We start from the raw sequence: 57,671 nt of genomic DNA, 5'->3' as shown, positions 1-57,671 counted from the left end.
GCCGATCGCGCTGTTTTTTTTGGTGATATTTTTCGCCGGGGTGCAAAAGCCGGTGGACCTGCCGGTTTTCGGCGCGATCATGGACGGCTACCCGGCCGCTTTGGCCGGGCTTGAACCGGGGGACGAGGCCTTGTCGGTAAACGGCGAAAAAATCGCGACTTGGAGCCAGCTTGTGGACGCGGTAAAGACAAAAGGCGGCCAGAGCGTGCGTTTGCTCATCAGGCGCGGCGGCGCCGAGTTTCCCGTAGACATAACGCCGCGCTACGATGAAAAAAGCAAACGCGCCTTGATTGGCGTGAGCGCCCAAACCAAGACTTATCGCCCCGGCCTTTGGGAAGCGCTGGAAACGGCCTTTGTACAAACTTATACCCTGGCGCTTGAAATGCTCAAAGGCTTTTACTCGCTTTTGTCCGGCAGGCAGCAGGCGGACCTCGCCGGGCCGCTGGGAGTCGCGCGCATGGCGGGGGAAGTGGCGCAGTACGGTTTTTTGCCGCTTTTGAATTTTACCGCTTTTCTCAGTATCAACCTCGGCATTATAAACCTTTTCCCGGTTCCGGTATTGGACGGGGGGCATGTCGCGACACTTTTGGCGGAAGCGGCGATGGGAAGGCCGCTGAGCCTGAAAATGGCCAGGCGCGTACAATATGTGGGGCTGGCGCTTTTGTTCTTTTTGCTTATTTTTTCCACTTTACAGGATATAGGCAGGTTAAATCTTTTTTGAGGATGCCTCCATGCAGCGTAGGAAAAGCCGGCAAATAAGGCTGGGCGGGCTTTTGGTGGGCGGCGGCGCCCCGATCTCCGTTCAGTCCATGACCAATACCAAAACGCACGAGACGGCGGCGACCATCGCGCAAATAAACGCGCTGGCGGCGGCCGGCTGCGACATTGTCCGCGTCGCCGTCCCGGATGAGCGGGCGGCCGCCGCCCTGCCCTATATCAAGCAAGCGATCGCCCTGCCCCTGATCGCGGACATCCATTTTGATTACCGGCTGGCGCTTTCAGCCTTGGACGCCGGGGCGGACGGGCTGCGGATCAATCCGGGCAATATCGGCGCAGAAGCTAACGTCCGCCGGGTCGCGGACAAGGCTAAAACGCGCGGGGCGCCGATCAGGATAGGCGTGAACGCCGGTTCTTTGCCGGCGGATATTTTGCGCAAATATGAGCGCCCCTGCCCGGAAGCCTTGCTCGAAGCGGCGCTTAGAAACGCCGCCTTGCTGGAAGGCTGGGGCTTTACGGACATCAAACTTTCCCTAAAAGCGCATGACGCGCCCTTGACCATAAACGCCTATAAACTGGCGGCTGAAGCGACTGACTATCCATTGCACATCGGGATTACGGAAGCGGGTACGCCGAGAAGCGGCCTGATAAAATCGGCGGTGGGCATAGGCGCCCTTTTGTCGATGGGCATAGGCGATACGCTCAGGGTGTCCTTGACGGGCGATCCGGTCGAGGAAGCAAAGGCGGGGCGCGAGATATTGAAGGCGTTGGGGCTGCGCCCGTACGGGCCGACGGTCATCGCCTGCCCGACTTGCGGGCGCACGGAGATCGATTTGGAAAAATTGGCTTTGCGGGTGGAAGATGAACTGGCCGGCGTAAAGGACACCATAACCGTCGCCGTGATGGGCTGCGTGGTGAACGGCCCGGGCGAAGCCCGTGAAGCCGATGTTGGAATCGCGGGCGGCAAAGGCGCCGGGCTGCTGTTCAAAAAGGGGCGCGTTTTGCGCAAAGTGCCGGAGGCCGTTTTGTTTGACGAACTTTTAAAAGAAATAAACGATATTTTGCGTGAAAGGGCGAAAAAACAATGAGATTTTCCCAACTGTACGCGCCGACCATGCGGGAATCCCCTGCGGAGGCGGAAGTGGTCAGCCACCAATTGTTGCTGAAAGCCGGGTTCGTCAGAAAGGCGGCGGGCGGAATTTATACCTATTTGCCCTTGGCCTGGCGCGTCTTGCGGAAAATAGAGCAGATCGTCCGCGAGGAGATGGACGCCAAAGGCGGGCAGGAAATAGCCATGCCCATCGTCCAGCCGGCGGAGGTGTGGCAAGAGAGCGGCCGCTGGTCCGTGTACGGCGACGAGATGTTTCGCCTGCGGGACAGGCACGGCCGGGAATTTTGTCTCGGCCCCACGCATGAGGAAATCGTAACGGACCTTGTCAAGGGCGGCGTCCGTTCCTACCGGCAGCTCCCTTTGCTTTTGTACCAGATACAAAACAAATACCGCGATGAGACCAGGCCGCGTTTCGGGCTTTTGCGCGGGCGCGAGTTCATAATGAAAGACTTGTATTCCTTTGACCGGGACGGGGCGGGGCTTGAATTGTCCTACCGGAAAATGTACGACGCCTACAGCCGGACCTTCACCCGCTGCGGATTGCAGTTCAGGCCGGTGGAAGCGGACTCCGGCGCGATCGGCGGCAGCGGCTCGCATGAATTCATGGTTTTGGCCGGCAGCGGCGAAGCGGAAATAGTATATTGCGAAAGCTGTGATTTCGCCGCCAATACCGAAAAAGCGGAACTTAACCCCATCGCGGCGCCGGAAGAAGCGCCGCTCGCGCGGGAAAAAGTGAGTACGCCCAATGCGGCGACGATCAAAGCGGTTTGCGGGTACCTTGGCATACCGGTGGAAAAAAGCGTGAAAGCGGTAGCCTATAAAAGCGACAAAGGGCTTATATTGGCTTTTGTGCGCGGCGACCATGAAGTAAACGAAGTGAAAGTTTTAAATGCGTCCGGCGCCCTTGCCCTTTCCAAGGCGGGAGAGGACGAGTTGCGGGCGGCCGGCACGGAACCGGGTTATATGGGCCTTTGCCCGGGCAAAAAAAACCTTGCGCTCATAGCCGACCAATCGGTTATGAATATGCGCAATTTTGTTTGCGGCGCGGACGTTTTGGGCTACCATTACATCAACGTGAATCCCGGACGCGATTTTGCGCCGGATTTTGTCGCCGACATAAGAATGATCCAGGAGTCCGATTCCTGCCAGCGCTGCGGCGGGCGCCTGACAAAAGCAAGGGGCATAGAGGTCGGGCAGGTATTCAAATTGCACACCAAATACAGCGAAAAACTGTCCGCCAACTATCTTGATGAAAGCGGCAAAGAGCGCCCGCTGGTCATGGGTTGTTACGGAATAGGCATCAGCCGCGTCATGGCTGCGGTCATCGAACAAAGCCATGACAAAGACGGCATAATCTGGCCGGCGGCGATCGCGCCCTATCAAGTCGCGGTAGTGCCGGTCAACGCCAAAGACGAGGCGCAAATGAAGGCCGCGGAAGAAATATATGAAACGCTGGTCGCGGCCGGCGTGGAAACCGTGCTGGACGACCGCGCGGAACGCGCGGGGGTAAAATTCAACGACGCCGATTTGATTGGCTACCCCTTGCGGATAACGGTCGGCGCCAAAACGGTCGCGGAAAAAGAACTGGAAATAAAAATACGCGCAAGCGGCGAGGTTGTTTTTGTAAAAGGCGGCGGCTGGCCGCAAAAGATAAAAGAACTGTTGGCCGCGCTGTAGCGCGCCGGGCGGCGTTGTTTGTTCGCGGCCTCTAAGCATGTATCTTCGTTTAGCATTGTTTGGGAGCGTGGGGGGTTGCCGTGCGGCTTGTTTTTCTGCCTTTTATAATTGTAGCCGCCGATTATGCCAGCAAACGCTATATAAAAAGCGTTATGACGGAAGGCATGAGCGTGCCTGTCATTGACGGCGTTTTTCACATAACATATGTACTCAATCCTGGCGCGGCTTTTGGCCTTTTGCCCAACCAGCGCGCTTTGTTCGTTGCGGCGGCCGTTGCCTTGCTGGCGCTTTTGCTCGGCCTGCGGAAACACATCAAAAAGCAGCCGCCCTGCATCCTGGCCGGCGCCGGCCTGATTGCGGGCGGCGCCTTGGGCAACCTGATCGACCGGATAAATACGGGCGAAGTAGTGGATTTTTTGGATTTTCGCGTCTGGCCGGTTTTCAATGTCGCCGACGCCGCCATTTGCATAGGGGCCGGTTGTATTTTATGGAACATGATGAAAAACAAAAAATAACGGCGGCCGCCGATGCCCTGGCGGTATCTGCGGGCGCGGATGACCGGGACGCGCGCGCGGATGTATTTTTGGCAAAAAGCCTGGCGCTTTCGCGGGCCAACATACAAAAAATGATAAAGGACGGTTTGGTGCGCGCCGACGGAAAAGCGATCAGGCAAAATTACCGTTTGCGCGGCGGCGAATCGTTTGCCGTTGAGTACCGGCCGCCGCAGCCGATAAAAGTGGAACCGGAAAACATCCCGGTAAACATCCTTTACCAAAACGATGACTTTATCGTGGTCGACAAGGCGCGCGGCATGGTCGTACATCCGGCGGCCGGCAATTACGGCGGCACGCTGGTCAACGCCCTGCTTTACCACTGCGGCGGGCTGTCGGGGATAAACGGCTTTATACGTCCCGGCATTGTGCACCGTTTGGACAAAGACACCTCCGGGGTAATGGTAGTGGCCAAAAACGACGCTGCGCATCTGAGCCTGTCCGCGCAGATACGCGACAAAACCGCCGTGCGCGAATACCTCGCCATAGTGCATGGCGCGGTATCCGTGCGGGAAGGCACGGTCCGGACGCTGCTCGGGCGCGACCCCAAAGACCGGCAGAAAATGGCGGCGGTAGCCAAAGGCGGACGGGAAGCGGTTACGCATTATTGGCTGCTGGAACAGTTCCATAACCACGCGTTGCTGCGCCTGCGGCTCGATACCGGGCGCACCCATCAAATCAGGGCGCACATGGAATACATCGGCCACCCGGTCGTCGGCGATCCCAAATATTCACCAAGGCGGCACGGTTTTGCCATAAAGGGGCAGGCGCTTCATTCCGCAAGTTTGGAAATTTGCGGCCGGCAAGGGGAAAAGATGCTGTTTGCGGCGCCCATGCCTGACGATATGGCCAAAATAATCGAAAAATTGCGTAGGGGCTCATTCGGCGGGCAAAACGGCTCGCGCTGAAGGAAGCCTTGCCCTTTGGCGGCCCGGACGCCCGGCACTTACGTTGGCAATGCAACCGAATCGCCGATTATGCCATAATGCAGTCAACTCCCAAAGACCAGGAGGCGCAATTTATGAAGCGCAAGATCATTGAAATAGACATCGGTAAATGCAATGGGTGCGGATTGTGCGCCGAAGCATGCCATGAAGGGGCAATCGGGATGGTGGGCGGCAAAGCGAAGCTTCTCCGGGACGATTGCTGCGACGGGCTTGGCAATTGCCTGCCGGCCTGCCCGACAGGGGCGGTTGCCTTTGTGGAGCGTGAAGCGGCGGCGTATGACGAAGAGCAGGTCAAAAAGCACATAAAAAACATGCAACATCGGCGCGCGGACGGCTGCCCTGGCTTGAACGCCCGCGCGCTGCCCCGTACGCCTAAGGCGGCCGGGCCTGCGTCGCCCGGCGAAAGCGAGCTGTGCCAATGGCCGGTAAAAATCCGACTCGCGCCTGCGGGCGCATCGTACTTTAACGGGGCAAACCTGCTCATCGCCGCTGATTGCGCCGCTTACGCGCGGGCAAATTTCCACGCCGGGTATATGCGGGGAAAAATCACGCTCATAGGCTGCCCGAAACTTGACGGCGGGGATTGCGGCGAAAAACTGGCCGAAATCATCGCCGAAAACGACATCGAGTCCGTCACGGTTGTCCGCATGGAAGTCCCGTGCTGTGGCGGCATCGAGCGGGCCGCTGCGGCGGCGCTCAAAAAATCGGGCAAATTGTTGCCTTGGCAAGTCGTTACATTGACCACGGACGGAAAGGTCAAAGAAAGCTAAGAGGCAATTAGCAAGCCTTGCGGCTTGCCGGGAACACCTGCTTTTTGGGGAAGCCGCCGAACATCCGCTTTGCGGCCGCCGCCGGAAACCGCCAATCGCGCTCCGTCAGCCTCAGCTGCCGGAACATCCGCGAAGAAAGGGGCGGCGAGTTTGTTTTTGGGGCGCGGCGGCGGCGACATCTCTGCTGCGCGGGTACGCCGGACGGCATGGGGGCTCGTCTGCCGTCCTTGCCGCCGAGAATGCTTTAATAACGGGTTATCTGGTTGAAAAACTGGTTTATCCGTTTATTGCCGGCGATAGTTTCGTTGATGTTGCCAACGGCGATTGTTTCAATTATTTTGCCTTGTTCCATAAACACTACCCTGTCGGCTACGCGTTTGGCAAATTCCATTTCATGCGTTACAATCACGGTAGTCATGCCGCTTTGCGCCAAATCAATAATCACGTCAAGCACTTCAGCCGTCATTTCCGGATCAAGCGCAGAAGTCGGCTCGTCAAAGAGCATAAGGCGCGGATTTATGGCTAAAGCCCTGGCAATGGCCACGCGCTGTTGCTGGCCGCCTGAAAGCTGCATGGGGTAATGGTTCGCATGGTCGGCCAAATGCATTTTTTCCAGCAAGGCCAGCGCCGATTTTTTTACTTCGTCATATTTTCTTTTCTGCGCTTTCAATGGTGCCAGCATTATGTTTTCTATAGCAGTCAAATGCCGGAACAAGTCGAATGACTGAAAGATCATGCCGATTTCGGCGCGGGTTTTAAGATCGAGATTTTCTATATACCCCCCGTCATACCAGATGCACCCCTCATCGACCCTTTCCAGCCCGGCCATGCAACGGAGCAAGGTGGATTTGCCGGAACCGGAAGGGCCGATCATCACTAATCTTTCGCCCTGGTTAATCCTCATGTAAACATCTTTCAGAACAGTATTTCCGTGATACTTTTTCCCGGCGCCGTCAACGCGCAGCAGCAACTTATCCTCGTTCAACAAAATCACCCTCTGTATTTCCTGTTACGCCGCCGCGATGTCTTGGGCGTTCTTTCCCGCTTTTTCCGCCGCATATTTTGCTTTGCGCGAAATATCCATGCTCTTTTCCAAAAATATCTGCACAACAGTAAAAATTGCGGTAAAAACAAGATAATATACGGCCACCGCCACCAGCGTATTAACATAGTCAAAATTCTCGCCCGCCACCTGCTGGGCGACCAGCAGTAAATCTCCGAAGCCAATGACCGACGCCAGTGACGAAAGTTTGAGCATTCCGATAAACTGGTTGGCCGTAGGCGGTATTATTACCCGTAAAGCCTGTGGCATGGTAATATAGCGCATTATTTGAAACTTTGTCAAACCGAGGACGTAACCGGCCCGTTGCTGCTCCGCGCCCACGGAACTAAGCCCGGAACGTATTATTTCCGCCATGTACGCCGCTTCGTTGAACATAAGGGCCACTAAAGCGGACTTAAACTCATCGAGCCTGATGCCGAATTGCGGCAGCGCGTTATATACAAAAATAAGCAGCAACAAGACGGGAATGCCGCGAAACAGCCAGATGTACCCGTCAGCGAAAAACCGCACCGCGCCGCACCTTGAAGTTTTCGCCAAAGCCAACAGAAAACCTATCAATACTCCGGCTATCTGCGCCATTATGCACAACTCGAGCGTATTGACCGCCCCCATCAGAAAATGCGGCGAAAAAACATATTTCACTATATTGTCCAAAGCCAACCCTCCCCGCGCCACAGCGCGCCCGCCCGGACACAAAAGGTCCCTGGCGGCAGGCCGCCGCGGGCCCTTTCGCGCCGCGCCGGTTGCACGCAGACTATAAAGCATGCTTTTTTATTTGAAATAATTAAGTTCCGGCGGCAAATGATATTTTTGCATGAGTTTTTCATAAGTGCCGTCAGCGACCAGTTTTTTGACCGCCGCTTCGAGCGCGGCCCGGGTCTTGTCATTGCCTTTGCGGGTCGCTATGCCTATTTCCGCGTTCGGCGGCATGGTAACGGGCACTTCAAAAACATTGGGTTTTTGTTCGCTCAAATGCGCCGCGCCGGGAGCCGAATGCAAAAACGCATCGGCGCGCCCCTGTTCGGTCGCCAGGACGACATCGTTTTCCGTCGGCAGGAGCAAAATATCAATCAAAGGCTTTTTCAGTTCCGCCAGCCTTTTGTTCTGTTCGCGGCAAAGTATTTCGGTATAGCCGGCTCTGACCACGGCTACTTTTTTGCCGGACAAATCATCCATTGATTTGATGCCTTTGTTATCGCCTTTTCTGGTAACAATGACATTGCTCAGTTTCATATAGCCGATAAAATCGACCATTTCTCTTCTTTCCGGTTTGATGTACATGCCGGAAACGATCATGTCAAAACGTCCGCCCTGCAAAGCGGGAATCAGCCCATCGAAATTCATGACGGTATTTTTTGCTTTCAAGCCCATCTCTTTGGCCAAAGCGTCTACCAAATCCACGTCAAAACCCACCAGTTTGCCGTCTTTCATATACTCAAAAGGCGGAAAGGTTGAGATGGTGCCAAAAGTAAGGTAGCCTTTTTCCGTGAGCGTGTCAGGCGGCCGGATGCCGGTCGCCGGCGCTTGCGGCGCGGCGGGCTTGGCGGCCGGAGACGAGGTATTGCCGCCTCCGCAGCCAGCTGCCATAACAAGCATGCATATTGTCAACAAAGCCAACCATAAACTTTTTTTGAAAACTGTAAACATCTTCACATTCCTCCATTTTTCTTTATAAGTCCGGATAGGCAAACCCGCTGCGCCGCCTATTTTTAACGATATAATCACCCCTTTCGGAAGAAGGACTTAATCTTAAACAAAATCCGCTCCCCAAGTTTCTTCCGCCGCATGTATCGGCCGCACGCGAAAGCCCACGCATTTTTCCGCCGCTCCTTCTTTTATATATGTTTATAACAACGACTATCGGAAAAGAGCGATTATATTCAAGAAAGCCGGACATGCCTTCGCCGAACCAAAATAAGCCTTTGGGATTGGCGCAAGCTGTTGCGGCCGGGGCAAGCGGCAATATGCCGGCACAATGGACGGGGATAGGCTTGGCGATTGGTTCAAGAAGAATCAGATGAATTCCGTGCCGCAAAAATCGGCCGGCGGCCTGGCCAGCCTTCCCCGGGGGAAGAAGCTCAAGGGCCTGGCGAAGAGGCGCTAAATATCTGCAATTTTATCATCGTTACCTTCATGCCGTTTACCGGCACGAAATCCTGTGAACAGGCCGTACAAGCCACAATACAGTTTTTGAGCGCCCGCAGCCGCACATAATCGCCCGGTTTGGAAAGCGGCGGCCGAATTGCATAATCGCCGTTTTCGTCCACATCGTTGTACATAAACCAGTTGATGGGATCGGGCAAGGTTTCCGGCTGGATGCCGAATGCGCGCAGCGCCTTCATAAAGTTATCATAACAGTTGGGATGATTTTCCACGCCGAAATCCACTTTATACCTGTAGCAATCACAAGCCGGAAAGAAAAAGTCATGCCTGCCGACGGTGTCTTCTATCAGCCTCATCATGCCGGAGCGGTAATTGCTGTACAGCAAGTCGTTTATTTTAAGGCGCAGGCTTGAGAGCGACGAGCGCATATGTACGGGCGAAACATGTTCTTTTAGGTCGTCTTTATTGAAACAGATAAAATCGCTTACCTGCTGCCCCTGCAAATCAATTATGCAAAGCTCCTCCCCTTCCAGCACTTCCAGCGCCGCGCCGGAATAGGGCTTTATGGTTATTTCTTTTTTCAATCTCATCTTCATGGCCTCCTTTCGCCGCCGATGACCGCCACTGCCCTGACAGGAGAACCCGTGCCGTTTCTTATTCGCAGCGGAAAGCCTATATACAAAAATTTTTTGCCGACAAGTTTATCAAGATTGCACAGGTTCTCGGTATTAAGCATGCCGTATTCACGGCAAGCTTTATGGGCGGAGTAATTCATGTCGCCGGTTTTGTCCACCGAAGGCGCGTCGACGCCAATCATTTTTATGCCACTTTTCGCAAGATATGCCGCCGCTTCGTAATTTAGGCCCGTGTAGTTTGCAAGCCACTTGTCAGTGCCGTAATTGCGCGCAAAATGCCCTGTGTGCATGAGCAAAATGTCGCCCCCGGTGATTTTGTAGCCTGCTTTTTCCAACGCATGCCGCAAATCTTCCTTGCCAATAAAACTATCTTCGCCGATATGTTTTAAATCAACGCAAAAAGCTTGGCCAAAAAACTTTTCCAAAGGAAGCCTGTCGATTGTCTCGCCTTTCAAGTCATATTCATACGGCGCGTCAGTATGCGTGGGGCCGTGTTCGCTGAGCAACAGGTTGTTGGTGGCAAACATAAAACCCATTTTTTGCAGGCTTTCCTCATGGCTTACGTTAGGGAAAATCATCGTTGGCTGATGCGGGAAAAAAACAGGCATTCCCTGGTAAATTTCCTGTGATATATCTATAATTTCATAGTCCACGGCAATCCCCGCTTTCACGCAAATCACAGGCCGCGCCTATGATTTTAAAATAAACGGCTCGGGCGGAATTTTTTCCGCGCCATGCAAAAACTCATGTTTTACCGTATCTAACATCCCTTTGTCGCTTATTTTCAGCTCCGGACTGGTTACCAGCGTCAGGAAAGACAGGTGCATAAAAGGCGCGGCCAGCTTGCAGCCAAGCTGTTCGGCGGCTATCCGCTCCAAGGAGGCGATCTTTTCGCTAACCTCGCGGCCGGTCAGTTCGTCGGTCATAAGGCCGGCTACCGGCAAAGCCATGTCCCCCAAAACTTTGCTTTCGTTAATGAGCGCGACCCCGCCGCCCATTCTGATTACCCGGTTGGCCGCCAGCGCGACGTCATTCAAATTGACGCCGCAAGCCACTATATTGTGCGCGTCATGCGCAACGCTCAAAGCGATGGCGCCTTTTTCCAGCCCAAACCCTTTGACAAATCCCTTGCCTGTCCGCCCGGCCGCGCCGTGTCTTTCTATAACGAAAATATATATGGCGTCCTGCCCGGGGTCAGCCGCTATAATTCCGTCTTTTACCGGCAGGACGCATTGCTCCCGGCCGGTAAGGTTTTGGTTGGGAATGACTTTTATCACATCGACTTTCTCGTTGCCTTCAGCCGACCGCCAAAAAAGATCTTCATATTTTACGTCCGCCCGGCGCATGGTGTGTTTCAAACGGTCGGGGTATTTGTAGGGCGGTATGGCAAGTAGCAGTTCGCCGTCACGGGCGGCGACCGAGCCATTGAGCAAAACCATTTTTACCGTCATTTTCGCAAGATCGTCAACAATCGCCAGATCGGCTATTTTCCCCGGCGCGACCGTCCCGATGTCGTTTAGAGCAAAATGCCCGGCGGCGTTTATCGTAGCCATTTGAATCGCTTCCACAGGATCGATGCCCTGCTCAATCGTCCTTCGGACAATCTCGTTCATGTGTCCCCAATCAAGCAAATCCTGCGCCAGCATATCGTCCGTCGCCAAAACCAACTTGCGCGAGTCCAGGCCGTCTTCCGTTACCGCTTTTATGCACTCGGCCATATTCTTTTGCGTCGAACCCTCGCGCATAAACACGGTAATATTGTTTCTCAATTTTTCAACACATTCCGCCTTGGATGTAGTTTCATGGCAAGAAGTGTTGCCGCCGCAGGCCAGGATGTGCGCCGCCAGATCCCGGCCGGACAGTCCGGGCGCGTTGCCTTCCACCGTCTTTTTTAGCTCTGAAGCCAAAGAAACGCTCGCCAATAAATCGTCAATAAGCGACGGCGCGTGTTCATAAACCGGCTTTACATTGCTAAAGCCCTGCATTTCGCCTATTCCTTGCACCAAATCGTGTCCCAGGAGCAGCCCTACGTTTTCGGACGTTACGCTGGCCCCGGCTGTTTCCAGCCCGGGAGCGTCCGGAACCATGCAGGGAATAGTAAAAAGAATCCGATTAGGAAGCATGGCCGCTTCGTCAATCATGGCGCGCATGCCTTCTATGCCCGCTACATTGGCTATCTCGTGCGGATCCGCTATCAGAGTGGTCGTGCCGGATAGGATCGACAGTTTACTGAATTCGGAAAGAGTAAGCATGGAACTTTCAAAATGCATGTGCGCGTCAATGAACCCGGGACAGATGAATCCGCCGGATAAATCAATAATGCGGGTGCGCGGGCCGGCAACCCCGGAACAATCGCCTGTCAGCAATATGTATTCATCCTTGATCGCTACATCGGCAGCATATATCTCGCGCGTGATTACATTTACAAGACGCCCGTTGGTCAGCACTATGTCGGCGCACTCATTTTTGTTCGCGCTCAATAGCGTATCAATCATCCGGCGAAAGCGTATCGCCCGTTTGTTTATATTAGCGTTCATTCTTCACACCTTCAAGCTCACAGGTATATTCTCGGCCTTTAAGGGACAGTTTTGTACCTTTAAAATTGCCCGCCGCTTAAATTGGCGCACGCCGTTTCCCGAACGCGCGGCATTTCACAACTCTATTTTGTCAATAATGCCGACTATGACCGCGTCTATAGGCGTATTAAAGTCGCGCAGCGCTTTGGGCGCGACTGAACCGGAGACATAAAGAACATATTCCCCGACTCCCGCGCCCACGGAATCCACCGCGACGACGGTTTCTCCCCGCGGTTTTTTCTCCGGCGTTAACGGTTGCGTTATCAAGAGCTTGCAGCCCACTAACTTTTCATCTTTGCGCGTGGCGATGACCTGACCTATCACAAGACCTATTTTCATGGCACCCTCCGCTTATTCCGGTTACAGGACGGTCATTTTCAGGCTTCGGGCTTGACGGCGGAGTGGAGAATGGCTTTTTCCACTTCATTGTGCGGGCGCGGTATAACATGTACGGACACAACTTCCCCTACCCGCCTGGCCGCGTCCGCGCCGGCGTCGGTAGCGGCTTTCACCGCGCCGACGTCGCCGCGGATCATAATTGTTACAAGGCCGAACCCAATTTTCTCATAGCCCGTAATTTCCACATTCGCCGCCTTGACCATAGCGTCGGCGGCTTCAATCGCCCCGACCAGCCCTTTTGTTTCAATTAACCCCAAAGCTTCTTTCATTTCCTTTTCCTCCCTTTTATTGCTTTTTTTGCGCATCTATGTTTTTGCAATCATTTGAATAAAGCGCGCGCGCCGGCGTCCATATTGGGTATGACATGTGCGCGGGCAAACATGCCGTTTTGCTCCAGCGCCGTTTTTCCCGAAGCTACCGCTGACTGAACGGCCGCCACTTCGCCTTCCAGCCATACGGTCAGACTCAGCAGCTTGTTTGCTCCAATCACCCGTTCCATCTTTACCAGCCTGACGTTCGCGTTCTTCAAAGCGAAATCGGCCGCAACAAGCGCGCCGGCGTAACCGACCGTTTCGATAAAACCCATAGCGTTGCCAGGCAAAATCATGCCCCCCCGGTTACGCTCGCAAGCGCCTTTAAAATTTCTCCTTCGTCCCCCTGGGCAACAAGCGCGCCGGCTGCAAATTTAAAATTTATAAGGCAGCCCCGGTTTTCCGTGTAATATTTATTGAGCTTCGGCCAAATGGACAATTCATCGACCGACTCCCGGGCTGCCAGCGGCAAGCGGGCGCTGACTTTCATATACCTGCTCAAAAAAGCGGACACCTTTTTCTTTACCAGCAGGCCATCTATGTAAAAGCTGAAGTTTTCCTTTTGCGCGAAGCGTGCCACGACATTGCGCACGGTGGCGCTGTCATCCGCGAAATAAAAATGCAAGTTTTGCGTGCGCTCAATATCGCAGCTGAATATGCTGTTCGTAAGCCCGAATGCGCTTATTGCCTCATCGACGGCAAACAACGCGGACAGTCCGGCCGTTTCCGCCTTGATCAATCCGATCGCGTCCGTATTCTTCCATCTCAGTTTCAAATCGCGCGCCAAATATTCGCTTGGCTGCTCGATTATCAGCGCGCGCCAGGGAAGGCTGCCGGCCGCGGCGATTTCCGCCCTAAGGCCCGGCGCGTCCACCGAAGGCGGTATATTGCGCGTCAGAGCCGCACGGCGCAAAAATGCGTAGTTTTCGGCAAATTTATCTCTTTGCCCGGTCGGCTTGTTATTGTTTCCCCATTCCGTCCGCCTCTTGTTTTTGTCGCGCTGGTAATTAGGGCGCGGCGGCATCTCCCCGCCCGTATGCTCGGGCGACAGCAATTCGCTTATTATTCCGGACACAAACTCATTCAATTATTTTCGCCTCCCCAATCAGATATTTTCGCAATGCCGGATGAGGATTGGCGATGACATAAGAACAAAGCAATGTCCCGCCCTCGGCCAACACTTTGCGCGCGCCGGCCTCTACCGCGGCCTCCACCGCCGCCACCTCGCCTTTGACCACTATGGCAACAACGCCGCTGCCCACCCGTTTCATCAAGCATAGCCGTACGCCGGCAGCTTTCAGCATAGCATCGAGCGCCTCTAAAGCATCGGCCAGCCCCCTTGTTTCCAACAATCCCGCCGCCACGGCGCCCATCTCCTTCGTCTGCCGTCATGATATATAATCTTCGATATTCGTATTCTCCTCGCCCGGTATATGAGTGCGGGCGTAACCGCGGCCGCCGATCGGCACTGTGGCGTCTATTCCCATTTTTGCGCTTACGCCCCGCAAAAGATGGGATGGATCCAGCGGCGAACCCATGGCGCCGGAGATTATGAAAACATCCTGATCGGCCTGCACTCTGGTGGCTATGGCCCATTCCACGTCTTCGGGGCTGAAAATGTCTACGTCCATATCCACCGCAACCGCATGTTTCAAATCCTTGTCCGCGCTGAACGCCGACAATAGGGCCTGTTTGCCGTCGGCGCCGGTTTGCTTGTCAAGTTGTATGATCGCGTGAAACCTTCCCGCGCCCGCCATGGTTACGTTCACCTTCTTGACGCACGGCACGGTCTGACTGACCGCAGCCAGCAACGCGACTTCGCGCGCTATCGCCTCCGGCAGCTTTTCTTCGCAGCTTCCGGCCAAGATCGTCTGCGCGATCGGATTGTCTCGAAAAGTAAGCGCGCTAAATTCCACCACCGGCTGCTCGGATACTTCGCCGTAATAACCGCCGAGTTCCCCGAAAGGGCCTTCTTTTTCTCTGCGCCAAGGATAAAGATTTCCCTCAAGGATCATTTCCGCGTCTGCCAGAACCGCCAAATCAACCGTCCGGCATTTTACGGTCCGGCTATTTTCTCCCAAAAGCGCGCCGGTTACCGCGAATTTATCGGCATTATAATAATGCGTGCTTATCTGCGACGCCAAAACCACCGCCGGACTGACGCCAAACATAAACGCTACCGGCATAGGCTCTTTTATTTCCTCATAACGGCTTATTTGTTTTCGCATCTCGTAAGAAGTAACCAAAAGGCAACTGCGGTTTTTGCCGAGATACTGCATCCTTCTGATCGATGTGTAAAATTTCTCGCCGGAAACGGATTTTGCTACCATTACGCCGGAGACTAAAAATCCGGCCGGATCGAGCTGGTTGTACCTTAACACAGGGAAATGCTCGTCAAGGTTAAAAGGCGCTTTTATCACGTGCTCCTGCACAGGCGCGGACACGACCGTTTCCACCGGCAAAGGCGCCGCGATTGCCATAGCCAGAGCTTCCGGCAAAGCGCAGGGAGAAACGCCCACGCTCAGCGCCATCAACTCGCGGGTGCCGCCGATGCCGGCGACCAGCGGACAATTGTAGTCGTCTACCTGTTCAAAACATAGCGGCATCTCGCCTTTGGTGTTCTTTAAAAGCGCGGCTATTTCATATTGAGAGCTGACGCGCCTCTTTACACGGCGCAAAAGGCCGCTGTCTTGCAGTTTGAGCAAGAATCCGCGCAAATCACGGCTCATTGTATTCACCGCCCGTCCACCTTTCGCCTAAAGCATGATCTATGCCGAGATTGTCAATTATCCGCCCTACTATGCCGCCCACAAGCTGCCATATTTCTACGGGCCGCGTGTAAAATCCCGGCGACGCCGGCAGGATAAGCGCCCCGGCTTTTATCAGCGCCGCCATGTTTTCAACAATTATAAGGTTTAGAGGAGTTTCCCGCATCACCACGATAAGATTGCGCCTTTCTTTGAGCGCGACGGAAGCCGCGCGCAAAAGCAAGCTGCCGCCGAGCCCGTTGGCCAGGGCGCTTAAGGTGTTCGCGGAGCAGGGGACTATCACCATGGCGTCAAACTTTGCGGAACCGCTGGCCAATACCGAAAAAAGGTCGCTGTTGTCGTGTACCGCGCCCCATCGGGCTAAATCATCCAGTCCGGCAGAGCACTCATACGAAAGCACGCGCCGTCCCATTTCGCTCACTACAATCTCCAGGTCAATATTCAGGCTGTTGAGAGCGCCAAGCAAGGCGCAGGCATAGACAGCGCCGCTCGCCCCGGTTATGCCGACTACCACGCGCATGGCAAAGCTCCTTTGTCAAAAATAACGCAACATTTTGCCTGTTTTCCCATTGCGGCGTGTTGCCGGGCGTCCGCCAAAAACAAAAAGCCGTTATTAAAACCCGGGATTAACCGGTATTAATAACGACTTTCCCATAACGTAAACGCTATAAAAACAGTCATCATTGCATTTTTTATAAATTATTCCCCAAGACAACTACTGTAACGGCGATTTGCGAGCTGGTTTCATAATCCCTCAAAATAGCTGCTGGATACAACTCCAACTCCGCGTTAAGTTTCTGCCGCAAAAGCAACTTAAATTCTTGGAAAAGCGCATAGTCAACAGATTGCTTGAGAACAATATATCTTTTTTCCAATACTTTCAGGGCTTGCACACGGTTGTGCTTGCCAAAGAACATTATAAAATCGGCAGTTATGTCAATTTTAATTTCAACTACGCCGAAACCGTAAATATCTTTATTTACTTCATTGTAAATACGGAAAAGCTTCTTCTTTAACTGTGCGCCGCCTAAAGCCTCGACATTCATTGCAGGCCTCTCAGAACGAACATCTGTATTATTTATACGTTATTATATTATAAATAAAAAAATATTGTCAAGGGTTTTAAATAAAAAATTTGAAAAAAAGAATTTTTATAATAATATTAATATAGCAAATATAGAAAATAAAAGCCGTAAAAAACAACTTGAAGCAAATTCGTTTTCATCGCCTTGCGCGGAATTATTATTCATGAAGCTCGCAATATCTTTTGCATTAATATTAATAAAGGCCAAAAAGCAGGTGGTTATCACGCGCGACGATTTATGATATAATACTTAAAGCAATCACGCCGCCGTCCGCCGAGGGCGCGCCGTTTTTGCGGCAGCGCGCGCTTTTTGTTTTTTTTGCGGCGGCCGCCGGGCAAATTTAAAGACAAGTTTAGGAGGGCGTATAACCATGAAGGTAAGCGCGCAGGAAGTTCAGTACATAGCCAGATTGGCCAGGCTGGAGATACCGGAGGAAAATTTGGAGCTTTTTGTCCGGCAGTTCAATGACATTCTCGGCTACGCCGGCATGCTCGGCAAACTTGACACGGAAAACGTGGAGCCGACCGCGCAGGTGCTGCCCTACGGCAATGTCATGCGCGAGGACGTCGCGGGGACGCCCCTGACGCAGGAGGAGGCATTGGCCAACGCGCCCGAGCGCTTTCGCGGCGGCTATCTGGTAGCGCGCGTCATGGAAGGGGGCGGCGCCTGAATGTCTCTTTGCAACCTTCCCGCCCATGAACTGGGCAAAAAGTTAAGGGCGAAAGAGGTCAGTTCGGTTGAACTGACCAAGGAATTTTTGAATCGGATAGCTGAGGTGGAACCAAAAATCGGGGCGTTCGTTACTTTGTGCGAACAGGCGGCGCTGGAAACCGCCGCCCTGGTTGACGCGAAAATCGCCCGGGGAGAGACGATAGCCCCCTTGGCGGGCATTCCGGGCGCGATCAAAGATATTTTGTGCATAAAAGGCGTAAAAACCACCTGTTCGTCGCGCATCCTCGACAACTTCATCGCGCCCTACGACGCGACGGTCATCGCAAAACTCAAACAAAACGACGCCGTATTTATCGGCAAGGCAAATATGGACGAATTCGCCATGGGTTCGACCACCGAAACTTCTTATTTTAAAAAGACGAGAAACCCTTGGGCGCCCGACTGCACGCCGGGCGGCTCTTCCGGCGGCTCGGCGGCCGGCGTGGCGGCCGGGGAAGCCGCCTGGTCGCTGGGCAGCGACACCGGCGGCTCCATCCGCCAGCCGGCGGCTTTTACCGGCACAGTCGGCTTGAAACCCACTTACGGGCGCGTTTCGCGTTACGGCTGCGTAGCTTTCGCTTCCTCGCTCGATCAGGTCGGCCCCATTGCCCGCGACGTTACCGACTGCGCGTTGGTGCTCAACGCGATCAGCGGGCATTGCGAACATGATTCCACCAGCTACAATTTGGCGGCGCCGGATTTCACCAAGGCGCTGCATCCTGACATAAAAGGCGTGAAAATCGGCGTGCCCAAAGAGTATTTCGGCGAAGGGCTGGACAAAGCGGTAGAGGAAAAAGTGCGCGGCGCCATCAGGCACTTATCGGAACTGGGCGCGGAAATAGTGGACGTGTCGCTGCCGCACACCGAATACGCGGTGGCGACTTATTATATCATCGCCCCCGCCGAAGCGTCGGCGAACCTGGCGCGCTTTGACGGGGTAAAATACGGCTACCGCGCCCCCGGCTGCCGGAACTTGATCGAAATGACGGTCAAGACCCGCACGCAGGGCTTCGGCAACGAGGTCAAGCGCCGGATCATGCTCGGCACTTATGTCCTAAGCTCAGGTTATTACGACGCTTATTACAATAAGGCGATGAAAGTGCGCACCCTCATCATTGAAGACTTCAAGAAAGTATTCGGCAAGGTGGACGTTTTGGCCTGCCCCACCGCGCCGACCACCGCCTTGCCCCTCGGCGCCATGCTTGATCCGCTTTCCATCTACATGCTGGACGTTTATACCATACCGGTCAATATGGCGGGGCTGCCGGGCATTTCGATCCCCTGCGGGTTTTCCGGCGGCAAGCCGGTGGGTCTGCAGCTCATCGGACGGGCGCTTGATGAAATGAGCGTGCTGCGGGCCGCCTATACTTACGAGCAGAGCGCCGGTTTTCATAAAATGGCCGCGCCGATCGGAGGTGCGTCAGCATGAAATACGAAACAATAATAGGTTTGGAAACGCATGTGGAACTTAAAACCGCCACCAAATGCTTTTGTTCCTGTCCGGCTGAATTCGGCGGCGAACCCAATACCCATACCTGCCCTACCTGTACCGGCATGCCGGGCGCTTTGCCCGTCCTGAACAAAAAGGTGGTGGAGTTTGCCATAAAGACCGGGCTGGCGCTTAATTGCGAAATACAAAGATACAACCGGTTTGACCGCAAAAATTATTTTTATCCTGATCTGCCCAAAGGCTACCAGATTTCCCAGCTTTTTTTGCCGATCTGCCGCGGCGGTTACGTGGACATAGAGGTGGACGGCACAGTAAAGCGCATCGGCATAACCCGCATCCACATCGAGGAAGACGCGGGCAAATTAGTGCACTCCGGCGCGTCCATCAGCGATTCGGATTTTTCGGTGGTCGATTACAACCGCTCCAGCGTACCGCTTATCGAGATAGTATCGGAGCCGGATCTGCGCTCGCCGCAGGAAGCCCGCGTTTTCATGGAAAAACTGCGTTCCATCCTCGAATATATCGGCGTTTCCGACTGCAAAATGCAGGAGGGGAGCCTGCGCTGCGATGCCAATGTATCCATAAGGCCGCCGGAACAAAAAGAATTTGGCGCAAGAAGCGAAATCAAAAACCTCAATTCCTTCCGCTCCGTACAGCGCGGCATAGAATACGAGGAGGCGCGCCAGGCCGCCGTGCTGGACGAAGGCGGCAGGGTAGTCCAGGAGACCCGTACCTGGGACGAGGAAAGAGGCGTTACTCATTCCATGCGCTCTAAAGAAGAAGCGCATGATTACCGATATTTCCCTGACCCGGATTTGGTTCCTTTCGTGGCGGAAGCGGAGTGGGTGGCGAAAATCGCCGAAACCATGCCGGAGCTGCCGGACGCGCGCAAAGAACGCCTGACCGGGCGGCTCGGGCTTTCCGCCTACGACGCTTCCGGCGTCATTGCCCGGCTGGCCACGGCCGATTATTTTGACGAAGCGATGAAACATACCGGCGACGCCAAATCCGTTGCCAACTGGATACTAGGCGACATTTCCGCCTGGCTGAACGGCAACAACCTGGAAATGCGGGATTTTCCCATCCCGGCTGAAAATGTCGCCGCCATGATCAATCTCGTCAACAAAGGCGTGCTTTCAAGCAAACTGGCCAAAACGGTGTTTGAGGAAATGCTCAAAAGCGGCAAGGCGCCCGCGGAAATCGTCCGGGAAAAAGGGCTGGAGCAAATAAGCGATGCCGGAGCTTTGGCCCTGGCGGTGGAAAAAATCATAACGGCCAACCCCAAATCGGCCGAGGACTACAAAGCCGGCAAGGACAAGGCGCTGGGCTTTCTGGTCGGCCAAGTGATGAAAGAGACCAAAGGCCGCGCCAATCCGGAAATGATCAACAAACTGCTCCGGGAAAAATTAAGTTAGCATCCGCCGCCGCGAAAAAACCAAGGCAGTCGCAAAGGATGGATATATGCGCTTGCCCATCGCCATTGATTTCAAGGCCGGCAGCAGCGAGCGTGCCGGCCTTGAAAGATGAATTGCGTTGCCGCGCGGGACGCGGCAAGTTCAGCCTATCGGAGAACCCGCGCCTTAAGCTTGCTTTCCTTGGGGAGCGCGCTGCCGGGCAGGAAGACAAGGCGCGGACAGTTCTTGACAATCTAAGGCTTGCCGTTCGCGGCGGCCATTGGGCCGATAGGCCGTTTCAAGCGCGACAGGGGCGACAGCCGGCGGGCAAGCTTTGATCATAAAATAATTTGACAAAATATTATAAAGAAATTATGCTATGTATAGCGTTTTTTTAATAATTTCAGGGATAGGAGACGCCGCTTTTATGGAATCCGAACGAATAGAGTTTCTTCGCAGGTTCATGACGCAGCCGCGCAAGATTGGCAGCATTACCCCCAGTTCGTCTTTTTTGACGCGCAAAATGATGGGCGGACTGCCGTGGGAGGACATGCGGACGGTAGTGGAATTGGGCGCGGGCACAGGAGTTTTCACCCGTTACATCGCCGAGCGGCGCGTCGCCGAATGTAACGTCGTCGTATTTGAGCAAAGTGCCGAAATGCGAAAGTCCCTGCAAGCGCGTTATCCGTGTTTTTGTTACGCGGCAAAAGCGGAAACTCTTGGCAGCACTTTGCGGAGGTTGGATCTTCCCAAGGCCGACTGCATCATTTCCGGCCTGCCTTTCTCCATATTCGCGGAAAGTCTGCGCAGCCGCATAATGGAGAACGTTTACGACAACTTGGCGGACGGCGGCATATTCGTGGCCTTTCAATACTCGCCGTTTCTATATAAAATGCTCAAACGTTACTTCCCCAGCGTAAAAACTGATTTCGTATTGATGAATTTGCCCCCGGCCTTCGTTTATCTTTGCCGGAAACAGGAGGAATAAAAAAATGAAAAAGTTGTTGTCCGCGCTGACATGCGCCTTGCTGATAAACTGCGCGGCCGCCGAAGCCCGGCCGGACATCGTGCCTAGGGCGCTGAAAAAATCAGGCGAAGTGGAAGCCGTCGTCCCCGTGGTCAAAGACAGGGAACACTCGGAAGCGGCGGCCAAAATAAGTGAAATTTTAGCGAAAGCAGTAGAAAGCAGATTGGCGGAATACGAAGTTTTGGCCGCCGCGGACGCAAAAAACCGCAGCCGGTACTCCTTTCACGCTTCTTACAAAGTAAAATATAACGACAACGCTTTGCTCAGCATCGCCCTGCGCGGATATGAATACACGGGCGGCGCGCACGGCATCAGCTGGCAGGAATCGGTAACCGCTGATTTGGAAACAGGCAAGGTGTTCCAATTGGGCGATCTGTTCCAAAGCGGTTCCGGCTATCAGAAGATAATAGACGAACGCATCGCGCAGGAAATAAACCGGCGCGCCGAATGGCGGGGCAGCGTGCGCTTCCCGGGCGTGAGCGCCGATACGGGCTTTTATCTTACCGAAGAGGCGCTGGTCATATATTATCAGCCTTACGAGATAGCGGCGTATGTGTTCGGCCTGCCAACGTTTGTGCTTGACAGATATGAATTGAACGATCTTTTGGTTGACGAGGTGCGGTCCAAAATATAAGCGGCATGGAGGATTCCTGTGGCAAAACCGCAGCGCGGCGCCCGACAAAACGGCCCGGGTGCCGCAGGAAGCGGCAACCGGGCCGTTGGCGGTTTTTTCAAATTTGCCGCGTTTTTTTGCTTCCGTCAGCTCCAAGCGTAGTTGCCGTGGCATCCTCTACGGCGAAGATTTCAAATATCTTGTCGTCCACGGCATATTTGGCTTTTAACGCCGGCATGACTTCCAGCGCCTTCTGTTTGCTCGCGGCGCTGGTAACGAAAACCGCTTTCCCCGTGACGCGCAGGACGTCCCTGCCGACAGTCGCGCAAATCTCCACTAACGGGCTGTCTTTCATCTGTTTGTACATATCTTTTTGGTTGCTGGTGCAAAAGCAAAGTTTGCCCCCATACTCCATAAAAAATCCCAAGGGACGTACCCTCGGTTGCTTCCCTTCCGCTGTCGCCAAAAAGAAAACCTTGCTTTCAGCCAAAAATTTCAATACTTCCTGCATTTTTGCCACCTCTTTTGTTTTGTTTTGTTTTGCCAAGCCCTTTTATGGTATAATTGTATTATAAAGAAAATATTTTGCAAGTACGCAGTATTTAATGACAAGGTATGCTAAACAATACTTTAGCAAAGATGGCGGCGAGCCAAGCACGCAGCGGGAGGTGGTCGGCCTGGACGGAAATGGCGGGGAGTTCGCGCTTTGCCCTTTGCGCCATGCTTTGAGCATAATCGGCGGCAAATGGAAATTGCCGATAATATGCTTTTTGTCCTCAAGGACGCCTGCCCGCTACAGCGCGATCAAACGGAACATACCGGGCATAACCAATATGATGCTGTCGCAGTCGCTGAAAGAATTGGAAAATTTCGGCATAGTCCTTCGCAAGCAGTACAACCAAATACCGCCCCGGGTGGAGTACGCCCTGACCGCGGACGGCGAGAGTTTGTTGCCGGCTTTGGAGCTTTTGGCCAAATGGGGCTTTGCCCAACTTTATAAAAATACTGCCGGTTCCAATGCTTGCGAAACTTGCCGCAGAGAAAATTAACCGCGCCGCGAAGGCGGCGGGCGCAACTGATTGTTGACTATATTTTCAGGAGGATAAAGCATGAATGGCATTTTGATGATGGCAATTTCAATTGCCGTATTGGGGGCGGCGTATCTTTTTTACGGCCGCTGGCTCGCCAACAAATGGGGGATTGACCCGGCGGCGAAAACGCCGGCCTATGCATATCAAGACGGCGTGGACTACGTACCGGCCGACAGGCATGTGGTATTCGGGCATCAGTTCGCCTCCATCGCCGGCGCCGGCCCCATCAACGGCCCCATACAGGCCGCGGTTTTCGGCTGGCTGCCCGTATTAATCTGGATTTTGCTCGGCGGCGTGTTTTTTGGCGCGGTACAGGATTTTTCCGCTATGTACGCGTCCGTGCGCAACAAAGGCCGTACCATTGGCTATGTTATTGAAGAATATATCGGCCGCCTGGGCAAAAAACTTTTTCTTATCTTCTGCTGGCTTTTCTGCATACTGGTGATCGCCGCGTTCGCGGACGTGGTGGCCGGTACCTTCAACGGCTTTTATGTTTCGCCGAAAGGCGCCAGTACGCAAATTCCCGCCAACGGCGCGGTAGCGACTACCTCCATGTTGTTCATCGTGGAAGCGGTCGTTTTGGGTTTTGTCTTGCGCTTCGGCCGGCTGGGGAAATGGCTGAACACGGCGGCCGCGCTGATATTGTTAGTCGCGGCGATCGCCTTCGGGCTGAATTTCCCGATCTTTGTCTCGCGAGACATTTGGCACATTATTGTGTTCACTTATATTTTTGTCGCATCGGTCGTGCCGATCTGGGCCTTGCTGCAGCCCCGGGACTATCTGAACAGTTATCTCCTGGTGGCCATGATCGCCGCCGCCGTAGTAGGCGTTTTTGTCTCAAACCCTTCCATAAACCTGCCGGCTTTCACCGGGTTTGACATAGACGGGCAATCGCTGTTTCCCATGATGTTCGTTACAATCGCGTGCGGGGCGGTTTCCGGGTTTCACTCTCTGGTATCCTCCGGTACGGCGTCCAAACAAATCAAAAGCGAAAATGACATGCTGCCGATTTCCTTTGGCGCCATGCTGATGGAAAGCCTGCTCGCCGTTATCGCCCTGATCGCCGTAGCTTCCTTCGCTGCCGGCGCCGCCGCCAAGCAAGGTCTTGTAACGCCGCCGCAGGTATTCGCCGGCGGCATCGCCAATTTCCTCACGACGCTGGGGCTTCCGTCCGACATCGTTTTTACGTTGATAAATCTTTCGGTTTCCGCTTTCGCCATGACCTCGCTGGACTCGGTCGCCCGCGTGGGGCGCCTGTCCTTCCAGGAATTTTTTCAGGCGTCGGCGGATGAACAGCCGGGGGCGGCGCATAAATTCTTCATGGACAAGTACGTCGCGACCATTTTGACACTCCTGGTCGCTTATCTATTGTCCAAGGCGGGCTATTCGGCCATCTGGCCGCTGTTTGGCTCTTCCAACCAGCTATTGTCGGCCTTGTCGCTTATCGCCTGCGCCGTGTTTCTCAAAAGGACGAGGCGCGCCCATTTTATGATGGTCATACCCATTTTCTTCATGATCGCGGTTACCTTCTCCGCGCTCTGCATCAAAGTATATCAGTTGTCGTCCGGGTTGGCCGGCGGCCTCAGCAAAAACATGTTCAACGATGGCTTGCAGTTGGTAATGGCCGTGCTGGTGCTTTTGCTGGGCGTGTGCATCGCGGCGCAGGGGGTAAAAGCGTTGTTCGGGCAGCGCGGCGCAAAAGGCGGCGCGCAGTGATAGGATAGACGCCAAGGGGAAATTGCGGCAGCTCTTGCGGCAATGCGCCATCAAATCGCCGGGGCGGGCGCGATATATTTTAAAACCAAATCGACAGGGGGAATTTTTATGGGCAAAAGTTTGGTAGGGACAAAAACTCTGGAAAACCTCATGAAAGCGTTTGCCGGCGAATGTCAGGCCAGCACGCGGTACGCTTACTATTCTTCGGTGGCGCGCAAAGCCGGGTACGTGCAAATCGCCAACATTTTTGAGGAAACGTCCGGCAACGAGAAAGAACATGCCAAGAAATTCATGAAATGGGCGCTGGAGTACACCAAGGGCGAAAACCCGCGCATGGTAGACATAAGCGCCGCTTATCCCTTGGCTTATTCCGCTTTGGACACTTTATCCAACCTGAAAGCGGCGGCCGACGGGGAACACGAGGAATGGACGGAACTTTACGCCGCCTTTGCCAAAACCGCCAAGGAAGAAGGCTTCCCCGACATCGCCGTTACCTTCACGGAAATATCCGAAGTGGAAGAACGCCACGAAAAGCGTTACCGCAAACTTGCCGAAAACATAGAAAAAGCAATTGTATTCAAAAGGGACGAAACAGTGGAATGGAAATGCAACAACTGCGGCTACATCCACCGCGGCAAATCCGCGCCGGAGTCCTGCCCGGCCTGCGCCCACCCGCAGGGCTATTTTGAGCTTTTTGTCGCGACCTATTGAAAACGCCCGCTAAAAACAACGCGGGTACCGCGCAGTCGATGAGTTTTCAACCGATTTGGGAAAGAACTTAACAAATACTCGACAGGCGGAAAAAAGCGCTGCGATATCGCTGCGAATCGAAGCCGCGTACAGAGGGAGGGACTCGCCATTGGACAGGAATCACTCAGCCGTTGCCGGGCTTTGCGCCGACGCGATGCTCATCGCGCTGACTCTCGCGGGGACAATGTTCATAAATATACGTCTGCCTGTTTCCGTTAACGGCGGACTGATTCATATGGGCAATGTACCGCTCGTAATCGCGGCGATAGTGTTCGGCGCTCGCAGCGGGGCGATTGCCGGCGCGGTGGGAATGGGCCTGTTCGACGTACTGGGCGGTTGGGCGGCTTGGGCGCCCGGAACTGTTGTAATTCGCGGACTTATGGGCTTTACAATCGGCAAAATTGCGGCACGGCGCGGCGGCGGGAACTTCGCGCTTAACTTGCTCGCCGTTACGCTGGGCGGCGCGCTGATGGTCGCGGGGTACTACCTCTACGAAGCGTTGCTGTACGGCAATTGGGCGACTCCGGTTACCTCGGTGCCGGGAAACTTGGCGCAGTTGATTCCGGCCTATGCGCTTGGAATCCCGCTGGCTATGTTGCTGAACAGGACGCCGTTGTCCGCGCTCTTTCGCGGATAGGCGCGGCGGCGCGGACCATGCGGCGCCATTTTTCGGAGGGCATTCTTTCGGGAATATTTGGGGGCTGCGCACGCTCGTTGTCATGGGAACCGGTCCTTTCGCCGGGACGTTCATGGGCGCTTGGGTTAAGGTCAACGTCGGGCCTCATGTCCCGGCGTTTTGTTTCGTCTGAGCGCATATATTGACTCGGTGGCCTTTGCTTGACTGCGGCCGCGGAAACTGAGGGCGAGCGGCAACCCGCTGCGGCGGCATCGCCCGGCCAAGGGCAAGGCAGTCGGGGCTTGCCGATGATGGCGTTTGCTTTCTGCCGTTTCGTTGTAACCACAATGTAGCTTCCCTTAAACTGGACAGGCCGCCAAGGTTGTATTGGCATACAACCTTGGCGGCCGCAAATACGACCGGCAATAAACGCTTGACGGATATATCGGCTGCCGATTTGTTGGTATCATAAGAAAATAAGGGATTGTGCCGGATAAAGACATATACCGCCGTTATGCGCGAAGCTTTTGGACGCCGGAAGGCGCGCGGCTTGATATAACGGGGGGCTTTCTAAAAAGAAAAGCGACAAATAGTTAGGGGTGTTGATGATGAGTATGGAGATTGTCAAGGGGCTAAGCGGCTATGTATTCAATATCCAACGTTTTTCCACGCATGACGGGCCCGGGATTCGCACGACGGTCTTTTTGAAGGGATGCCACCTGCGTTGCTTTTGGTGCCAGAACCCCGAGTCCCAGGACATGATGCCTGTCCTTATGGTCAGGAAGCAGCAATGCGTTTTGTGCGGCCGCTGCGTTCAATCCTGCCCGCAAAGGGCCAGCAATATCATCGATGGGAGAATGCTTGTCAACCGTTCGCGCTGCAAGGCCTGCGGGGTTTGCACTTCGGCCTGCCTGTCCGGCCTTCGCAACGTGCAGGGCAAGCTGATGACGGTCGGCGAGGTTATGGAAACGGTCCTTAAAGATTATGCGATTTATTTAAATTCCGGCGGCGGCATGACGATTTCGGGCGGGGCCATCGAACTGCAGGCGGATTTTGCGGCCGCGCTTTTAAAACGCGCGCAGGAGGAAGGCGTGCATACTTGCGTTGAAATGGCGGGGGCTTATCCTTGGCCGACCATTAAGAAGATTGCCGACCATTGCGACTATATTCTCTATGACCTCAAGCACATGGACAGCGAAAAGCACAAAGAAGGCGTTGGCGCGCCCAATGAGCATGTTTTGGAAAACGCCAGGCGCCTGGTCGCGGAGAAGAAAGAAATATTGTTCAGGACGCCGCTTATTCCCGGTTACAACGATAGCTATGAAAGCGTCAGCGCCATTGCCAGTTTCGTGCGAAACGAACTGGGCCTTTGCCCTGCTGATCATATAGAGCTTCTTCCTTATAACAACCTGGGCGAGGAAAAGTATGGGCGCATGGATTTCAAAGGAGAACATCCAGCGTACAAGCGCCAGTCAGATGAATATCTGGCAAAGCTTGAGGAAATTATCAGGGCGAGCTAAGTTGCTCCTATGAGATCGCGCTTTAAATACTATTTTAAGAGAGGGGGAATCAATGATTACAGAAAGTAAAGATGGTCGCCCCGAAGCTTCAAGAGCAAAGAAATAAGGAGATGGTATTAATGGCGAAAGTAAAGTACAACAAGTACGAAGGAAAGAGCAGGGGAAATGTTATCTGGGACCGGCTGAACCCCTTGCGCTACACACAGAATATGTCCATGGCGCGCGCCCAGCTGTTGGTAGACGGCTATAAAGAATTTGACGGCTATTCTTTCTTTCACAAGCGCGGCCTGACCGTACAGAAAATTCTGCGGGAGATCCCGATTTACATCGATGACGACCAGCTTTTGGTCGGCGACTACAGCGCGCGGCCGATGGGCCCTGAGTGGTTCCCGGATCTGGCGGCTTTGTGGATGGAAGAGTACATTCAAAAGTACGGTTGGGAAGGCAACAAAGGCAAATTCTTCGGTTTCGACAACGAGGCGCACGCACAGCAGGCCCTGGATATCTGCGAATATTTCCGCAACACCGGCGGCAAGGAAATGTGGCAGAAGTATCAAGGCCCCGAAGAAGCCGAATACGAACATAAAATCGGCGAGGCCGGCGCTTGGGTCATCAATACCGTTTCGGAAATGTTCGCGGAAAAAGCTTGGAATTGTCCGGACATTGGTTTCACCCTCATGAACAAGGGCGCCCGCGGCCTGATCGCCGAAATCGACGAGCAGCTGGAAAAACTGCAAATTACCTCCCTTGGGGACTTTTATAAGGAGCAGTTCTGGAAAGGCTTGAAATGCATGCTGCAAGGCGGCATAGACTACGCGCACCGTTACGCCGACTTAGCATCTGAAAAGGCCGCTGTTGAGAAAGACCCGACCCGCAAGGCTGAACTTGAAGAAATCGCCCGCGTTTGCCGGCGCGTTCCGGAATATCCGGCGGAAACCTTCCAGGAAGCTCTGCAGTCCTTCCAGTTCGGCGTGCTGATGATATTTTACGATACCCGCACCTATGGCATGGGTTTTGGCCGCGTCGACCAATTCCTGTATCCGACGTTCAAGAAAGACATCGAGAGAGGCTACATTGACCAGGAGTACGCCCTTCAGCTGCTGGAGTGCTTCCGCGTCAAGACCATGGGCAAGCGCCAGTTCTGGCCGGATGTCATGACCCCGAACCTAAGTTCCGAGTCGCACTTTCACAATACGGTGCTCGCAGGGGTAGACCCCAAGACCGGCAGGGACGCCGTAAACGAGCTGTCCTTCCTCTGGCTGGAGGCCGCCGTGCGCGTCAAAACCACGCATCCTACGCTTTCCGTGCGCTGGCATCCCCGCATCAACAAAAAATTCATGGATCGCTGCCTGGAAGTCGTTGCCATGGGCATGGGCTTTCCCGCTTTCTTCAACGACTTGTCGACCACCAATTACTTGCTCGCGCGCGGCTACACCTTGGAAGAAGCGCGCAGCTACGCCTTCGGCGGCTGCACGCTGCACACGGTGCCCGGAAAGACCGGCCCCATTTGGCCTTTGGTCATGAACAAGGCCAAGATGCTGGAAATGGCTCTCTTAAACGGCTGGGATCGCAAATATAACGAGCAACTAGGCCCGGCCACCGGCGAATTCACCAAGATGCAGACTTACGAAGAATTCTTCCAAGCCTATTGCAAACAGCTGGACTATTGGGCGGATGTCGGAACCACCAGCGGCCGCCGCTGCAAGATTCAGCATACCGAGTCCTTCCCGGACATCATGATGTCGGCTTTTGTCCACTCCTGCATCAAGAAGGGCAAGGTAGCCAGCGTAGGCGGCGCGGAACATGAAGACAACAGCATGTACATTGTGCCTGTCGGCGTCCAGGATGTCGCCAATGCCCTGTATGTCCTCAAATACCATATCTTCGTCGACAATCCGATCTGCAGCAAACAAACTCTGCTTGATGCCATGGCGGCGGACTGGGTGGGCTATGAAGAACTGCACGCCAAGATTTTGGCCCTTCCGAAGTTCGGCAATGACATAGAAGAAGTTGATGCGCTGGCGGATGAAGTATACTCGACCTTGAGGGAAATCTGGCATTCCAAGCCCACTACCTACGGCAGCCATTACGAAGTTTCGCCGCACTCCATAGGGTTTCATGGCGGGACCGGGGCCAAGTTGGGCGCCATGCCCTGCGGCCGCAAGGCTTGGGTCTCCATGGCCGACGGCGCCGTTTCCCCGACGCAGGGGACCGACGTCAACGGCCCGACCGCCGTCATCAATTCGGCCAACCGCGTAGACCAAACCGACCTTTACGGCGCGCTGTTCAACATGCGCTTCACGCCGTCCTCCCTTGCCAACAAGAAAGGCCGCGACAACTTGGCGGCTCTGATTCGGACCTACTTTGGGGAAGGCTCGGGCAAGCACATCCAATTCAACGTCATCAGCACCGAGCAATTGCGCGCCGCCAAGAAGGAGCCGGAGAAACATAAGGATCTCATCGTGCGCGTTGCCGGTTACAGCGCTTACTGGACCGATCTTAGCGAAACGATCCAGAACGAGCTGATCGACCGTTCCGAAAACGAATGGGCCATTTAATTTAAAAGTGCGCAAAGTTGGCAGAAGGCTTGAAACATTAGCTGAAACAGCCAATATCTGACAACAAGGAAGGGCTGGGGCTGGCTGGCTATATTTGATGATTGCGCCTGTAGTCTCAGCCCCCTTTCTTTGCCTTTGTTTACAGCAAATTAATTTCAAAACCGGCTGCGCCGGAACAGGCGCGAGCGGCATCCGGGGGCGCCGCGCTGTTTGGCAAAATGGCGGAAGCGGCGCGTTTCCCGTCCGCAAAAAACGCGCTGCCCGCATTTTGCGCATAGCAAAGCGGGGCTATGTTGCCGCCATGTTTTGCCGGCATATTTCAGCAAACACTTAAATTGCGTGCTACTATTTATCGCGGTAAGGAGGGATCTTGCTAATGATTAACAGTGAAGCGCACAAAAAATCAAGTGGCAACATGGTCGTATTTGCCGCTTGGTTGGCAGTGTTCTGCCTGTTCGGATATCGGTCTTCCTTCTCTTTGCTCCTGCGCCCGTTGGCAAGCGGCATGGGCTGGACTGTTGGACAGACTTCCATGGGCTATTCTTTGATGATGGTTATTTACGGCGTTACCGCATACTTCAGCGGAATGATTGTGGACAAATGGGGCACCAGGCAAGCTTTTGCCATTGGTTCCGTTTTTGCCGCGCTCGGATTTTTTCTGTGCAGCTTTGCCGACAGCTACGCTACCTATCTGCTCACCTATTCGTTGTTTGCCGGAATAGGGACAGGCATGCTGTGGGTATCGTCCACCGCTTCCGTGCGCAAATGGTTCATTGGCCGTTACTATGGCAAAAGCTGGGGCATGGCCTTCATGGGCGCGCCCATGGCGCAGCTTCTGCTTAGCCTGGTGCTCAATCAGCTGCTGCTTACCATGGACTGGCGCGAAGCCATGAGAATCTTGGCCGCCATCGTATTTGTATTGTTGGCCATGGCGGCTTTTTTTGCGCGAAAGAACCCCGATCACTACGGCTATGAGCCTTACGGCCTGGTTGCGCCGGTCGCCGGCGCGGCGGCCCCTCCCCCCTGGGACGTTAAGACCGCTTTTAAAACTTGGCCCATCTGGGGCGCCGTCATTGCCTTCCTGGGCAGCATGATGGCTGAATTTTTGATCTGGACGCAATTGGTCAACTATTGGATTACCACGCACGGATTTTCCACCGCGACAGCGGGGACTCTGTACATCGCCATCGGCGTGTGCGGCCTCGTTACAATGCCCGGCACCGGCGTGGTCGCCGATAGCCTGGTCGGAAAGCTCGGTTCCGAAGGCAAAGCAAGGAAACTTATGGTCATTATCGCTCCCATATGCGGCATAATCGGTGTTTTGATCCTGCGCTTGAGCGGCGTGTCAATGGCCTACGGCATTATAGCCTGCGTATTCTTTGCTATCTACTGGGCAATTGAGCCGGGCGGCATCGCCGGATACGTGGGAACTATTTACGGCGGCAAAAATTTCGGCAAAATATGGGGCCTGGGCACATTGGTCGTTATGGGCATCGGCCCGGCGACGGGAAGTTTTTTGGGCGGATATTTCCTCGATGTGACGGGTTCTTATGACGCGTCCTTCTCCTTTGCCCTCTGGTCTTACGTGGCTTCCGCTTTGTTCGCCCTTACGCTGCCTATCAAGCAGGCTTTCCCTGGCGCCAAATGAGAAGGGGCTTGCGCCCGGATAGTCCATGCCATGCGAAAATTCATCTTCAAAGCTTAAATTCAAACGAATTAACGCAGCGGCAAGCGAGCGGCGGGCGCCCGGCAAGGGCGCGGTGAATTTGGGTCCGAGAGGGCCTGGCGGCCATTTCAGCTGTCAGGCCCTTTTTGCTTCTCACGCAAAAGCTTCGTTCAATGCCGCCGGATATGTTATAATAAAAAACAAGAACTTTTTAAGGCAGGGCGCCTATGCGCAACCTTATCGTAAACGCGGACGATTTTGCTTTGTCCATGGCCTGCAGCGCGGGAATAGTCGACGCTTTCAAACGGGGCGCCGTTACCAGCTCAAGCATGCTGGTAACGGGCGGTTTTCCGGCGCAAGCGGCCGCTTTGGCGAAAGAGGCCGAGATTCCGCTGGGGCTGCATCTTTGCCTTACCTACGGGCGCCCGGCGGCGCCGCCGGAAAAAATAAGGTCGCTGCTTGACGGGAAGGGCTTTTTTAAGGGCGCCGACCGGCTGCGGCGGGAGAAGCCGGCCGCAGGGGAAGTCGAAATCGAGTGGCGGGCGCAATTGGGGCGGCTGCTGTCTTTGGGCATCCGGCCCGACCATCTCGACAGCCATCACTTCATTCATGAGCGCTTGGGCGAGGAGATAGAGGACATAGCGATCGCGCTGGCCAGGGAGCTGAATGTGCCATTGAGGCGCACGGTGGCGGCAAGCGAAAACCGTTACAGGCAAATCCGCAGCCCGGACTTTTTTTTCGGCGGCTTCTACGGCGGGCAGGCCACGCTCGAACAGATCCTCGCGCTTTTGGCCGTCCCCTGGGAAGGCACGCTGGAATTGATGTGCCATCCCGGCAGGGCGGACGACGAGCTGGGCGGGATAAGTTCCTACAGCCTCGGCCGGCAAAACGAACTGGAGATCCTGCTCTCGCCGCGAATCCGTGCGGCCGCGCGCGCGCAGGGAATCAACCTTGTTTCCTTCGCCGCTTTATAACACGGGAGGGCATGATGTTCGACACGCATTTGCATACGACTTTTTCCTGCGATTCCCGCATGGATCACCGCCAGGCGCTAAGCGCCGCCCAAAAGCTGGGGATCGGCATAATCATCACGGAACACCTGGACTTGGATTATCCGGAAAACCCGGAAGAATTTGTCTTTGATTTCAATGAATATTTTGCCACGCTGAATCCTTTGCGCAAAGAAAGCGAGCTGCTGCTCGGCTTGGAACTGGGGCTTCGGGCCGAGTGCGCGGAGAAAAACAAGGAAATCATAAAAGGCTGGCCGTTTGACGAGATAATCGGTTCCATCCACGTGGTGGACGGGATCGACATTTACAGCCCCGCCTATACGCTAAACAACGAAAAAAAGGCGGTTTACGGGCGTTATCTCGCGGTCATGGCGGATTGCGTGCGTGATTTCGATGATTTCGACACGCTTGGGCATGTTGACTATATTTGCCGTTACGCGGCCTACAGCGACCGGAATTTATATATAGACGATTTTTACGCTGAGTGGTCGGCGGTCTGCGCCGAACTCCTAAAAAAAGAAAAAGTCCTGGAAATCAATACGCGCCGGTTCGACGACAAAACGGCCGTTGCTTGCCTGTTTGCGCTTTACCGCCGTTACCGCGAGTTGGGGGGCAAATATGTAACGATCGGTTCCGATGCCCATTGCGCCGAAAACGTCGGGCGCGGGATCGCCGCGGCTTGGGAAATGGCCGAAAGCATCGGGCTAAGGCCCGTATATTACAAAAACCGCAAAATGTTTTTTGACCGCAAGGAGCAAGGCGGCGCTTTGCGCCGCACAAAATAAGGGGGGAGACGAACATGGGGGCATTTGTGGAAAAAGCGGCGGCGCTGAGCGGGGAAAAATACAAAAAAGGCATCAATTGCGCCGAGGCGATCGTCGTTACTTTCGATGAGCTATGCAATCTGGGGATAGGGGAAAACGTAAGGCTTGCCAGTTGTTTCGGCGGAGGGATCGGACACGCCGGCGATCTGTGCGGCGCGCTCTCGGGCAGCGTCATGGTGCTGGGCGCCTTGGCCGGCCGCCCCCGCCCGCCGGAAGGGGAGAGGGCATCTATGTATGATTTGAGCAAAGGTTTTTACGAAAAATTTGCCGCCGCCAATAGCGCCGCCAACTGCGACACATTGCGCAAGTTTGATTTCGGCACGCGCGAACAGAATATCAACTGCCTGAAGCTGGTGGTTAAGACGGCGTCCCTTTTGGCGGAATATCTTGCGCAAAAAGGGCTGGCCGCCGAAAACTGATCGGGGCGGGCGTTATTTTGCGGCAAAGGATGTGTGCGTGTCGTGGCTAAATATCTCGTTGTAGGCGGCGTAGCCGCCGGCGCGGCGTTCGCGGCGAAAATGCGGCGGCTGGACGAAAACGCCGAAATTACCGTGTTCGAGCGCGGCCCTTACGTTTCTTACGCCAACTGCGGCCTGCCTTATTATATCGGCGGCTTGATCAAAGACGAGGACGAGCTTGTTTTGCACACGCCCGCCACTTTAAAAGGCCGCTTCAATGTTACGGTTTTGGTAAACACCGAAGTCGTCGCTATCAACCGAAAACAAAAGACCGTTACGGCCAAAAAATTGCCCGGCGGGGAGCTTTTGAATTATCCTTACGACAAACTCCTGCTGGCGCCCGGTTCTTATGCCGTGCGCCCCCCCATCGCCGGGGCGGGGCTTGCGGAGGTATTCATCCTCAAAGACGTTGAAGGCACGGCCGCGCTGAAAACATTCCTCAACACGCGAAAACCGGAGCGGGCGGCGGTAATCGGCGGCGGCTCTATCGGGCTGGAAGCGGCGGAGAACTTTTGCGCCTTGGGATTAAAAACGGCGCTCATAGAAGCGTCCGGCCAAGTCATGCCGGCTTTTGACCCGGAAATGGCGGCCATCCTGCAAAACCATATCAGGCAAAAAAAGGTTGATTTGCGCCTGAAAACGTTTCTTGCCGGAATTGAAAAAAAAGGCGGCGAACTCGTCCTGCGGTTAAGCGGGGAAAGGGGGGGCGAACTCAAAACCGATTTTGTCCTTTTGAGCATGGGAATTCGCCCGGAAACAGCCCTTGCCGAGGCGGCGGGGCTGAAAATAGGCAAGTCCGGCGGCATAAAAACCAACCGGTTCATGCAGACTTCCGACAAGGACATTTACGCGGCCGGCGACGCGGTGGAAAGCACGCACATGGCAACAGGCCGCCCGTTCATAGCCGCCCTGGCCGGAAACGCCGGCAAGCAGGCGCGCGTGGCGGCCGCGCATATCGCCGGGGAGAAAAAGCCCTTCGGCCGGGTATTGGCCTCGGCGGCCGTGAAGGTTTTTGATTTGACCGCCGCCGCCACGGGCGCCAATGAAAAAGATTTAAAGGCGGCCGGGGCAAATTATGACAAAGTATATCTGCATCCGGCCAGCCACGCCGCTTATTATCCCGGCGGGTCGCCGCTTTCGATCAAGCTGCTTTTTGCCGCCGGCAGCGGCAAAATACTGGGGGCGCAGGTCGTCGGCAAAAGCGGGGCGGACAAACGCGCCGATGTTTTCGCCGCCGCGCTCAAAAGCGCTCTGACCGTGCGCGGCCTTGGCGAGCTGGAATTGGCGTACGCCCCGCCTTACGCCTCTGCCCGGGATCCGGTCAATTACGCCGGCGACGTAGCGGCAAAAGTGCTGTCCGGCGAGCTAAGGCAAGCTTTCTGGCAGGACGCGCCGCCGGGCGGAGCGCGCTTTCTGCTTGACGTGCGCACGGCGGATGAGTGCGCCGGCGCCCCGATAAAGGGCGCGCTTAACATTCCCCTGCATGAATTGCGCGAACGGGCAGGCGAATTGCCCAAGGACAGGACCATATATGTTTTCTGCCATTCGGGCCTGCGCAGTTACATCGCCTGCCGCGCTTTGACGCAAAAAGGCTTTGACGCGGTAAACATGAGCGGCGGCTACATGAGTTGGCGCGCAATGGCTTTGGAGCAGGGGCTGATGGCAAAATGACGGAAAAGGACGTAATAGGCGAGTTCTCTTTGACCCGTGAACAGCTTCTTGATGAAGCCGGCCGCGTGGAGGCGGCGCTTTCCGCCGGCCTGCGGGGGGAGCCGTCGCCCTTTCTCTTTCTCCCGTCTTTTCTCGGCTTGCCCGGCGGCCGGGAGGAAGGGGATTTTTTCGCCCTGGATTTTGGCGGCAGCAATTTGCGCCTGGCGCATATAACTTTGCGGCGCGGCTTTATCACGCAAAACGCCGCCCGCAAATGGCCGCTCAAAGAACTGTCCGCCGCGGCCGGGCACGAAGTGGACGCGCTTTTTTTCGATATCGCCCGCAAGATAAGCGACTTTGCTGGGCAACAGGGCGGTTTTTTGGGGCATACTTTTTCCCATTCGACCGTCGTTTTCCCCGGTGCCCATGACGCCCGGGCGCACAATTGGACCAAGGAAATCTCTTTTGCGGGCGCCCAAAACATAAACGTGAACGGCCTGTTGCGCCAAAAGCTGCTTTTTATCGGCCGCGGCGACATTGTCCCCGCCGTCATTTTAAACGATGCGACGGCGGTTTTGCTGGCGTCCGCCTACCAGTCAGGCAAAAAAAACATTGTCGGCAGCGTTTGCGGCACCGGCCACAACAGTTGCTATTACGAACCCGACCGAAAGATGGCCATAAATCTGGAAACAGGCAATTTTTCCCCGGCTTGCCGCAACCGTTTCGACCAAGAGCTTGATCTTTCGAGTTCCCGGCCGGGCGGCCAGCTCATGGAAAAGATGACGGCCGGCGATTATCTGGCCAAACTGGCGTCCCTGGCTGCGCGGGCATTGGGCGTGGGCGTTCGTCTGGAAAGGGCCGTGGAACTGTCGGCAATCCTTGACGGCGCGCCGAACGCTTTGGCCGGCGTTGTCCGCGCTATCGTCAAAAGGGCGGCCGCGCTCACGGCCGCCGAATATTCCGGCATAAGCCTTTATCTTGCCCATAAAGGGGAGGCTTTGGAGGAAATTTTTATCGACGGTGCCATCTATAACGAAATGCCCTTGTTCCGGCAAGAGTTGAACGCCGCGCTCGCCAAGCTCGGCGCCAGACCGCCTGAAACCCTGTCCGGGCGCAACTCGTCGCTATTCGGGGCGGCCGTGGCCTGCGCCCTCGCGTCAGGATCCGATTTGCCCGCGACGAGCGGCGCGGACGAAGGGCCCCGTTTGTAAAATAATTCGGACTGTTTTGTCAAGGACTTTTTTCGGGGCCGGAGAAATTTTTTAGAAATTTCACTTTCTTTCTTGCTTTGTTTGTTCGCAGTATAATAAACTTTAGAATCGGAATGAGCGAGGAGACCAAAATGGATTTTGGCTGGACAACGCCAAAGCAAGCAGCCGAAAGGCGGGGCATAACCGACAGACGTGTGCAAGCTCCGTGCGCAAGCGGTCAAATAGACGGCGCAGCAAGAGGCGGGCGCAACGGGTTCGTTCCCCAAGATACGCCAAAGCCGGCAGACGGCAGACGCAAAAACGGACGGAGGTTGCATGGCTATGGCGGCACAACGGGCTGAACGCAATAGGACGATTACGTTAAGCGACAGCGAGGTCAGTCGATATATGGGGTCATGCTCTTGTACATACGAAGATATGCAGCCCGAAAATATGATTATTCACGGCGATGCTTTCGATATACTCGAAACGCTTCCAAATAGCTTTGTGGATTTACTCATCGTTGATCCGCCATATAATTTGAACAAACTATATGGCAGCCAGGCATTCAAGAAAATGGACGATGCGGAGTATTCGGTGTTTACGCGCCGTTGGCTTGAAACCGTTCGCCATGCCTTGAAAGCCGACGCTACGGTTTACGTTTGCAGCGACTGGCAGACAAGCCTTGTTGTCGGGCGGCTTCTCGGCGAATATTTTACTGTCCAAAATCGTATTACTTGGCAGCGGGAAAAAGGGCGCGGAGCAATGCATAACTGGAAAAATTCAATGGAGGACATTTGGTTCGCAACCGTATCTCCGAAGTCATTTACCTTCAATGTTGACGATGTCAAGATGCGCCGCCGCGTTATTGCGCCATACAAAGCTGACGGCGTACCCAAGGATTGGATTGAAAGCGAAAACGGGAACTTCCGCGACACCTTTCCGTCGAATTTTTGGGACGACATTTCCATTCCATATTGGTCAATGCCGGAAAACACGGACCACCCAACGCAAAAGCCCGAAAAGCTGTTTGCGAAGTTGGTTTTGGCAAGTTCCAATTCGGGCGATATGATTCTCGACCCGTTTGTAGGTTCGGGCACGTCGGCGGTAGTGGCAAAAAAACTCGGCCGTCGGTTTATCGGCATTGAACGAGAGGCGGAGTATTGTGCATACGCGCAAAAACGTCTTGAAATGGCGGACGACGCAACCACCATTCAAGGCTATGCGGACGGCGTGTTTTGGGAACGCAATACGCTTGCGTTGCAGCAAAAGGTTTGCGCCAAATCCAAAACTGAAAGCAACCGGCAGGCCGAATCATTGTTCGGGTAAACGCGGGATAATATGCTCCGCGAACTGCTCGATTTCATTGAATACCGCGATGGGATTTTCGATAAAGCCGCGCTTGCTGAATTGGTTTGCGAACATTTCTGGCATCCTCCGCAGTTGGGGCGGCATCGTTAATGCTCCCGAAAAACTTGACGAGCTTTTTGCTATCCATCAATATGAGGAGTTGAGAGGCAACCCTCTTGTTGCTTTAACCTTTTCGGCTTTTTTTACGATATAAAGATATATATGGGCTGGACTAAACAGATAATTGATGTTAATATGAATGTGTATCAATAAAATGCTTTTCAACATTTAAAGTACGGCATGCCTGTCCTACGCCCGTCCGCTCTTTGCCTCGTATGTTCGGCGGCGCGGCTGCGCCGGCCTTTAGGTTTTGTTTTTCTGTTTTGCCGGGAAAATAATTTTTGCCGAACTGCCTCGAACCGCCCTGAGCCCTACGCTTCTACAGGCCGGAAAGCACTCTTTTTGCCCGTTCGAGTACGGGCGGAAAGCAAAAATCCGGCCAAGGCGGCGGGAACCGGAGGGCGGCTGACCTCAGCGCATACTCGGCCGGCCATCTGCGGCGGGCGCGGCTTGCCCATTTGCGGGCCGGCGCCCGGCGCGAGCCGGACATGCAGCTGCTTGCGGCATTGTTTGGCGAAAAATTCAAATAAAATCCGTTTTTATTTTTCATTGCAGAAAAAGGGGATGATTTTTTGGAACTTTCGACTACATTAGGTGTGCCTATAGCGATAGTAGCCGTGCTTGTCGGCATGGTGCTCAAAGGAGCCAATCCCGTAATGCTGCTCAGCGGGGCCGCGGTCATGATCATACTTGTCGGCACTACCGGCGCCGTTTTGAACGCCATGCCCATGCATATAGCGAAAAAAACGCCGGCCCTGCTGAAGAAAGTCGTGCAGAAGCAGACATTGATCCCGGTGTCCGTGCTTGCCGCGACTTTTGTCGAATTTTCCCAAGTAGCCAGGCGCGAAGGCCTGCTCGCCCTCGAAGGCCGGCTGGGCGAAATCAAGGACCCTTTCATGCGCGGCGGTTTGAGCATGATGATCGACGGCCTTGACGCGGAATTCATAAGGGACGTCATGGAAGCGGAGATCGGCGCCATGGAAGAACGGCATCGCCATTGCGCCACTATTTTCTCGCAGGGCGGCATGTATTCGCCCACGCTCGGCGTTTTGGGCGCGGTTATCGGTTTGGTCGCGGCGCTCGGCAACCTGAACGACATCGACCAGCTCGGCCATTCCATCGCGGCCGCTTTTATCGCGACAATGTACGGCATATTTTTCGGCTATGTCGTTTGCCACCCCATTGCCACCAAGCTGAAAATTTTAAGCGCGGAAGAAGCGAGCATAAAAAGAATAATAGTCGAAGGCATATTGTCGTTGCAGGCCGGCGATTCGCCGATCGCCGTCGAGTCCAAGCTCAACGCTTTCTTGCCGCAATCCGAGCGCAAAACCAGCTCTTCTGCGGGAGAGTAGGCCTATGTCCAAAAAACACCACGGCCCTCCGCACGAAGAACACCCTGACGAAACCTGGCTTGTTCCTTACGCCGATCTTTTGACCTTGCTTTTGGCTCTGTTTATCGTTTTGTTCGCTACGGCAAAAGTTGACCAGGGTAAGTTCGCGGCAGTCGGCCAAGCATTGAACGTTGCCTTGGGCGGCGGACTCGGCGGCGCGCTGGGCGGTTTGGGCATCGGCACTGCTTTGGGCGGCGGCGGCGGCGGGCAGACCATCCTCTCCGGCGGCGCCGGCTTGACGGCCGGCCCCGGCTCCGCCCCTACTTCGGTCATGAGCCCGGCGGAACTGGAAAGTTCGCAATTGGGAAACGCCAAAAGTGAAATAGAGTCTTTTATCCAGCAGCTCCACGGCGGCATTGAAACCGTATTGACCGATCAGGGCCTGGTGATTAGGATACGCGACACCGCGCTGTTCCCCTCGGGCAGCGCGCAGCTCAGCCCTGCGGCGGCCGACTTCGGGCAAAGGGTCGCCGATATTATCGGGCCTATCCCGCAAAACATACTGATCTCCGGCCATACGGACAATGTGCCTATTAATACGGCGCAATTTCCCTCCAATTGGGAATTGAGTTCGGCCAGGGCGATGAGTTTGATGAAATATCTTTTGAGCATCAATCCGGCTTTTAACCCCGCGCGCTTTAGCGCGATCGGCTGCGGCGAATACCGGCCGATCGCCCCGAACGATTCGGAAGCCGGCCGCGCCCGTAACCGCCGGGTGGAAATTCTCATTCAGAGGATGTATATAGATGGCGAACGCGCCATGGACACGCTGATCAACCCGGAAGCTACAACGGCGGCTACCGCGGGCGTTCCCGCGTCCAATCGTTGATAGGCGGCAAGCAGGCGGCAACGCCTGCTTTTTGTATTGCTGCGTAAAGAAGGCGCCTTATGCCAAGAAAAATCGCGTTCTTAATATTGATATTGGCGCATTTGTTTGCCCTGTCCGCTCCGGCCGGCGCCCGCTCGGCGGCCGATGCGGACAGGGCCGGGCAGTTTGAGCGCTACTACGGCCTTTTCCCTGACGCCGCCGCGCAAAAGCGCGTGAGCGGCATAGGAAACAAATTGGTTGCCGCCAACGGCCTGAATACGGACGACTTTACTTTCAAAGTTATAAATTCCGCGGAAATAAATGCCCTCGCCTTGCCCGGCGGCTATATATACCTGTTCAAAGGATTGACGGACTTCATGCCGTCGGACGATGAACTGGCGGCCGTCATCGGCCATGAAATGGGGCATGTTACGGGCAATCATATCGCTCGAAGGGAACGCGAGCAACTTTGGGCCATGATCATCGGGGCGATTTTGGGCGGGCCGGAAGCGGCCATTGCCGCCAACGCGGCGTTGGCCGCTTTGCCGGCCTACAGCCAAAGGGACGAGCGGGAAGCCGACGACAGCGGATTTATGTATGTCCTCGGCGCCAATATGAATCCTTACGCCGTTCTCGTCGTCCTGAACAAACTAAACGATGCCGACGAGCATCCCGACATAAAGGTCAACTTCGCCCAGCACCCGGAACCGTCCGCCAGGGCGGAGCGGATAAAAAAATATTTGCAGCGGCTGCAAATAACGCCGGCCGTTTTTGAAAAAGAGGGGGCGGCCGAAGTACAAGACGGCGAATGGACTATGGAGGTCAGGGTGCCCGACGGCGCCGGCAAGCCGCTTTACCGCGCCTGGATGCTGGCGGGCAGTTTGTACGCGATTGCCCAGGCCGGAGCTGTAGACCCGGATAAATTTATTGTTGACGAGCAAAAAGGACTTGCCGGCATTTATTATGGCGACCGGCTTGTTTATGCCGTGAATTGGCTGGATTTGGCGGCTGGCGGCGAAACTTTGGCGCAAAAGGCCGCCGACTATGTTGAAAAATTGCGCCTCTGGGCGCAGGGCCGCGCAAACGTCCAGCCCGCCGCCGCTATGTCGGGTTGAGCGAGGCTTTGTCCGGTTGATAGAAGGCCCTGAAAAACAAAGGACGATTTATGCGGAAAACATTGCAGTTTGCAGCCTTGGTATGCATCTTTCTTTCGGCCTTCATTTGCGGCGAAATTTCGCCCGCCCGGGCGGGAAAAGGCGACAAGGGCCTGGTTTACGATGGGAAAAACGGCGCCGCCATAATTGAAAATTATTACGGCACAAGCAAAGACGAAGCAATCAACGCCAGGGTAGAGGCTATCGGCCGAAAATTGGCGGAGGCGTCCGAACGCCGCGATTTGTCTTATGTTTTCCGGGTGCTTGACGGCAAAATGGTCAACGCTTTTTCTTGCCCGCTCAATTATATTTTTGTTTTCCGCGGGCTGGCCGATTTTATGCCGGACGACGCCGAACTGGCCGGCGCCCTGGCCCATGAAATTGCCCATTTTGAAAAAGGGCACATATCCTTTCGCTCCGACAAGGCTGTCGCCGGCGGCGAGCGCGGCAAACTCCGGCGGCAAAAAATGCAGGAAAACCACGAACACGAATACCAGGCGGACGCCGGCGGTTTTTATCTGGCGCTGAAGGCAGGCTACAACCCTTATGGCATCTTTGTCACTATCAGCAAACTTTCCGTCAAAAGCGGCGCCAGGGCGAGCAAAAGCCATCCGCCCGTTGCCGAGCGCGTCGATAGGCTCTCCGCTTTGGCCAAAAGCGAGAACATCCTGCCGGAAGTCGTTCCGGCGGGTACCGCTGCGGCCATTCAAGCCGGCGGCTGGCATATAGTGATAAAAGAGCCGGCAGGCGGTTATTCCGCTTTGGCGCGGGCTTGGCTGTTGGCAGGCAATCTGCATCTTTTGAAAAACTGCCGGCCGGTAGCGCCGGAGAAGTTTTCGGCGCGCGCCGACGGCCTTGGCGCGAAAATTTATTATGACGGCGCCGAGCTTTACGCCGTGCGCCAAACCGACCTTAAAGGAAGCGGCTTTACATCCGCCGATGCATTGGCGCGCTGGTACGTGGACAGGTTCCGCGAATTCGCGCATGAAGTGGAGTATGACCGGCCGCCGGCGGCGATGGGATGAGGGCGGGGGCAGGGAAGGCAGCGCAAATTTTCCGGCGCGGCTTTTGACATTCGTGGGATTGCAGGATTTTTCATAATAATGTCGAACTAAAAACAAAAGGCAACCGAGTTTTTTGAGAAGCGTGATTAAATGGTTATTGGCGAAATGGATCGTTATTTGTTTGCCGAAGGCAGGCATTGCGAAATATTCAAGTTCCTGGGCGCGCACAAAACCAGTTTGGAAGGCCGGGACGGAGTGGTTTTTTCGGTATGGGCCCCGGCCGCCAAAGCGGCATGGGCCGTCGGCGATTTTGATGATTGGCGCGGTTTGGATTTTGCCATGCGAAACATCGGCGGCGGCATCTGGCAGGTTTTTGTGCCCGGCGCCGACGCGGGAATGCGTTATAAATATAAAATTGTGGGCGCGGACGGAAAAACGCGGTTAAAAGCCGACCCTTTGGCTTTCGCCGCGGAGCTTAGGCCTAATACGGCTTCCGTGGTCGCCGCGCCGGACGAATTTTTCTGGACCGACCGGGAGTGGATGGAAAGCCGCTCAACCAATTCATACGGGCGGCCCGTCAATATCTATGAGGCGCATTTGGGTTCTTGGCGGCAGAAAGAAAACGGCGAGTTTTTTTCTTACCGCGAGTTGGCAGGGATGCTGCCGGCTTATGTCCGGGACATGGGCTATACGCATATAGAAGTTTTGCCTTTGTCCGAACATCCCCTCGACAATTCCTGGGGCTATCAGGTAACGGGGTATTATGCGCCGACCAGCCGTTACGGCTGCGCGCGGGATTTGAAGCATTTTGTGGACGTCTGCCACGAATTGGGCATAGGCGTCATCATGGATTGGGTTCCCGGCCATTTTTGCAAGGACGATCACGGCCTGCGGCAATTTGACGGCAGCTGCTGCTATGAGCCGGCCCATCCTCTGCGCCGGGACAATGAAGGCTGGGGGACGTCTTATTTTGACCTTTACAAACCCGAGGTGCGCAGTTTTCTTATTTCCAACGCTTGTTACTGGATAGAAGTTTTTCATCTTGACGGCTTGCGCGTAGACGCGGTGGCCAGCATGCTTTACCTTGATTATAACAAGCCCTCGGGCAAGTGGCTGCCCAACGAATGCGGCGGGCGCGAAAATACGGCCGGCATCGCGTTCTTTCGTGATTTGAGCCGCCTGGTGTTCAAGCGCAACCCCCAAACATTGCTGATGGCCGAAGAGTCCACTTCCTACCCGATGGTAACTTGGCCGGTGCACGACGGCGGCCTGGGGTTTAATTATAAATGGAACATGGGCTGGATGAACGACGTGCTGGAATACATAGCCCAAAAGACGGCGCACCGGCGCGGCGTCCATAATTACATCACGTTTTCCTTTATGTACGCCTTTTCGGAGAATTTTGTCCTGCCTTTTTCCCACGACGAAGTGGTGCACGGCAAGAAATCCCTGATCGGCAAAATGCCGGGCGATTATTGGCAGAAATTTGCCAATGTGCGCCTCTTGCTCGGCTATATGATGGCCCATCCCGGCAAGAAGCTGCTTTTTATGGGACAGGAATTTGGCCAGTTTATTGAGTGGGACGAAAAAAAGCAGTTGGATTGGTTTTTGCTTGATTATGAAATGCATGGCAAGCTCAAAAATTATGTCAAAACGCTCAACGATTTTTATCGCCGGGAAAGCTGCCTCTGGCAAATAGACTCCGATTGGCGCGGTTTTGCCTGGCTGGAGCCCGACGACAAAGACCACAGCATAATCAGTTTCCTGCGTTTTGACGAAAACGGCCGGCATTTGGCGGTGATCTGCAACTTCACGGAGATAGCCCATGAGGGCTATCGGGTGGGCGTGCCGCAAATGGGCCCTTATCACGAGGCTTTAAACAGCGACGATGCAAATTTCGGCGGCAGCGGCAAATGGACCAGGCGCGTCCTCATCGCCAATCCGACGCCCTGGCACGGGCAGGAATATTCCTTGGTCGTCAGGGTGCCGCCTTTATCTTCTTTATACATTGTAGCAGGTGACGCAAAAGGGTGGTGACAATCAATGCGCAAGCTTTCATGTATCGCGATGCTGCTCGCGGGCGGGCAAGGCAGCCGGCTTGGCGGCTTGACCAGAAACATAGCCAAGCCCGCCGTGCCGTTTGGCGGCAAATACCGCATAATTGATTTTGCCCTCAGCAACTGTTACAATTCCGGCATTTACGCGGTAGGGGTGCTTACCCAATATCAGCCGCTGGAACTTCACCGATACATCGGCATAGGCAGTCCCTGGGACCTTGACCGCAAGCACGGCGGGATCTACATCCTGCCGCCCTACGCCCGCGAAGGCGGCGCCGACTGGTACAAAGGCACGGCGGACGCGCTTTATCAAAACATCAAGTTTGTCGACAGCATGAAGCCCGATCATGTGGCCGTGCTTTCCGGCGATCATGTTTATAAGATGGACTACTCCAAAATGCTCTCTTTCCATGTCGAGAAAAAAGCGGATGCCACCATTGCCGTCATAAACGTCGACATCAAGGAAGCCAGCCGTTTCGGCATAATGTGCGCGGACAAGGACGGGCGGATTGCCGCTTTCGAGGAAAAGCCCAAAAATCCGCAAAGCACCCTCGCCTCTATGGGCGTATATATTTTTCATTGGCAGGTCCTGCGCCGCTATCTCATAGAAGACAGCCAGAACGCGAAAAGCTCGCACGATTTCGGCAAAGATATAATACCCCGCATGCTCTTTAAAAAAGAAAAACTCTTTGCCTATCCTTTTGAGGGCTATTGGCGCGACGTGGGCACAGTTGAAAGTTACTGGCAGGCCAGCATGGATCTGTTGGGCGACGACTACGCCTTTGACCTTTATTCTCCCGACTGGATCATCAGTTCGGAAAACCTCGCCCTTCCCCCTCACTACATCGGCAAAGAAGGACGCGTGCTGAAGTCGCTTGTAAGCGAAGGCTGCTTGATCTACGGCCATGTGGAAAACAGCATTCTCTTCCCTTCCGTCATCGTGGAGGAAGGAGCCGCGGTGAAAGATTCCGTAATAATGGCCGAGTCCCGCGTCTCCATGGGCGCGGTGGTCGAAAGGGCGATTGTCGGAGGCAAGGTTTTCGTCATGCAAAAACAGAAAATACTTCCGTCCGGCCCGGGCGACATAGCGCTGCGTTTTTCCGGCGGCGAAAAACTGGACGATGGATAAGGGCCATTTGGCGGTTTATCTGAGCGGGGAGGCGTTTGGATGTTCAATGTCATGGGATTGATAAACTTGCACGAAAATACGGTAAAACTGGACGTCCTGACGCAAACGCGCCCTTTGGCGGCAGTCCCTTTTGGCGGCAAATACCGGCTGGTGGATTTTGCGCTTTCAAATATGGTCAACTCCGGCGTGCACAACGTCGGCATACTCATTCCGGAACATTCCGGGGCGCTCCTGCAGCATTTAAGGGCCGGCAAGGACTGGGACCTTGACCGCAAGCACGAAGGCCTGTTCCTGCTCATTCCCACGCCGCGCACGCCGCTGGCCGGCACGGGCGACGTGGACTATTATTCGCAGCACTTGGATTTTTTGCTCGACGCCAAACAAGAATACGTCATTTTGTCCGCCAGCCAGTTTTTATGCAACCTGAACTACGGCCTGGCGCTTGAATATCACAAACAATCCAAAGCCGACGCGACGCTCATCTACCGGCGCCTGGGCAATAATGAAACAAGGCCGTCCGGGGCGGTCATGCTCACGCTGGACGCCGACAATTTTATCGCCGACATGGAGATAGCGCCGCCGCAAAGCAAAAGCCGCAATCTGTACATGAGCATGGCGATCACTGGCCGCCGGCTGCTCCTGGACATCATAACCAACGCCATGAGCCGCGGCGGCGGCGATTATGTCCGGCAGCTGCAGGCCAACCTCAAGAACCTGCGGCTGAATGCTTGGGAATTCACCGGCTATGCGGCCAACATTTGCGACGTCAGGGAATATTACCGGCATCACATGGCGCTTTTGAACCAGGCCGTCTGGCAGGACATTTTCTTTCGCAACGGCCATATCTACACCAAAGTGAAAGATTCCGTGCCGACCAAATACCTGTCCGAGGCCAAGGTGGAAAACTCTGTCCTGGCCAACAGTTGCCAGATCAACGGTTTCGTAAAAAACAGCGTGCTTTTTCGTTCGGTCCATGTGGCGAAAGGGGCCGTGGTCAAAAACTCCGTAATCATGCAGTATTCCTATATAGGAAGCGGCGCGCGCCTGGAAAACGTGATCTGCGACAAGGACGTTGAGATAACGCCGGGTCATTCGCTCAAAGGCGACCCGTTGTATCCGCTTGTAATAAAAAAAGGAACGGTGGTGTGATTATGAAACGTGTATTGTTTGTTGCATCGGAGGCCGCTCCGTTTGCGAAAACCGGCGGATTGGGCGATGTGACGGGATCTTTGCCGGTGGAAATGGTCAAGCAGGGGATAGACGCCCGCGTCATAATACCCTGGTACCGCGACATACCGCAGGCACTCAAGGACAAGGCGCAAGCCCTGACCGAATGTACCGTCAATATTTCCTGGCGCAAGCAAGAGGCCGTATTGTGGAAAATTGAGCATAACGGAACGATTTTTTATTCCGTGGACCAACCCTACTATTTTGACCGCGGCGGGTTTTACGGTTATTTTGACGATGCGGAAAGATTCGCCTTTTTTTCGCAGGCGGTTTTGGCGCTTTTGGACAAGATTGATTTCGTCCCCGACATCATTCACGCGCACGATTGGCATACTGCCTTGATACCGCTTTATCTTGAGCATTTTTACCGCAGCTACGAGCCTTGGAAAGACATAAAAACTGTCTTTACCATCCACAACCTGGCCTACCAGGGCAAATTTTCGCCCGCGATCATCGAAGACGTGTTAGGGCTGAACTGGGGCTATTTTACCGGCGACAAACTGGAATTTAACGGCTGCGTCAATTTAATGAAAGGCGGCATACTTTACGCCAGCGCGGTTACCACCGTGAGCGAAACTTACGCCCGGGAAATCATGACGCCGGAACACGGGGAGGGGCTTGACGGCGTTTTGCGCGCCTGCGCGGGGAAATTTTACGGTTTTTTGAACGGCATTGACTACGGGATCTACAACCCCTGGAAAGATCCCCATCTTGCCGCCCACTTTCACAGCGCGCCCAACATGCTTACCCGCCGCCGGAAAAACAAAGAATGGCTGTGGGACGAGCTGGGCTTCACCGGCGACAAAAACGCGCCCATAGTGGCGGTGGTTTCCCGAATTGTGGCCAGCAAGGGGTTTGACCTCATTTGCGAGGTGATTCCGGCCATTCTCGACTCAGGCTGCAAATTAGTCATCTTGGGCGCGGGCGAAGCCGGCTACGAAGGGTACCTGCGGCATATCGGCGGCCAAAACGCCGGCTCTATGGAGGTGCGCACGCAATTCAACGACACGCTGGCGCGGCAGATATACGGCGGCAGCGATATTTTGCTGATGCCGTCGGTCTTTGAGCCTTGCGGCATAGGGCAGATGATCGCCATGCGCTACGGCTGCGTTCCCATCGTGCACGAAACCGGCGGGCTTATCGACACGGTACGCCCTTACAATAAATTTACCGGCGAAGGGACGGGGTTTGGTTTCAAAGAAATGACGGCAAGCGGTTTTCTGCGCGTTTACAAAGAAGCGCTGGAGGTTTACCGGGACAAAAAGGCCTGGGCGAAATTGGTCGGCAGGGTAATGAAGGAAAATTTCAGTTGGGACAACACGGTGCGAAAGTATATTGAACTTTACAACAATCTTTGCGAAGGGGAGTAAAAATGCTGACAGAAGAGAAATTTAAAACGAGGTTTATGGAAAAATACGCCACCTGTTTTCAGACATTGCACGGCAAGCCGATCAGCGAAGGGTCCCTTGATCAGCAGTACGAAGCGTTGGTAGAAACTTTGCGCGAGGAAATAGCGAGCAACTGGGTAAAAACCAACGCGGAATATCAGGCAAGGAAAGTAAAGCAAGTATATTATTTTTGCATAGAATATCTGCCCGGGCGATTGTTGGACAATTATTTGTCCAACCTGGAGATCAAGGATCCCGTAAAAAGGGGCTTGGCCGAACTGGGCATAAGCCTTGACGATTTGGAAGCGCAGGAAAAAGACGTCGCTTTGGGCAGCGGCGGCCTTGGCCGCTTGGCCTCCTGCCTTCTTGATTCTTTGGCGTCAACCGCCATCCCCGGGCACGGTTGCGGCATAAGCTACAAATACGGCCTGTTCCAGCAGAAAATCGTCGACGGCAATCAAATTGAATTCCCCGACCGCTGGATATCAAACTACAGCGCCTGGCAATGGCCGAAACGCGACAAGGCGATGGAAGTGCGTTTCGGCGGCGCGGTGCAAATGCAGCAGGAAGGCGGCAGCCTCAAATTCATCCATACGGACTATGAGGCGGTGCTGGCCGTCCCTTATGACATGCCGATCGTCGGTTACGACAACAACATCGTCAATACCCTGCGCCTTTGGAGCGCGGAGGTAATGCCGGCGGCCGAGGAAATACTGCTGAGCAACCGGCAGGAATACAAGAAAGCGGTGGAATACAAATACGCCGTGGAGTCTTTGAGCGAGGTGCTGTATCCTGACGATTCCAACTATCAGGGCAAACGCTTCCGCTTGAAACAGCAGTATTTCATGGTTTCCGCCGGCATCCAAAGCATATTGCGGTTCTACAAGAAAAAGTACGAGCTGGCGCTGGAAGATCTGCCGAATTACATAGCCGTTCACATAAACGATACCCACCCGGCGCTGGTTGTGCCGGAATTGATGCGGCTGCTGCTGGACGAGGAAGGCCTGGGCTGGGATGCCGCCTGGGACATCGTTACCAGGGTAGTATCATACACAAACCATACCATTATGCCGGAGGCGCTGGAAAAATGGCCGGTCGACATAGTCAAGGAACTCATGCCCAGGGTTTACATGATAATAGAGGAAATAGACCGGCGCGCCAGGATAAAACTGGAGGCGGCCTATCCCGGCGAATGGGACAAAATAAATTCCATGGCGGTCGTGCATGACGGGCAAGTATTTATGGCCAACCTGGCCGTGTTCGGCAGCTACAGCGTGAACGGCGTGGCTTATATCCATACCGAAATATTGAAAAAGGATGTTTTGCGCAATTTTTATCAATACGAGCCGCAAAAATTCAACAACAAGACCAACGGCATTGCCCACCGGCGTTGGCTTTACAACTCCAATCCCGAACTTACCGACCTGATTTCAGGAAGAATCGGCAACGGCTGGATAAAGCATCCTGACGATCTGGCTCACCTGATGCGCTACGCCAAGGACGAGGAATTCCTGGAAGAACTCGCGCAAGTCAAACAGGCGCGCAAAGAAATATTGGCTAAATACATTATGAACAAATTAGCCGTGCCGGTAGACACAAAATCAATTTTCGACGTGCAGATAAAACGCATACACGCCTACAAAAGGCAACTGTTGAACGCCCTGCACATTTTCGCGCTCTATAACGCGATGAAAGCCGGCGCCGCCCCCCCCGCGCCGCCGCGCACCTTTATTTTTGCCGGCAAGGCCGCGCCCAGTTATTATCTGGCCAAAGCGATCATAAAGCTGATAAACACCCTGGCGGAAACGATTAACAATGACGCGGCCATTGACAGGCGCCTTCGGGTCATATTCCTTGAAAACTACAACGTCAGCCTGGCGCAGATAATCGTGCCGGCGGCGGAAGTGAGCGAGCAGATATCCACCGCCAGCAAAGAAGCCTCCGGCACTGGCAACATGAAGATGATGATGAACGGCGCCGTAACCATCGGCACTCTCGACGGCGCCAACGTCGAGATAAGGGAGAAAGTAGGTGAAGACAATTTCGTGCTGTTCGGCCTCCGGGCGGACGAGGTGTTGGAACTTAACCAAAACAATACTTATTCCGCCTATAACACCATAGCGGACGACCCGCGGCTGGCCGACACCATGGACAAACTGTTCGGCGGGGCCTTGCCGATCGATCAGCAAAGCCTCATGTCGATTAAAAACTATATTTATGCCGGCAATGACGAATTTTACGTAATGAAAGATTTTGAGTCCTACCGCCAGGCGCAGATAAAAGTCGGCGAGCTTTATCAGGACCGCCCGAAATGGCTGGAAATGTCAACGGTAAACATCGCCAAGTCCGGCTTTTTCTCCTCCGACCGCACCGTCCAGGAATACGCCCGCGATATATGGCGCGCCCAAAGCATAACGCGCATCGATAAATAGGAGAGTATCAGGTGATTTCACTTCTGCACGATTCGCAAAACCTTCTTTACCGCGATCCTTTCGGCGCGCGCCCTATAAAGGGCGCCTTGCGCCTCGCCCTGGAAACCGTCGGGCAGGAACCGTCGGAAGTGCTGCTTAGGCTTTGGCGCGACGGCGAGTATATTTATCCCATGGCCCGGAAAAAAGCGCCCGCCGAAAAAAGCGTTTGGCGAGTTGAAATTACTTTGCCGGACAAACCCTGCCTGGCCTGGTATTATTTCATCGTAAAGCTGCCGGGGCGCACGCTTTATTACGGCAACAACCCCGAACAATTGGGCGGGCGGGGCAAGATTTACGACAGCGATCCGGTTTCTTACCAAATAACCGTCTATGACGCCCAAAAAATGCCGGGCTGGCTTTACGGCGGGATGATTTACCAGATATTCCCCGATCGTTTTTTCAACCCTTTTCCCGCGCCTTTGGCCAAAAAGCCCGATTCGCTTATCCACGACGACTGGCACAGGCGTCCGCTGTACGCGCGCGACCGCGCAACCGGCGAAATAATGGCCTATGATTTTTTCGGCGGCAACCTTGACGGCATAACCGCCAAACTTGATTACTTGGAAGATTTCGGCGTAACGCTCATTTATCTTAACCCTATTTTTCTTTCGGTCAGCAACCATCGTTTCGATACGGGCGACTATGAAAAGGTCGATCCGGTTTTAGGCGATCTGGACGCTTTTAAAAGATTGTGCCACGAAGCGAAGGAGCGCGGGATCAGGGTAATCCTGGACGGCGTGTTCAGCCACACGGGAAGCGACAGCCGGTACTTCAACAAGGAAGGCACCTTCAAAAGCGTCGGGGCATGGCAATCAAAAGATTCCCCTTTTTACAGTTGGTACCGTTTTAAGAATTATCCCCATGAATATGAAAGCTGGTGGGGCATCGGCAACCTGCCCAACGTCGACGAGCTCAACCCTGATTACCTTTATTACATAGTTGAAGCAAAAAGGAGCGTTGCCTGCCGCTGGCTGCAAGCCGGGGCAAGCGGCTGGCGCCTTGACGTGGCGGACGAATTGCCTACGGAGTTCATCAAGTTGTTAAGATGGCGCATAAAACTTGAGGATCCGGAATGTTTCCTCTTGGGCGAAGTATGGGAAGACGCCTCCCGCAAGGTCGCCTACAACGAATTGCGCTGTTATTTTTTGGGCAACCAGCTTGACTCGGTGATGAACTATCCTTTCCGCGACTGCGTGCTTGACTTTCTTCTGGCGCGCCGGAGCTCCCGGGAAGTTATGGCGCGCCTTTACAGCCTTTACGAAAATTACCCCGCGGAAAATTTTGGCCTTTTGATGAACCTTCTGGGCACGCATGACACCGCGCGCATTTTCACCGAACTCTCCGGCGTTCCCGGCGACAACTTTACCGACACGCAAAAACGCGGATTTTATCTCTCCGGCCGGGAGCGCTGCGACGCTCTGCGCCTTTTGTGGCTGGCCGTCGTCTGGCAGATGACCTTTTGCGGCCTGCCATCCGTTTATTACGGCGACGAGGCGGGGGCGGAAGGGTTTAGCGATCCCTTCAACCGCGCCACCTATCCGTGGGGGAAAGAAGACCCGGATGTTTACAAATATTACTGGCGGCTGTCCCGGCTGCGGCGCAGGTACCCGGCATTGCGGCGCGGCGCCTGGCTGCCGCTGCAAACGGAACCTGACATACTCTCTTATAAACGGTTGCTGGCGGCGGAAGAAGCGACCGTCGTTTTAAACCGCGGCCGGCAGCGCAAGACCTTCAGCATGGACGGCGACAGCGCCCTTGTGGACGTATTGAGCGGCGAAGTGTTTTCCCCGCGCGCCGGGCGCGTCTCCATGCCGGTCGACGGTGGGATGGGGCGCGTCCTGCGCGGCGGGGTGATTTACCCTGACCGGACGCGAAAAGCGGGGCTGCTGCTGCACCCGTCAAGCCTTCCTTCCGATTTCGGCATAGGGGATTTCGGCCCGGGCGCTTATGAATTTATTGATTTTGCCGTTTCCTCCGGACACCAGATTTGGCAGCTGCTGCCGCTGAACACCATTGACTATGCCGGTTCGCCTTATGCCGGCGATTCCGCTTTCGCCGGCAATACGCTTTTGATTTCTCCCGAGCTGCTGCTGGCGGAAGGCTATATCGCCAAAGAGGACATTGCCGCCGCCAAGGCCGGGGCGTCAGAAACCGATCGGGTGGATTTTTCGCAGGTAAAAGAGCGCAAAGAAAAAATCTTCCGCCGGGCGTACAAACAGTTTGCGCCGGGGGCGGAGTTTGAGCGCTTTCATCGGGAAAACGCTTTCTGGGCGGACGATTACGCTTTGTACAAGGCTTTGCAAGGTAATTTCGGCGGCGCGCACTGGAACGGCTGGCCGCAAAAACTCTTCCGGCGCGACCCGGACGAACTGGCGGCTTTCGGCGAGCGGCTGGCGGGCGAAATAGGCTACCAGTTGTTTTTGCAATACGAATTTTGGCGGCAATGGGCGCTCTTAAAGGAAAAAGCCAATCAAAAAGGCCTTATTGTCATCGGCGACATTCCTATCTACCTTTCGGGCGAGAGCGCCGACGTGTGGAGCAACCGGCAGTTCTTTGAACTGGAGGAGGACGGCGCGCCGGCGGCGGTTGCCGGCGTGCCGCCGGATTATTTTTCCGAAACCGGCCAGCTTTGGGGCAATCCGCTTTATAACTGGGCGGCTTTAAAGGGAGATGGTTATGGCTGGTGGAAAAAACGCTTGGAACATGGCCTGAAAGCCTGCAACCTTCTGCGCCTCGACCATTTCCGGGCGCTGGACAGCTATTGGCGCGTACCGCGCGGGAGCGCGACCGCCGCGCCGGGGCAATGGCGCGCCGGACCGGGGGAAGATTTTCTGCTCTCTTTGCAAAAACACTTCGGCGGCCTGCCTTTTATCGTGGAAGACTTAGGCGACATAACCCCCTCCGTGCACCGGCTGCGCGACCGCTTTGCCTTGCCCGGCACGGACGTCCTGCAATTTGGCGTTTCAAGCGACATAACCAAAATACTCTATACCGGGACCCATGACAATGACACGCTCCTCGGCTGGGCGGAAAACAACCGCAGCGATCCGGCCTTTGTCCGCATGGCGGAACTGGCGGGCATTCCCGCCATGCTTCCGAAGGAAGAAACGGCCGACCAATTTTTGAAATTTGTCTATACATCCGATCATATCTGGGTCATTGCGCCCTTGCAGGACTTGCTGGCGCTTCCCGGCAGCGCCCGGATGAACACGCCGGGCGTCGCCTTGGGCAACTGGGGCTGGCGGCTGCCGCCCGGACGGTTGGACGAGCGCGCGGCGCAGCGCGGGCGGGAATTGGTAACATTGGGCGAGCGCGTCCGCGTAAAAGGCATAGATGAAAACATTCCCGGAATGTGCTATGATAGTGCCTGGTAAGTTGTCGGCGAGTTTAATTTTGCCATTTTGGCAAGGCAGGTGATTTTATTGGCAAGTTCCCTTGACCCAACATACGTTGTGGAAAAAAGCTGCCCTTTATGCGACGGGGTTTTCCCCGCTACCAAGACGCGTTCCAAATTGCGCATGGTAAGGCAGGACACGGATTTTAACATAGTCTACGAACAAATAAATCCGCTTTATTATTCCGTCTGGTTTTGCCCGCATTGCGGCTATGCCGCTTTGGAAAGCCACTTTTCCGATATTCCGGAAAGATCGGTGCAAGTATTGCGGGATTTTTTGGAAGGCTGCCAGGTCAGCATGGATCTCCCCGGCGTCCGTTCGCGCGAACAGGCCATAATCCTCTACAAACTGGCGATCTTTTATTCGGATTTGATCGATGCGAAAAACAGCCGCCTGGCCAGCCTTTATTTGCGTTTGGCCTGGCTTTACCGCGAAGCGGCCGATGAATCGCTGGAAATGATGGCGCTGGAGAAAGCGCTGGAGTATTATGAAAAGGCCAGTTTCAAAGAAGGTTTTCCCATTGGCAACATGAATGAGCTGACCATGGACTACCTCATTGCCCAACTGCAATTTCGCACAGGCAAATTAGATCAGGCAGCGGCCAATTTCAGCCGGATTATCGCCAACCCCCAGGCAAAATCGGAAAAACGCATTTCCGAACTGGCGCGCGATGCTTGGGCGGACATAAAAGCCAAACGCAAAGAAGCGGAAAACGAGGCGCCCGCCGAGCAAAATTAGGGCGTATTGGCGCTGCCTGAAACGCTCGTGGCCCCGCCGGGCGGCGCCAACGCGCTTCGGCCGCGGAAAAGTGCGCGTCTGCTATTTTTTTATTATGGGGGGAGAGAAACAGTGAACAGCATAGTATTTATCAAACAGGTTCCCGACATCGGCGAAGTCAAAATTGACCCGGTAACCAACAACCTCATCCGCCAGGGCATTCCGTCGGTGATCAATCCTTTCGACAAGAACGCCTTGGAGGAAGCGCTCATCCAGCGCGAAAAGCACGGCGGCAAGGTTACGGTCGTAACTATGGGCCCGCCGCAGGCTGCGGAAGCGCTGAAAGAATGTTTAGCTACCGGCGCGGACGAAGTGGTCCACCTCTCGGATGCCGCTTTCGGCGGTTCGGACACTCTGGCCACGGGCAAGGCGCTGGCCGCCGCCGCCAGAAAGATCGGCGGCTACGATCTCATCATTTGCGGCAAACAAGCCACCGATGGCGACACCGCGCAAGTAGGGCCGGAAATGGCGGAATTTTTGGATCTGCCGCAGGTAACCAACGCGGTCAGCTTGACGATCGAAAACGGCGAAGCGACCGTCAAGCGCGAAGAGGAATGTGGCTATGCCGTTTTGAAAGTGAAATTGCCGCTGCTTTTGACCGTAACCAAGATCATCAACGAACCGCGCCTGCCCAGCATCAAGGGGCGGATGAAAGCAAACAAGGCCGCCATCCCTGTTTGGACGGCGGCCGATCTCGGCCTGGCACGGGAAGATACCGGGCTTAAAGCCTCCCCGACCAAGGTCGCCAAAATCTTTTATCTTACCCAGAGAGGCCAAGGGGAAATTATTAAAGAAGACAGCGCCGAAGCGTCGGCCAAACGGTTGGTGGCCAGACTGTCCGACGCCGGGCTGCTCGCATAGGAAGGTGCGCCATGAAAATAACCGTTGAAGAAGCAAAAGGGTTGCTGGTCTACATGGAACAAAACGCGGGCATCCTGCGCAACGTGGGATTTGAACTTTTAGGGCACGGCCGGGAGCTGGCCGACAAACTCTCCGCCGAGCTGTCCGCGCTTGTCATCACCGGCGCGGACGGCGACCAATTGGCGCGCCAGGCGATCGCCGGCGGCGCGGATAAAGTGTATCTCATAGAAGGCCCGGAATATGGGCGTTTCCATACCGACGCCTACACTTATGCCACCGTGGAACTTATCAATGAGTACAAACCGCAGGCCGTGCTTTTCGGCGCTACCGTGGACGGGCGGGACTTCGCCCCGCGGGTGGCCGCCAGGCTGGAAACGGGCTTGTGCGCCGACTGCACCGGCGTGGGCGTTGACGAAAAAACCAATTTGGTCATTTGGACGCGCCCGACCTTCGGCGGCAATATCATGGCGCAGATCCTCTGCCCGGACAGGCGGCCGCAGATGGGCACGGTCAGGCCGAAAACCTTCAAGAAGCCGCCGCCGGACAGCAGCCGCGCGGGACAGGTGATCAAATTCAGCCTTTCCCTGCCGCCAAGCGCGAACCGCGTCGAATTCGTCCGGGAAGAGCTGCCGGAAGGCGTTGTCTGCAACTTGGAAGAAGCCGAGTATATCGTGGCAGGCGGGCGCGGGTTGGGCGCGCCGGAAAACTTCAAACTGATTGAGGACTTGGCCGACGCGATCGGCGGCGTCGTGGGCGCCTCCCGCGCCGCCGTCGATGCCGGCTGGATAGAGCATCTGCACCAGGTAGGGCAAAGCGGCAAAACCGTCGGCCCCAAAATATATATCGCCTGCGGCATTTCCGGCGCGATACAGCATCTGGCCGGCATGAATTCGTCGGACACGATCATTGCCATCAACAAAGACCCGGACGCGCCAATCTTTCGGGTAGCTGATTATGGCATAGTAGGCAACTTGTTTGAAATACTGCCGGCTTTGACCAAAGAAATCAAAAAAGCCCGGCAAAAATGACCGGGGCAAAAGGGAGCGGGCGAAAGCCTGTCTCCCTTTTGCCTTTTAACGGGCGATTGGGAGGGGCGGCCTACTTGTCGGTCTGTCCTTCCGCCGCGGCCAATGTTGCGACCGTTGTGGCGGCAAAATCTGTAAACGGCTTCCTGTGTTTTTGTTCCCGGCCGGGCCGATATGTCCGCTAAAGAAAGCCGAAACGGGCGGAGCCGGCTTTGCAAAGCCGAAAACCGCAAGCGGCGGCCATTATGGCCGCCGCTTGGCGTAAAGCGCTGTTTTGTTGTTTTTGACAAGCCGCTCTCCGGTTTTTAGAAGTAGAAGAACACTCTCGTCCAGAGCAGGTTGTTGTCGTAAGCATCGCCTTTTTTGCTGTCAAAGTCAAAGTAGTCGAGGGCAAACTCAATGTTCTTGGCCAGTATGTAGGAACCGCCCACGGTATAGCCTTTGAAGCCGCTGCCGCCGGCCGCGCCCGGATCAAGTTCCGGCGTGGTGTTGATGTAGGTGGAGGCCGGCAGGTCGTAATAGACCGCCCGCAGGGCGTAGCTGCCGGCTTTGCTCCG

At 54.8% G+C, this 57,671-nt stretch carries 53 protein-coding genes (1 of these 53 running past the window's edge); 37 read left to right on the top strand and 16 right to left on the bottom strand.

Annotation, left to right across the window (positions count from 1 at the left end):
- From rseP to LBO03_00865, 6 genes are all read left to right on the top strand, one after another.
- A protein-coding gene (gene rseP / locus LBO03_00890) for an RIP metalloprotease RseP (protein MDR3348157.1) crosses the window boundary here: on the top strand, positions 1–721 show its 3' portion. 311 nt of this gene lie to the left of the window's left edge; only the last 721 of its 1,032 coding nucleotides appear in the window; the start codon falls outside the window, past its left edge; it ends in the stop codon at positions 719–721.
- A gap of 10 nt (positions 722–731) precedes the next feature.
- Positions 732–1,805 carry a flavodoxin-dependent (E)-4-hydroxy-3-methylbut-2-enyl-diphosphate synthase gene (gene ispG, locus LBO03_00885; GenBank protein ID MDR3348156.1) on the top strand — a complete coding sequence of 358 codons (1,074 nt, stop codon included), beginning with the start codon at positions 732–734 and terminating at the stop codon, positions 1,803–1,805.
- Positions 1,802–3,505, top strand: coding sequence for a proline--tRNA ligase (locus LBO03_00880; GenBank protein MDR3348155.1), 1,704 nt, complete (start codon positions 1,802–1,804; stop codon positions 3,503–3,505). Before ispG ends, LBO03_00880 begins: the two co-directional genes overlap by 4 nt.
- 80 nt (positions 3,506–3,585) lie before the next feature.
- Positions 3,586–4,020: a signal peptidase II gene (lspA, locus tag LBO03_00875; protein MDR3348154.1), complete on the top strand. Its 435-nt coding sequence runs from the start codon at positions 3,586–3,588 to the stop codon at positions 4,018–4,020.
- Positions 3,993–4,964 carry an RluA family pseudouridine synthase gene (locus LBO03_00870; protein ID MDR3348153.1) on the top strand — a complete coding sequence of 324 codons (972 nt, stop codon included), beginning with the start codon at positions 3,993–3,995 and terminating at the stop codon, positions 4,962–4,964. Before lspA ends, LBO03_00870 begins: the two co-directional genes overlap by 28 nt.
- Before the next feature lie 113 nt (positions 4,965–5,077).
- Positions 5,078–5,773, top strand: a complete 696-nt coding sequence (locus LBO03_00865; GenBank protein MDR3348152.1) for a 4Fe-4S binding protein — start codon at positions 5,078–5,080, stop codon at positions 5,771–5,773.
- Between the two features lie 244 nt (positions 5,774–6,017).
- On the opposite strand, the gene LBO03_00860 is transcribed toward LBO03_00865, so the two are convergent.
- From LBO03_00860 to LBO03_00795, 14 genes are all read right to left on the bottom strand, one after another.
- The gene (locus LBO03_00860; protein ID MDR3348151.1) at positions 6,018–6,767 is read right to left on the bottom strand and encodes an amino acid ABC transporter ATP-binding protein; all 750 of its coding nucleotides are present in this window, start codon (positions 6,765–6,767) and stop codon (positions 6,018–6,020) included.
- A 15-nt stretch (positions 6,768–6,782) separates the two neighbouring features.
- Positions 6,783–7,490 (bottom strand): amino acid ABC transporter permease, encoded by a 708-nt coding sequence (locus LBO03_00855; protein MDR3348150.1) that lies wholly within the window; start codon positions 7,488–7,490, stop codon positions 6,783–6,785.
- Between the two features lie 117 nt (positions 7,491–7,607).
- Positions 7,608–8,423 (bottom strand): ABC transporter substrate-binding protein, encoded by an 816-nt coding sequence (locus LBO03_00850; GenBank protein MDR3348149.1) that lies wholly within the window; start codon positions 8,421–8,423, stop codon positions 7,608–7,610.
- Between the two features lie 491 nt (positions 8,424–8,914).
- The gene (locus LBO03_00845; protein MDR3348148.1) at positions 8,915–9,529 is read right to left on the bottom strand and encodes an urea carboxylase-associated family protein; all 615 of its coding nucleotides are present in this window, start codon (positions 9,527–9,529) and stop codon (positions 8,915–8,917) included.
- Positions 9,530–9,531: 2 nt separating this feature from the next.
- Positions 9,532–10,254, bottom strand: coding sequence for a cyclase family protein (locus LBO03_00840; protein MDR3348147.1), 723 nt, complete (start codon positions 10,252–10,254; stop codon positions 9,532–9,534).
- Between the two features lie 9 nt (positions 10,255–10,263).
- On the bottom strand, positions 10,264–12,111 hold the full coding sequence (locus tag LBO03_00835) for an amidohydrolase family protein (GenBank protein MDR3348146.1): 1,848 nt from the start codon (positions 12,109–12,111) through the stop codon (positions 10,264–10,266).
- Positions 12,112–12,225: 114 nt separating this feature from the next.
- The gene (locus LBO03_00830) at positions 12,226–12,489 is read right to left on the bottom strand and encodes a EutN/CcmL family microcompartment protein (GenBank protein MDR3348145.1); all 264 of its coding nucleotides are present in this window, start codon (positions 12,487–12,489) and stop codon (positions 12,226–12,228) included.
- A gap of 38 nt (positions 12,490–12,527) precedes the next feature.
- Positions 12,528–12,818: a BMC domain-containing protein gene (locus LBO03_00825; GenBank protein ID MDR3348144.1), complete on the bottom strand. Its 291-nt coding sequence runs from the start codon at positions 12,816–12,818 to the stop codon at positions 12,528–12,530.
- 50 nt (positions 12,819–12,868) lie between these two features.
- Positions 12,869–13,150: a BMC domain-containing protein gene (locus LBO03_00820; protein ID MDR3348143.1), complete on the bottom strand. Its 282-nt coding sequence runs from the start codon at positions 13,148–13,150 to the stop codon at positions 12,869–12,871.
- Between the two features lie 2 nt (positions 13,151–13,152).
- A complete protein-coding gene (locus tag LBO03_00815) occupies positions 13,153–13,947 on the bottom strand; it encodes a hypothetical protein (protein ID MDR3348142.1) in 795 nt (264 codons plus the stop codon).
- A complete protein-coding gene (locus LBO03_00810; protein MDR3348141.1) occupies positions 13,940–14,233 on the bottom strand; it encodes a BMC domain-containing protein in 294 nt (97 codons plus the stop codon). The genes LBO03_00815 and LBO03_00810 overlap by 8 nt, the downstream gene beginning before the upstream one ends.
- A 15-nt stretch (positions 14,234–14,248) precedes the next feature.
- Complete coding sequence (locus LBO03_00805) at positions 14,249–15,589, bottom strand: UbiD family decarboxylase (protein ID MDR3348140.1); 1,341 nt, start codon at positions 15,587–15,589, stop codon at positions 14,249–14,251.
- Positions 15,579–16,148: a UbiX family flavin prenyltransferase gene (locus LBO03_00800; GenBank protein MDR3348139.1), complete on the bottom strand. Its 570-nt coding sequence runs from the start codon at positions 16,146–16,148 to the stop codon at positions 15,579–15,581. The genes LBO03_00805 and LBO03_00800 overlap by 11 nt, the downstream gene beginning before the upstream one ends.
- Before the next feature lie 172 nt (positions 16,149–16,320).
- Positions 16,321–16,674 (bottom strand): hypothetical protein, encoded by a 354-nt coding sequence (locus tag LBO03_00795; protein ID MDR3348138.1) that lies wholly within the window; start codon positions 16,672–16,674, stop codon positions 16,321–16,323.
- A gap of 409 nt (positions 16,675–17,083) precedes the next feature.
- Between LBO03_00795 and gatC the strand changes: the two genes are divergently transcribed.
- The 5 genes from gatC to LBO03_00770 all read left to right on the top strand — a co-directional run bounded on the left by gatC (position 17,084) and on the right by LBO03_00770 (position 21,929).
- A complete protein-coding gene (gene gatC / locus LBO03_00790; protein MDR3348137.1) occupies positions 17,084–17,383 on the top strand; it encodes an Asp-tRNA(Asn)/Glu-tRNA(Gln) amidotransferase subunit GatC in 300 nt (99 codons plus the stop codon).
- Complete coding sequence (gene gatA, locus LBO03_00785; protein MDR3348136.1) at positions 17,384–18,853, top strand: Asp-tRNA(Asn)/Glu-tRNA(Gln) amidotransferase subunit GatA; 1,470 nt, start codon at positions 17,384–17,386, stop codon at positions 18,851–18,853.
- A complete protein-coding gene (gene gatB / locus LBO03_00780; protein MDR3348135.1) occupies positions 18,850–20,289 on the top strand; it encodes an Asp-tRNA(Asn)/Glu-tRNA(Gln) amidotransferase subunit GatB in 1,440 nt (479 codons plus the stop codon). Before gatA ends, gatB begins: the two co-directional genes overlap by 4 nt.
- Positions 20,290–20,695: 406 nt before the next feature.
- Positions 20,696–21,256 carry a methyltransferase domain-containing protein gene (locus tag LBO03_00775; protein MDR3348134.1) on the top strand — a complete coding sequence of 187 codons (561 nt, stop codon included), beginning with the start codon at positions 20,696–20,698 and terminating at the stop codon, positions 21,254–21,256.
- A gap of 4 nt (positions 21,257–21,260) precedes the next feature.
- Complete coding sequence (locus LBO03_00770; protein ID MDR3348133.1) at positions 21,261–21,929, top strand: DUF3298 and DUF4163 domain-containing protein; 669 nt, start codon at positions 21,261–21,263, stop codon at positions 21,927–21,929.
- A gap of 97 nt (positions 21,930–22,026) precedes the next feature.
- Here the strand turns inward: LBO03_00770 and LBO03_00765 are convergent, their stop codons facing one another.
- Complete coding sequence (locus tag LBO03_00765) at positions 22,027–22,419, bottom strand: pyridoxamine 5'-phosphate oxidase family protein (protein ID MDR3348132.1); 393 nt, start codon at positions 22,417–22,419, stop codon at positions 22,027–22,029.
- Between the two features lie 94 nt (positions 22,420–22,513).
- Here LBO03_00765 and LBO03_00760 point away from each other — a divergent pair, with 94 nt between their 5' ends.
- The 26 genes from LBO03_00760 (at position 22,514) to LBO03_00635 (ending at position 57,117) form a co-directional block, all read left to right on the top strand.
- Positions 22,514–22,957, top strand: a complete 444-nt coding sequence (locus LBO03_00760) for a helix-turn-helix transcriptional regulator (protein MDR3348131.1) — start codon at positions 22,514–22,516, stop codon at positions 22,955–22,957.
- A gap of 60 nt (positions 22,958–23,017) precedes the next feature.
- Positions 23,018–24,715 carry a carbon starvation protein A gene (locus LBO03_00755; protein MDR3348130.1) on the top strand — a complete coding sequence of 566 codons (1,698 nt, stop codon included), beginning with the start codon at positions 23,018–23,020 and terminating at the stop codon, positions 24,713–24,715.
- 108 nt (positions 24,716–24,823) lie between these two features.
- Positions 24,824–25,426 carry a rubrerythrin family protein gene (locus tag LBO03_00750; GenBank protein ID MDR3348129.1) on the top strand — a complete coding sequence of 201 codons (603 nt, stop codon included), beginning with the start codon at positions 24,824–24,826 and terminating at the stop codon, positions 25,424–25,426.
- A 148-nt stretch (positions 25,427–25,574) separates the two neighbouring features.
- Positions 25,575–26,102 carry an ECF transporter S component gene (locus tag LBO03_00745; GenBank protein ID MDR3348128.1) on the top strand — a complete coding sequence of 176 codons (528 nt, stop codon included), beginning with the start codon at positions 25,575–25,577 and terminating at the stop codon, positions 26,100–26,102.
- Between the two features lie 593 nt (positions 26,103–26,695).
- The gene (locus tag LBO03_00740) at positions 26,696–27,601 is read left to right on the top strand and encodes a glycyl-radical enzyme activating protein (protein ID MDR3348127.1); all 906 of its coding nucleotides are present in this window, start codon (positions 26,696–26,698) and stop codon (positions 27,599–27,601) included.
- 119 nt (positions 27,602–27,720) lie between these two features.
- Positions 27,721–30,159: a hypothetical protein gene (locus LBO03_00735; protein MDR3348126.1), complete on the top strand. Its 2,439-nt coding sequence runs from the start codon at positions 27,721–27,723 to the stop codon at positions 30,157–30,159.
- Positions 30,160–30,535: 376 nt separating this feature from the next.
- Positions 30,536–31,807: an MFS transporter gene (locus tag LBO03_00730; GenBank protein MDR3348125.1), complete on the top strand. Its 1,272-nt coding sequence runs from the start codon at positions 30,536–30,538 to the stop codon at positions 31,805–31,807.
- Between the two features lie 245 nt (positions 31,808–32,052).
- A complete protein-coding gene (locus LBO03_00725; protein MDR3348124.1) occupies positions 32,053–32,799 on the top strand; it encodes a ChbG/HpnK family deacetylase in 747 nt (248 codons plus the stop codon).
- Positions 32,800–32,813: 14 nt separating this feature from the next.
- On the top strand, positions 32,814–33,620 hold the full coding sequence (locus LBO03_00720; GenBank protein MDR3348123.1) for a histidinol-phosphatase HisJ family protein: 807 nt from the start codon (positions 32,814–32,816) through the stop codon (positions 33,618–33,620).
- 14 nt (positions 33,621–33,634) lie between these two features.
- Complete coding sequence (locus tag LBO03_00715) at positions 33,635–34,078, top strand: C-GCAxxG-C-C family protein (protein ID MDR3348122.1); 444 nt, start codon at positions 33,635–33,637, stop codon at positions 34,076–34,078.
- 42 nt (positions 34,079–34,120) lie between these two features.
- Complete coding sequence (locus LBO03_00710; protein ID MDR3348121.1) at positions 34,121–35,788, top strand: FAD-dependent oxidoreductase; 1,668 nt, start codon at positions 34,121–34,123, stop codon at positions 35,786–35,788.
- Positions 35,785–36,978 carry a hypothetical protein gene (locus LBO03_00705; protein ID MDR3348120.1) on the top strand — a complete coding sequence of 398 codons (1,194 nt, stop codon included), beginning with the start codon at positions 35,785–35,787 and terminating at the stop codon, positions 36,976–36,978. Before LBO03_00710 ends, LBO03_00705 begins: the two co-directional genes overlap by 4 nt.
- A 315-nt stretch (positions 36,979–37,293) precedes the next feature.
- Complete coding sequence (locus LBO03_00700; GenBank protein MDR3348119.1) at positions 37,294–38,286, top strand: hypothetical protein; 993 nt, start codon at positions 37,294–37,296, stop codon at positions 38,284–38,286.
- Between the two features lie 713 nt (positions 38,287–38,999).
- Positions 39,000–39,779: a flagellar motor stator protein MotA gene (motA, locus tag LBO03_00695; GenBank protein ID MDR3348118.1), complete on the top strand. Its 780-nt coding sequence runs from the start codon at positions 39,000–39,002 to the stop codon at positions 39,777–39,779.
- Positions 39,780–39,783: 4 nt separating this feature from the next.
- A complete protein-coding gene (locus LBO03_00690; protein MDR3348117.1) occupies positions 39,784–40,647 on the top strand; it encodes an OmpA family protein in 864 nt (287 codons plus the stop codon).
- Positions 40,648–40,706: 59 nt separating this feature from the next.
- Positions 40,707–41,741: a M48 family metalloprotease gene (locus tag LBO03_00685; GenBank protein ID MDR3348116.1), complete on the top strand. Its 1,035-nt coding sequence runs from the start codon at positions 40,707–40,709 to the stop codon at positions 41,739–41,741.
- Between the two features lie 50 nt (positions 41,742–41,791).
- Positions 41,792–42,805 carry a M48 family metalloprotease gene (locus LBO03_00680; GenBank protein MDR3348115.1) on the top strand — a complete coding sequence of 338 codons (1,014 nt, stop codon included), beginning with the start codon at positions 41,792–41,794 and terminating at the stop codon, positions 42,803–42,805.
- A 129-nt stretch (positions 42,806–42,934) separates the two neighbouring features.
- Positions 42,935–44,821 (top strand): 1,4-alpha-glucan branching protein GlgB, encoded by a 1,887-nt coding sequence (glgB, locus tag LBO03_00675; protein MDR3348114.1) that lies wholly within the window; start codon positions 42,935–42,937, stop codon positions 44,819–44,821.
- Between the two features lie 6 nt (positions 44,822–44,827).
- Entirely contained in the window at positions 44,828–45,970 is a 1,143-nt protein-coding gene (locus LBO03_00670; protein MDR3348113.1) for a glucose-1-phosphate adenylyltransferase, read from the top strand.
- A 39-nt stretch (positions 45,971–46,009) separates the two neighbouring features.
- On the top strand, positions 46,010–47,119 hold the full coding sequence (glgD, locus tag LBO03_00665) for a glucose-1-phosphate adenylyltransferase subunit GlgD (GenBank protein ID MDR3348112.1): 1,110 nt from the start codon (positions 46,010–46,012) through the stop codon (positions 47,117–47,119).
- Between the two features lie 2 nt (positions 47,120–47,121).
- Complete coding sequence (gene glgA / locus LBO03_00660; protein MDR3348111.1) at positions 47,122–48,567, top strand: glycogen synthase GlgA; 1,446 nt, start codon at positions 47,122–47,124, stop codon at positions 48,565–48,567.
- A 2-nt stretch (positions 48,568–48,569) separates the two neighbouring features.
- The gene (locus tag LBO03_00655; protein ID MDR3348110.1) at positions 48,570–51,017 is read left to right on the top strand and encodes a glycogen/starch/alpha-glucan phosphorylase; all 2,448 of its coding nucleotides are present in this window, start codon (positions 48,570–48,572) and stop codon (positions 51,015–51,017) included.
- Between the two features lie 11 nt (positions 51,018–51,028).
- Positions 51,029–54,430: a 4-alpha-glucanotransferase gene (malQ, locus tag LBO03_00650; protein MDR3348109.1), complete on the top strand. Its 3,402-nt coding sequence runs from the start codon at positions 51,029–51,031 to the stop codon at positions 54,428–54,430.
- A 48-nt stretch (positions 54,431–54,478) separates the two neighbouring features.
- Positions 54,479–55,189, top strand: coding sequence for a DUF2225 domain-containing protein (locus LBO03_00645; GenBank protein MDR3348108.1), 711 nt, complete (start codon positions 54,479–54,481; stop codon positions 55,187–55,189).
- Positions 55,190–55,300: 111 nt separating this feature from the next.
- Positions 55,301–56,089 (top strand): electron transfer flavoprotein subunit beta/FixA family protein, encoded by a 789-nt coding sequence (locus LBO03_00640; GenBank protein ID MDR3348107.1) that lies wholly within the window; start codon positions 55,301–55,303, stop codon positions 56,087–56,089.
- Between the two features lie 11 nt (positions 56,090–56,100).
- Complete coding sequence (locus LBO03_00635) at positions 56,101–57,117, top strand: electron transfer flavoprotein subunit alpha/FixB family protein (GenBank protein MDR3348106.1); 1,017 nt, start codon at positions 56,101–56,103, stop codon at positions 57,115–57,117.
- 302 nt (positions 57,118–57,419) lie between these two features.
- Here LBO03_00635 and LBO03_00630 read toward each other — a convergent pair.
- A partial coding sequence (locus LBO03_00630; protein MDR3348105.1) for a hypothetical protein occupies positions 57,420–57,671 on the bottom strand: 252 nt, incomplete at its 5' end.

It is taken from the genome of Acidaminococcales bacterium (genome assembly GCA_031290885.1).
Taxonomy (GTDB): domain Bacteria; phylum Bacillota; class Negativicutes; order Acidaminococcales; family JAISLQ01; genus JAISLQ01.
The sequence above is the reverse complement of the archived record's forward strand: the minus strand, read 5'-3'. Positions and strand labels throughout refer to the sequence as shown.

Coding starts and splice junctions, on each gene's coding strand:
- LBO03_00825 (MDR3348144.1), bottom strand. CDS start 12,818: ATGAAAGAAGCTTTGGGGTTAATTGAAACAAAAGGGCTGGTCGGGGCG.
- glgA (MDR3348111.1), top strand. CDS start 47,122: ATGAAACGTGTATTGTTTGTTGCATCGGAGGCCGCTCCGTTTGCGAAA.
- LBO03_00655 (MDR3348110.1), top strand. CDS start 48,570: ATGCTGACAGAAGAGAAATTTAAAACGAGGTTTATGGAAAAATACGCC.
- LBO03_00775 (MDR3348134.1), top strand. CDS start 20,696: ATGGAATCCGAACGAATAGAGTTTCTTCGCAGGTTCATGACGCAGCCG.
- LBO03_00670 (MDR3348113.1), top strand. CDS start 44,828: ATGCGCAAGCTTTCATGTATCGCGATGCTGCTCGCGGGCGGGCAAGGC.
- LBO03_00880 (MDR3348155.1), top strand. CDS start 1,802: ATGAGATTTTCCCAACTGTACGCGCCGACCATGCGGGAATCCCCTGCG.
- LBO03_00760 (MDR3348131.1), top strand. CDS start 22,514: ATGACAAGGTATGCTAAACAATACTTTAGCAAAGATGGCGGCGAGCCA.
- ispG (MDR3348156.1), top strand. CDS start 732: ATGCAGCGTAGGAAAAGCCGGCAAATAAGGCTGGGCGGGCTTTTGGTG.
- glgD (MDR3348112.1), top strand. CDS start 46,010: ATGTTCAATGTCATGGGATTGATAAACTTGCACGAAAATACGGTAAAA.
- LBO03_00720 (MDR3348123.1), top strand. CDS start 32,814: ATGTTCGACACGCATTTGCATACGACTTTTTCCTGCGATTCCCGCATG.
- LBO03_00845 (MDR3348148.1), bottom strand. CDS start 9,529: ATGAGATTGAAAAAAGAAATAACCATAAAGCCCTATTCCGGCGCGGCG.
- gatC (MDR3348137.1), top strand. CDS start 17,084: ATGAAGGTAAGCGCGCAGGAAGTTCAGTACATAGCCAGATTGGCCAGG.
- LBO03_00725 (MDR3348124.1), top strand. CDS start 32,053: ATGCGCAACCTTATCGTAAACGCGGACGATTTTGCTTTGTCCATGGCC.
- LBO03_00680 (MDR3348115.1), top strand. CDS start 41,792: ATGCGGAAAACATTGCAGTTTGCAGCCTTGGTATGCATCTTTCTTTCG.
- glgB (MDR3348114.1), top strand. CDS start 42,935: ATGGTTATTGGCGAAATGGATCGTTATTTGTTTGCCGAAGGCAGGCAT.
- LBO03_00800 (MDR3348139.1), bottom strand. CDS start 16,148: ATGCGCGTGGTAGTCGGCATAACCGGGGCGAGCGGCGCTGTCTATGCC.
- LBO03_00770 (MDR3348133.1), top strand. CDS start 21,261: ATGAAAAAGTTGTTGTCCGCGCTGACATGCGCCTTGCTGATAAACTGC.
- LBO03_00715 (MDR3348122.1), top strand. CDS start 33,635: ATGGGGGCATTTGTGGAAAAAGCGGCGGCGCTGAGCGGGGAAAAATAC.
- LBO03_00870 (MDR3348153.1), top strand. CDS start 3,993: ATGGAACATGATGAAAAACAAAAAATAACGGCGGCCGCCGATGCCCTG.
- LBO03_00865 (MDR3348152.1), top strand. CDS start 5,078: ATGAAGCGCAAGATCATTGAAATAGACATCGGTAAATGCAATGGGTGC.
- LBO03_00835 (MDR3348146.1), bottom strand. CDS start 12,111: ATGAACGCTAATATAAACAAACGGGCGATACGCTTTCGCCGGATGATT.
- LBO03_00730 (MDR3348125.1), top strand. CDS start 30,536: ATGATTAACAGTGAAGCGCACAAAAAATCAAGTGGCAACATGGTCGTA.
- LBO03_00750 (MDR3348129.1), top strand. CDS start 24,824: ATGGGCAAAAGTTTGGTAGGGACAAAAACTCTGGAAAACCTCATGAAA.
- LBO03_00700 (MDR3348119.1), top strand. CDS start 37,294: ATGGCTATGGCGGCACAACGGGCTGAACGCAATAGGACGATTACGTTA.
- LBO03_00635 (MDR3348106.1), top strand. CDS start 56,101: ATGAAAATAACCGTTGAAGAAGCAAAAGGGTTGCTGGTCTACATGGAA.
- LBO03_00705 (MDR3348120.1), top strand. CDS start 35,785: ATGACGGAAAAGGACGTAATAGGCGAGTTCTCTTTGACCCGTGAACAG.
- LBO03_00690 (MDR3348117.1), top strand. CDS start 39,784: ATGTCCAAAAAACACCACGGCCCTCCGCACGAAGAACACCCTGACGAA.
- LBO03_00735 (MDR3348126.1), top strand. CDS start 27,721: ATGGCGAAAGTAAAGTACAACAAGTACGAAGGAAAGAGCAGGGGAAAT.
- LBO03_00850 (MDR3348149.1), bottom strand. CDS start 8,423: ATGGCAGCTGGCTGCGGAGGCGGCAATACCTCGTCTCCGGCCGCCAAG.
- LBO03_00740 (MDR3348127.1), top strand. CDS start 26,696: ATGGAGATTGTCAAGGGGCTAAGCGGCTATGTATTCAATATCCAACGT.
- LBO03_00805 (MDR3348140.1), bottom strand. CDS start 15,589: ATGAGCCGTGATTTGCGCGGATTCTTGCTCAAACTGCAAGACAGCGGC.
- LBO03_00810 (MDR3348141.1), bottom strand. CDS start 14,233: ATGGGCGCCGTGGCGGCGGGATTGTTGGAAACAAGGGGGCTGGCCGAT.
- LBO03_00830 (MDR3348145.1), bottom strand. CDS start 12,489: ATGAAAATAGGTCTTGTGATAGGTCAGGTCATCGCCACGCGCAAAGAT.
- LBO03_00765 (MDR3348132.1), bottom strand. CDS start 22,419: ATGCAGGAAGTATTGAAATTTTTGGCTGAAAGCAAGGTTTTCTTTTTG.
- LBO03_00755 (MDR3348130.1), top strand. CDS start 23,018: ATGAATGGCATTTTGATGATGGCAATTTCAATTGCCGTATTGGGGGCG.
- LBO03_00685 (MDR3348116.1), top strand. CDS start 40,707: ATGCCAAGAAAAATCGCGTTCTTAATATTGATATTGGCGCATTTGTTT.
- gatA (MDR3348136.1), top strand. CDS start 17,384: ATGTCTCTTTGCAACCTTCCCGCCCATGAACTGGGCAAAAAGTTAAGG.
- LBO03_00795 (MDR3348138.1), bottom strand. CDS start 16,674: ATGAATGTCGAGGCTTTAGGCGGCGCACAGTTAAAGAAGAAGCTTTTC.
- gatB (MDR3348135.1), top strand. CDS start 18,850: ATGAAATACGAAACAATAATAGGTTTGGAAACGCATGTGGAACTTAAA.